This window comes from Kocuria salsicia, assembly GCF_007681555.1.
GTDB lineage: Bacteria > Actinomycetota > Actinomycetes > Actinomycetales > Micrococcaceae > Kocuria > Kocuria salsicia.
On record NZ_VELE01000007.1, the window covers coordinates 57,672 to 115,342 of the forward strand.

General features: G+C 70.8%; 50 protein-coding genes and 1 pseudogene (2 of these 51 cut by a window edge). 17 read left to right on the plus strand and 34 right to left on the minus strand.

Annotated elements, in window-relative coordinates:
- The 4 genes from glsA to FS770_RS10115 form a co-directional block, all read left to right on the plus strand.
- A protein-coding gene (gene glsA / locus FS770_RS10100; protein ID WP_145011574.1) for a glutaminase A crosses the window boundary here: on the plus strand, nt 1–762 show its 3' portion. It extends 1,080 nt beyond the left edge of the window; 762 of the gene's 1,842 nt are visible here — the last part of the coding sequence; its start codon lies off the left edge, out of view; the stop codon is at nt 760–762.
- A 54-nt stretch (nt 763–816) separates the two neighbouring features.
- Nucleotides 817–1,437, plus strand: a complete 621-nt coding sequence (locus tag FS770_RS10105) for a hypothetical protein (protein ID WP_055082896.1) — start codon at nt 817–819, stop codon at nt 1,435–1,437.
- Nucleotides 1,438–1,889: 452 nt separating this feature from the next.
- Nucleotides 1,890–2,507 (plus strand): hypothetical protein, encoded by a 618-nt coding sequence (locus FS770_RS10110; RefSeq protein WP_145011577.1) that lies wholly within the window; start codon nt 1,890–1,892, stop codon nt 2,505–2,507.
- Between the two features lie 4 nt (nt 2,508–2,511).
- Nucleotides 2,512–3,540 carry an inorganic phosphate transporter gene (locus FS770_RS10115; RefSeq protein WP_145011580.1) on the plus strand — a complete coding sequence of 343 codons (1,029 nt, stop codon included), beginning with the start codon at nt 2,512–2,514 and terminating at the stop codon, nt 3,538–3,540.
- Nucleotides 3,541–3,726: 186 nt separating this feature from the next.
- On the opposite strand, the gene pstB is transcribed toward FS770_RS10115, so the two are convergent.
- From pstB to pstS, 4 genes are all read right to left on the minus strand, one after another.
- Complete coding sequence (gene pstB / locus FS770_RS10120; RefSeq protein ID WP_055082901.1) at nt 3,727–4,506, minus strand: phosphate ABC transporter ATP-binding protein PstB; 780 nt, start codon at nt 4,504–4,506, stop codon at nt 3,727–3,729.
- A 37-nt stretch (nt 4,507–4,543) separates the two neighbouring features.
- Nucleotides 4,544–5,674, minus strand: a complete 1,131-nt coding sequence (gene pstA / locus FS770_RS10125) for a phosphate ABC transporter permease PstA (protein WP_126874642.1) — start codon at nt 5,672–5,674, stop codon at nt 4,544–4,546.
- Nucleotides 5,674–6,621 (minus strand): phosphate ABC transporter permease subunit PstC, encoded by a 948-nt coding sequence (pstC, locus tag FS770_RS10130; RefSeq protein ID WP_145011583.1) that lies wholly within the window; start codon nt 6,619–6,621, stop codon nt 5,674–5,676. Before pstC ends, pstA begins: the two co-directional genes overlap by 1 nt.
- Before the next feature lie 141 nt (nt 6,622–6,762).
- A complete protein-coding gene (gene pstS / locus FS770_RS10135) occupies nt 6,763–7,869 on the minus strand; it encodes a phosphate ABC transporter substrate-binding protein PstS (protein ID WP_186366753.1) in 1,107 nt (368 codons plus the stop codon).
- A gap of 197 nt (nt 7,870–8,066) precedes the next feature.
- On the opposite strand from pstS, the gene FS770_RS10140 reads away from it, so the two are divergent.
- From FS770_RS10140 to disA, 3 genes are all read left to right on the plus strand, one after another.
- Nucleotides 8,067–9,224, plus strand: coding sequence for an FUSC family protein (locus FS770_RS10140; RefSeq protein WP_144943099.1), 1,158 nt, complete (start codon nt 8,067–8,069; stop codon nt 9,222–9,224).
- Between the two features lie 58 nt (nt 9,225–9,282).
- Entirely contained in the window at nt 9,283–10,767 is a 1,485-nt protein-coding gene (radA, locus tag FS770_RS10145; RefSeq protein WP_055082910.1) for a DNA repair protein RadA, read from the plus strand.
- A gap of 101 nt (nt 10,768–10,868) precedes the next feature.
- Nucleotides 10,869–11,945: a DNA integrity scanning diadenylate cyclase DisA gene (disA, locus tag FS770_RS10150; RefSeq protein WP_145011589.1), complete on the plus strand. Its 1,077-nt coding sequence runs from the start codon at nt 10,869–10,871 to the stop codon at nt 11,943–11,945.
- A 136-nt stretch (nt 11,946–12,081) separates the two neighbouring features.
- Here disA and FS770_RS10155 read toward each other — a convergent pair whose 3' ends face one another.
- Complete coding sequence (locus tag FS770_RS10155) at nt 12,082–12,813, minus strand: hypothetical protein (protein ID WP_144943098.1); 732 nt, start codon at nt 12,811–12,813, stop codon at nt 12,082–12,084.
- Between the two features lie 25 nt (nt 12,814–12,838).
- Between FS770_RS10155 and FS770_RS10160 the strand changes: the two genes are divergently transcribed.
- The gene (locus FS770_RS10160; RefSeq protein ID WP_244944870.1) at nt 12,839–13,834 is read left to right on the plus strand and encodes an HhH-GPD family protein; all 996 of its coding nucleotides are present in this window, start codon (nt 12,839–12,841) and stop codon (nt 13,832–13,834) included.
- 70 nt (nt 13,835–13,904) lie between these two features.
- Here the strand turns inward: FS770_RS10160 and FS770_RS10165 are convergent.
- The 20 genes and pseudogenes from FS770_RS10165 to dacB all read right to left on the minus strand — a co-directional run.
- A pseudogene (locus FS770_RS10165) lies at nt 13,905–14,408 on the minus strand (amino-acid N-acetyltransferase); the annotation flags it as partial.
- A 202-nt stretch (nt 14,409–14,610) separates the two neighbouring features.
- Nucleotides 14,611–17,229: an ATP-dependent Clp protease ATP-binding subunit gene (locus FS770_RS10170; protein ID WP_144943096.1), complete on the minus strand. Its 2,619-nt coding sequence runs from the start codon at nt 17,227–17,229 to the stop codon at nt 14,611–14,613.
- Nucleotides 17,230–17,520: 291 nt separating this feature from the next.
- Nucleotides 17,521–17,862 carry a histone-like nucleoid-structuring protein Lsr2 gene (locus FS770_RS10175; RefSeq protein ID WP_144943095.1) on the minus strand — a complete coding sequence of 114 codons (342 nt, stop codon included), beginning with the start codon at nt 17,860–17,862 and terminating at the stop codon, nt 17,521–17,523.
- 232 nt (nt 17,863–18,094) lie between these two features.
- Nucleotides 18,095–18,370: a hypothetical protein gene (locus tag FS770_RS10180; RefSeq protein ID WP_244944871.1), complete on the minus strand. Its 276-nt coding sequence runs from the start codon at nt 18,368–18,370 to the stop codon at nt 18,095–18,097.
- 61 nt (nt 18,371–18,431) lie between these two features.
- Nucleotides 18,432–19,964 carry a lysine--tRNA ligase gene (lysS, locus tag FS770_RS10185; RefSeq protein WP_144943093.1) on the minus strand — a complete coding sequence of 511 codons (1,533 nt, stop codon included), beginning with the start codon at nt 19,962–19,964 and terminating at the stop codon, nt 18,432–18,434.
- 18 nt (nt 19,965–19,982) lie between these two features.
- The gene (gene panC / locus FS770_RS10190) at nt 19,983–20,831 is read right to left on the minus strand and encodes a pantoate--beta-alanine ligase (RefSeq protein ID WP_144943092.1); all 849 of its coding nucleotides are present in this window, start codon (nt 20,829–20,831) and stop codon (nt 19,983–19,985) included.
- Nucleotides 20,828–21,757 (minus strand): Rossmann-like and DUF2520 domain-containing protein, encoded by a 930-nt coding sequence (locus FS770_RS10195; RefSeq protein WP_144943091.1) that lies wholly within the window; start codon nt 21,755–21,757, stop codon nt 20,828–20,830. Before FS770_RS10195 ends, panC begins: the two co-directional genes overlap by 4 nt.
- Before the next feature lie 69 nt (nt 21,758–21,826).
- Complete coding sequence (locus FS770_RS10200; RefSeq protein ID WP_144943090.1) at nt 21,827–23,803, minus strand: PH domain-containing protein; 1,977 nt, start codon at nt 23,801–23,803, stop codon at nt 21,827–21,829.
- Entirely contained in the window at nt 23,803–24,327 is a 525-nt protein-coding gene (locus tag FS770_RS10205) for a PH domain-containing protein (protein ID WP_144943089.1), read from the minus strand. The genes FS770_RS10200 and FS770_RS10205 overlap by 1 nt, the downstream gene beginning before the upstream one ends.
- A complete protein-coding gene (locus FS770_RS10210) occupies nt 24,311–24,865 on the minus strand; it encodes a DUF3180 domain-containing protein (RefSeq protein WP_144943088.1) in 555 nt (184 codons plus the stop codon). The genes FS770_RS10205 and FS770_RS10210 overlap by 17 nt, the downstream gene beginning before the upstream one ends.
- A complete protein-coding gene (gene folK / locus FS770_RS10215; RefSeq protein WP_144943087.1) occupies nt 24,853–25,386 on the minus strand; it encodes a 2-amino-4-hydroxy-6-hydroxymethyldihydropteridine diphosphokinase in 534 nt (177 codons plus the stop codon). Before folK ends, FS770_RS10210 begins: the two co-directional genes overlap by 13 nt.
- On the minus strand, nt 25,386–25,814 hold the full coding sequence (gene folB / locus FS770_RS10220; RefSeq protein ID WP_055082543.1) for a dihydroneopterin aldolase: 429 nt from the start codon (nt 25,812–25,814) through the stop codon (nt 25,386–25,388). The genes folK and folB overlap by 1 nt, the downstream gene beginning before the upstream one ends.
- Nucleotides 25,815–25,821: 7 nt before the next feature.
- The gene (gene folP, locus FS770_RS10225; RefSeq protein WP_414672748.1) at nt 25,822–26,778 is read right to left on the minus strand and encodes a dihydropteroate synthase; all 957 of its coding nucleotides are present in this window, start codon (nt 26,776–26,778) and stop codon (nt 25,822–25,824) included.
- Nucleotides 26,775–27,431, minus strand: coding sequence for a GTP cyclohydrolase I FolE (gene folE, locus FS770_RS10230; RefSeq protein ID WP_144943086.1), 657 nt, complete (start codon nt 27,429–27,431; stop codon nt 26,775–26,777). The genes folP and folE overlap by 4 nt, the downstream gene beginning before the upstream one ends.
- Nucleotides 27,432–29,576: an ATP-dependent zinc metalloprotease FtsH gene (ftsH, locus tag FS770_RS10235; RefSeq protein WP_144943085.1), complete on the minus strand. Its 2,145-nt coding sequence runs from the start codon at nt 29,574–29,576 to the stop codon at nt 27,432–27,434.
- Nucleotides 29,577–29,936: 360 nt separating this feature from the next.
- A complete protein-coding gene (hpt, locus tag FS770_RS10240) occupies nt 29,937–30,488 on the minus strand; it encodes a hypoxanthine phosphoribosyltransferase (protein ID WP_055082547.1) in 552 nt (183 codons plus the stop codon).
- Nucleotides 30,485–31,696 (minus strand): tRNA lysidine(34) synthetase TilS, encoded by a 1,212-nt coding sequence (gene tilS / locus FS770_RS10245; RefSeq protein ID WP_055082549.1) that lies wholly within the window; start codon nt 31,694–31,696, stop codon nt 30,485–30,487. The genes hpt and tilS overlap by 4 nt, the downstream gene beginning before the upstream one ends.
- A 3-nt stretch (nt 31,697–31,699) precedes the next feature.
- Entirely contained in the window at nt 31,700–32,161 is a 462-nt protein-coding gene (locus FS770_RS10250) for a DNA-binding protein (protein WP_055082551.1), read from the minus strand.
- Between the two features lie 49 nt (nt 32,162–32,210).
- Complete coding sequence (locus FS770_RS10255) at nt 32,211–33,308, minus strand: zinc-dependent metalloprotease (RefSeq protein WP_145011592.1); 1,098 nt, start codon at nt 33,306–33,308, stop codon at nt 32,211–32,213.
- Nucleotides 33,309–33,578: 270 nt separating this feature from the next.
- A complete protein-coding gene (dacB, locus tag FS770_RS10260; protein ID WP_145011595.1) occupies nt 33,579–35,033 on the minus strand; it encodes a D-alanyl-D-alanine carboxypeptidase/D-alanyl-D-alanine endopeptidase in 1,455 nt (484 codons plus the stop codon).
- Nucleotides 35,034–35,302: 269 nt separating this feature from the next.
- On the opposite strand from dacB, the gene FS770_RS10265 reads away from it, so the two are divergent.
- Entirely contained in the window at nt 35,303–35,818 is a 516-nt protein-coding gene (locus tag FS770_RS10265; protein WP_055082557.1) for an inorganic diphosphatase, read from the plus strand.
- Nucleotides 35,819–35,996: 178 nt separating this feature from the next.
- On the plus strand, nt 35,997–36,773 hold the full coding sequence (locus tag FS770_RS10270; protein ID WP_244944872.1) for a hypothetical protein: 777 nt from the start codon (nt 35,997–35,999) through the stop codon (nt 36,771–36,773).
- Nucleotides 36,774–36,779: 6 nt separating this feature from the next.
- Here FS770_RS10270 and FS770_RS10275 read toward each other — a convergent pair whose 3' ends face one another.
- From FS770_RS10275 to serS, 3 genes are all read right to left on the minus strand, one after another.
- Complete coding sequence (locus FS770_RS10275) at nt 36,780–37,409, minus strand: hypothetical protein (protein ID WP_055082561.1); 630 nt, start codon at nt 37,407–37,409, stop codon at nt 36,780–36,782.
- Between the two features lie 216 nt (nt 37,410–37,625).
- Nucleotides 37,626–38,540: an HAD family hydrolase gene (locus FS770_RS10280; RefSeq protein ID WP_174233428.1), complete on the minus strand. Its 915-nt coding sequence runs from the start codon at nt 38,538–38,540 to the stop codon at nt 37,626–37,628.
- A gap of 176 nt (nt 38,541–38,716) precedes the next feature.
- The gene (gene serS, locus FS770_RS10285; RefSeq protein ID WP_144943080.1) at nt 38,717–40,021 is read right to left on the minus strand and encodes a serine--tRNA ligase; all 1,305 of its coding nucleotides are present in this window, start codon (nt 40,019–40,021) and stop codon (nt 38,717–38,719) included.
- Nucleotides 40,022–40,127: 106 nt separating this feature from the next.
- On the opposite strand from serS, the gene FS770_RS10290 reads away from it, so the two are divergent.
- Nucleotides 40,128–41,069: a diacylglycerol/lipid kinase family protein gene (locus tag FS770_RS10290; protein ID WP_244944873.1), complete on the plus strand. Its 942-nt coding sequence runs from the start codon at nt 40,128–40,130 to the stop codon at nt 41,067–41,069.
- A 150-nt stretch (nt 41,070–41,219) separates the two neighbouring features.
- On the opposite strand, the gene FS770_RS10295 is transcribed toward FS770_RS10290, so the two are convergent.
- The 4 genes from FS770_RS10295 to FS770_RS10310 form a co-directional block, all read right to left on the minus strand.
- Entirely contained in the window at nt 41,220–42,614 is a 1,395-nt protein-coding gene (locus tag FS770_RS10295; protein ID WP_144943131.1) for a GntP family permease, read from the minus strand.
- Between the two features lie 5 nt (nt 42,615–42,619).
- The gene (pheA, locus tag FS770_RS10300) at nt 42,620–43,621 is read right to left on the minus strand and encodes a prephenate dehydratase (protein WP_144943079.1); all 1,002 of its coding nucleotides are present in this window, start codon (nt 43,619–43,621) and stop codon (nt 42,620–42,622) included.
- Nucleotides 43,618–43,953, minus strand: coding sequence for a rhodanese-like domain-containing protein (locus FS770_RS10305; protein ID WP_068471077.1), 336 nt, complete (start codon nt 43,951–43,953; stop codon nt 43,618–43,620). The genes pheA and FS770_RS10305 overlap by 4 nt, the downstream gene beginning before the upstream one ends.
- Before the next feature lie 141 nt (nt 43,954–44,094).
- Nucleotides 44,095–45,630, minus strand: a complete 1,536-nt coding sequence (locus FS770_RS10310; protein WP_144943078.1) for an amino acid permease — start codon at nt 45,628–45,630, stop codon at nt 44,095–44,097.
- A gap of 358 nt (nt 45,631–45,988) precedes the next feature.
- Between FS770_RS10310 and FS770_RS10315 the strand changes: the two genes are divergently transcribed.
- From FS770_RS10315 to FS770_RS10325, 3 genes are all read left to right on the plus strand, one after another.
- Complete coding sequence (locus tag FS770_RS10315; RefSeq protein ID WP_144943130.1) at nt 45,989–47,710, plus strand: amidohydrolase; 1,722 nt, start codon at nt 45,989–45,991, stop codon at nt 47,708–47,710.
- A 263-nt stretch (nt 47,711–47,973) separates the two neighbouring features.
- A complete protein-coding gene (locus FS770_RS10320) occupies nt 47,974–49,620 on the plus strand; it encodes a thiamine pyrophosphate-dependent enzyme (protein ID WP_145011598.1) in 1,647 nt (548 codons plus the stop codon).
- Nucleotides 49,621–49,743: 123 nt separating this feature from the next.
- On the plus strand, nt 49,744–51,372 hold the full coding sequence (locus tag FS770_RS10325) for an amidohydrolase (protein WP_145011602.1): 1,629 nt from the start codon (nt 49,744–49,746) through the stop codon (nt 51,370–51,372).
- A gap of 191 nt (nt 51,373–51,563) precedes the next feature.
- Here FS770_RS10325 and FS770_RS13775 read toward each other — a convergent pair whose 3' ends face one another.
- Together FS770_RS13775 and FS770_RS10330 are read right to left on the minus strand one after the other, a co-directional pair.
- Nucleotides 51,564–51,737 carry a hypothetical protein gene (locus FS770_RS13775; RefSeq protein ID WP_186366754.1) on the minus strand — a complete coding sequence of 58 codons (174 nt, stop codon included), beginning with the start codon at nt 51,735–51,737 and terminating at the stop codon, nt 51,564–51,566.
- Between the two features lie 123 nt (nt 51,738–51,860).
- Entirely contained in the window at nt 51,861–53,240 is a 1,380-nt protein-coding gene (locus FS770_RS10330; RefSeq protein WP_144943075.1) for an NAD-dependent succinate-semialdehyde dehydrogenase, read from the minus strand.
- 311 nt (nt 53,241–53,551) lie between these two features.
- Between FS770_RS10330 and FS770_RS10335 the strand changes: the two genes are divergently transcribed.
- The 3 genes from FS770_RS10335 to FS770_RS10345 form a co-directional block, all read left to right on the plus strand.
- Nucleotides 53,552–55,027: an NAD-dependent succinate-semialdehyde dehydrogenase gene (locus FS770_RS10335; protein WP_144943074.1), complete on the plus strand. Its 1,476-nt coding sequence runs from the start codon at nt 53,552–53,554 to the stop codon at nt 55,025–55,027.
- Between the two features lie 44 nt (nt 55,028–55,071).
- Entirely contained in the window at nt 55,072–56,415 is a 1,344-nt protein-coding gene (gene gabT / locus FS770_RS10340; RefSeq protein WP_145011605.1) for a 4-aminobutyrate--2-oxoglutarate transaminase, read from the plus strand.
- A 322-nt stretch (nt 56,416–56,737) separates the two neighbouring features.
- Nucleotides 56,738–57,671, plus strand: the 5' portion of a protein-coding gene (locus FS770_RS10345; protein WP_145011608.1) for an amino acid permease. Its footprint extends 551 nt past the window's final position; only the first 934 of its 1,485 coding nucleotides appear in the window; it begins with the start codon at nt 56,738–56,740; the stop codon falls past the right edge of the window.

The window sequence follows — 57,671 nt, forward strand, 5'->3', positions numbered from 1 at the left end:
GGGGACCTGCGCTTCGCGGGTGCGGAGACCGCCGTCCGCACGGTGCGGGAGGCCGCACGGCAGTCCCGCTACGTGCTCGTGGACATCCGCCAGGTGGACGACATGGCTCGGTTCGTGATCCCCATGCTCGGTCGCGCGGCGGAGCAGGTGGAGAACACGGGCCACCACGTGGTGCTGATCGCGGAGAAGGGCAACGAGCACGCCGGGCGGCTGGAGCACCCCATGCCGGTGTTCACCACGCGCGCCGAGGCCCTCACCTGGGCTGAGGACCGGATCCTCGAGGAGTTCGGCGGAGGCGAGTGCACTCCGGACAAGGTGGCCTCCACCCGCTCCGAGCTGCTGAGCACCATGGACGAGGAGGACGTCCGCCGCATCCGCGCGCACACCGAGCCCGTGTCGTGGGACGCCGGCGCCACCGTGCTACGCGCCGGCCAGAAGTTCAACGGCGTGTTCATGGTGACCTCGGGGCGTGTGGAGGTCTCCCGCCGCTCCCCGCAGGGCGACCGGGTGGAGCTGGAGGTCATCGGCCCGGGAATGAGCTTCGGCGAGATCGCCATGGGCACCGGGCTGCGCCACCTGGTGAGCTTCACGGCCCTGTCGGACGTCACCGCCCAGCGGCTGTCCCCGGAGGCCATCGCGCAGATCGAGGAGGAGGACCCGCGCCTGGCGCTGCGCTGGTGGCGAGCCGTAGGCCAGCAGGCGATGCTGCGCATCGAGGAGCGCTGGCGCCAGCGCGCCGGGGAGACCCACACGGCCGGCTGAGCTCGTGACCGCGGTCATGAACCGGCCGGGGACCCCGGGCGTACACTCGGGCGCATGCCCGAACGCCGTACTCACCACTCACCCGTGAAGTTCTCACCGCAGATGTTCGAGGCCCAGGAGGGCGGGACCGATCCCGCTCGGGTCTCCGAGGCCGCGCACCTCGCCGCCCAGGCCCTCGTCTCCCGCGGCAGGGACTCCCAGGACCCTGCGGTCCGGGAACGCCTGGTGCGCCTCACGGACGAGCAGGGCCTCGAGGGGATCGCCGAGATGTGGTCCGAGGCCCCCGCGGTGTCCCTGCCGGGCACGCTCTGGCGCCTCTACGCGCTGCGTGCCTCCGCACGCAAGGACCCGGACCGCATGAGCCGCTGGTTCGCCGCCGGGCGGTACACCGCGCAGGTGCCGAACGTCGTGGCCGGGGTCGCGGACCCGCCGGGTGCGCAGGAGATCTGCGACGTCGCGGACACCATCCTCTCTGGCGCGTTCGAGGGCGAGTTCGACGTCGCCCTGGAGCGTTTCGCGGCGTTCGCCCGGGTGGTCGCCGCGGGCCAGGAGCACACACTGGACGTGCCCGGTCTCAGCGTGCGCGATCCGTGGGAGCGGATCCCCCGGCTGCTGCGCACGGCCGAGGACCTGGAGGCCGCCGCGCAGGCCTGGCGGGCCGGCTCGCTCGAGTAGGCACCGCGGCGTCGTCGCCCACCGCGCCCGCGCCGTCGGCCTCGCCGGGGACGCCGTCGTCGACGCCGTGCTGTCGTCGCCCACCACGCCCACGTTGCCGGGCCGCAACGCCGGGCCGCGCCTGGTGCCGCCCACGGGGTGCCGCGGTGCGGCGGATCGGGCCTCGCCCCACCGGGGTTGAGGCGGCCCCGGGGGCTCGCGCTACGATGGGTGTAGGTGTCGGGCCGTGGCAGCCCCGGGCTCCATCATTTAGCCGCTTCGAGCGGCCTTCCGCCGAGAGGCGCTCCCGGTCCGGCACCGCCTACTTCTCCCCCTCTCTTCGCGCGGGTTTGCGCGCCTCCACCCGTGCCCCGTCACGGTACTCCCCACCTGTAACCTTCGTTCGGTACAGTTGCGCCGACACGAAGCCGAGAACGAGGCTGACGGAGCCCAGGACGCGGGAGGACGGACGGATGGCCTTTCGGATCTTCCCGGAGGACGAGCGCGTCACGGACCTGCTGGTCCAGATGGCCCAGTGCGTCCTGACGGCGGTGGAGCAGCTCTCGGAGCACCTCGGGCAGATCGACAAGGTCTGGGAGCTGCCCATCCCGGACCTCCTGGACACCGAGGACCGCTGCACCAACCTCTACTTCTCCCTGATGACCACCACGCGCTCCTCCTACGTGGTGCCCATCCCCCGCCAGGACGTCTACGTGCTGGGCCACTGGCTGCTGCGCGCCGTGCAGTGCCTCGTGGCGTGCGCCGAGCTCCACCGCCAGTACAAGGTGGAACGGCCCAGCTCCCACGCCACCGAGCAGCTCGCCGTAATCCAGCACATGGCCCACATGACGCTCAAGGCCATGGGCCGCCTGACCAGCCTGGAGGAGCTCGACGACTACTGGTTCGAGATGATCCGGCTGACCCGCCAGGCCGAGCGCACCCAGCGCAGCTACCGGGCCAGCCTGCTGGACGAGTTCAAGGCCGGTCAGGCCATCCGCCGAATGGACACCGCCCAGCAGCTCTTCGACGCCGCGCAGGCCCTCGGCCAGGTCTCCTCCGAGGTGGGCCGGATCCTCGTGGCGGAGTCCTGAGCCCGTGACCGAGCTGCTGGCCCTGCTGGGGATCCTCCTCACGCTCGTCTTCACGGTGGTCAACGGCTTCCACGACGCCTCCAACGCCGTGGCGCTGCCCGTGCGCTTCAACGCCCTCACCCCGCGCGTGGCGCTGTGGCTGGGAGCGGTGTTCAACCTCGTGGGCGCGCTGCTCGTGGGGCTGGTGCTGAACCGGATGATCACCTTCGAGATCCCCGTGCCGTTGGACGTGGTGGGGGTCGTGGCGCTGCTGTGCTCGCTCGTGACCGCGATCGGCTGGGACCTCGCCACCTGGTGGTGGCGGATGCCGTCCTCCTCCACCGCGGCGATCGGCGGCGCGGTGGTGGGTGCCCTGCTGGGGGCGCGCGCCGTGGGGCTGCTCCACGGCCCCCTGCCGGTGGGCCCCTACCTCTCGTGGAACGTGTTGGTGCCCCTGGTCGTCTCCCCGGTGGTCGCGTTCGCTGCCGCCTACCTGCTGGTGCCGCCCCTGGTGCACCTGGTCCGCCACGAGACGCCGGGGCGCGTGAACTTCCGCTCGGGCGTGGTGCAGGCCACGGGTGCCGCGGCCATCCACTTCGGCCACGGGATCCAGCACGCCCGCCGCACCCTGTGGATCCTCATGGTCCTGATGCTCGTGCTCGGCTCCGGCTTCTCCCGCGGCAGCATCCCCGTGTGGCTGGTCCTGCTGGTGGGCCTCTGCCTGGGCTTCGGGACGCTGCTGGGCGGGTGGCGGATCGCCTACACGCTCTCCTCGCGCGTGGTCACCCTGGACCCCCTGCGCGGTGCGATCGCCCAGACGGTCTCCGGCGCCCTGCTCTTCGTGGGCGGCTTCCTCTCCCCCATCCCGCTGTCCACCTCGCAGACGAGCACGGGCGCGATCCTCGGCGCCGGCTCCACCCAGAAGTTCCGCACCGTCTACCACAAGACCGTGGTGCGCCTGCTCCTCACGTGGATCGTCACGGCGCCGGTGTGCGGGCTGGTCTCGGGGATGCTCTTCCTCGCGCTCTCCCCGCTGCTGCCCGCCCTGCTCTGAACGGCCCTGAGCCGACGACGACGCCGCACGGCCGCCTCCCGCGCGCTGCGGTCCATCCCCGCGCCCCAGCTCAAGGCTGAGGCCGCGCACCCGAGCCCGAGCCCAGGGTGACGCGGCCCCGTAGCAGAGGCGAGGCGGCCCTGCGCCGGGGCCACGCGGCGTCGTCGTGCCCGTCCGTCGCGGGGATCAGCCGAAGCGCCCCGAGACGTAGTCCTCGGTCTCCTGCTTCTGCGGCGTGTTGAAGATCTCGGACGTGGGCGCGTACTCGATCAGGCGCCCGGGCTTGCCGGTGCCCTCGATGTTGAAGAACGCGGTCTTGTCCGAGACACGCGAGGCCTGCTGCATGTTGTGGGTCACGATCACCACGGTGTAGTCCGACTTGATGTCGTTGATGAGGTCCTCGATGGCCAGCGTGGAGATGGGGTCCAGCGCGGAGCACGGCTCGTCCATGAGGATCACCTCGGGCTTCACCGCGATCGCGCGGGCGATGCACAGACGCTGCTGCTGCCCGCCGGAGAGCCCGGATCCCGGCTTGCCCAGCCGGTCCTTGACCTCGTTCCACAGGTTGGCGCCGCGCAGCGAGCTCTCCACGAGGTCGTCGGCGTCGCTGCTCGAGATCCGCTTGTTGTTCAGCTTCACACCCGCCAGGACGTTGTCCCGGATGGACATGGTGGGGAACGGGTTGGGGCGCTGGAAGACCATCCCCACCATGGAGCGCACCGTCACCGGGTCCACGCCCTTGCCGTAGAGGTCGTCCCCGTCCAGGAGCACCTTGCCCTCCGCGCGCGCCCCGGGGATGACCTCGTGCATGCGGTTGAGGGTGCGCAGGAACGTGGACTTGCCGCAGCCGGAGGGGCCGATGAACGCGGTCACGGAGCGCGGCTCGATGTTCATGCTGACGTCCTGCACGGCCAGGAAGTCGCCGTAGTAGACGTTGAGGTGTTCGACGTCGATGCGTTTCGACATGGGTGTCAGTCCTTCGCTCAGGTGGTTAGGGCCGCGCTCAGCGCCCGGCGGTCTTGGGGGCGAACGCCCGGGCGATCAGGCGCGCCACGAGGTTCAGCAGCATCACGATGATGATGAGGATCAGGGCCGCGGCCCACGCCCGCTGCAGCGAGGGGTCGGGGTTCGTGGGCGACGTCGGGTTCATGATCTGGTAGTAGATGAACGTGGGCAGCGTGGTCATCCAGCCGGAGAACGAGTTCCAGTTGATGGCCGTGGCGAAGCCCGCCGTCACCAGCAGGGGCGCGGTCTCACCGATCACGCGCGCGATCGCCAGCGTCACGCCGGACGCGATGCCCGAGATCGCGGTGGGGATGACCACCTTGAGGATGGTGCGCCACTTGCGCACGCCCAGCGCGTAGGAGGCCTCGCGCAGCTCGTTGGGCACGATCCGCAGCATCTCCTCCGTGTTCTTGACCACCGTGGGGATCATCAGCACGGTCAGTGCCACGGCGGCCACGAAGCCCGTGCGGGTGGAGGGCCCGAAGATCATCCCGAACAGGGCCGCGGCGAAGAGACCGGCCACGATGGACGGGATGCCGGTCATCACGTCCACGAAGAACGTGATCGCCTTGCCGAGCCAGCCGCCCTGGGAGTACTCGACCAGGTAGATGGCGGTGAGCAGGCCCACCGGCACCGACATGACCGTGGCCCAGAAGGTGATGGACACCGTGCCCACGATCGCGTGGTACGCACCGCCCACCACCTCGCCGGAGGATCCCGCGGTGTTGTCCTGCAGGCCGGTGACCCCGTTCATGGAGGTCCACAGCATGTTGCCGGTCAGCCCGGGGACGCCGTTGACGAGCACCGTCCAGATCACGGAGACCAGCGGGATGACCGCCAGGACGAAGGCCGTGTAGACCAGGAAGGTCATCAGCGAGTCCTTCCCGGCGCGGGAGCCCTCGATGAGCCCCACGGCGAGCGGTCCCACCACCAGGAAGATCACCGCGGCGAACAGCGCCCACAGGGCGATGCCGAAGCCCACCAGCGCGGCGAGCGCGGCACCCGCCACCACGGCGACGACGCCCACCACGGGCACGAGCCAGCGGGGCCGCTGCCCGCGCGTGAGCTTGGAGCGGCGCACCGGCGAGACGCCGGGGCCGGGCTGGGAGGTCTGCGTGGACGTGGACATCAGTTGGCCCCCGAGAATTCCTTGTAGCGGGCGATGATGGCGCGGGCAATCATGTTGACCACCAGGGTGATGAGGAACAGCACCAGCCCGGCGGCGATCAGCTCGGACAGCCGCAGGCCGTAGGCCTCCGGGAAGTTCAGGGCGATCTCCGCCGCGATGGTCTGGTTGCCGGACTTGACGAGGGACGCGATCATCGGTCCGGACGAGAGCACCAGGGCCACCGCCATGGTCTCGCCGAGGGCGCGGCCGAGCGCGAGCATGATCGAGGAGACGATCCCCGGGCGCGCGAAGGGCAGCACGGACACGCGGATCATCTCCCAGCGCGTGGCGCCCAGGGCGAGCGCGGCCTCCTCGTGCAGCTTGGGGGTCTGGGAGAAGATCTCGCGGGACATGGACGTGATGATGGGCAGGATCATGATGGCGAGCACGATGCCCGCGGTGAGCATGGTCTTGCCGGTCTGGGACGCGGGGCCCGTGAAGAAGGGGATGAACCCGGCGTGCTCGCTGAGCCAGGTGTACAGCGGCACGAGCGCGGGGGCGAGCACTGTGGCACCCCACGCGCCGTAGATCACGGAGGGGATCGCCGCGAGCAGGTCGATCACATAGCCGACCGGGGTGGAGATCCGCGCCGGTGCGTAGTGCGAGATGTAGAGGGCCACGAGGATGCCCACGGGCGTGGCGATCAGCAGGGCGATCACCGAGGCGATCAGCGTTCCGACCACGAGCGGGCCGATGTAGCTGAAGAACCCGGCGCCCCCGGTGATCTCGGCCGCGGGGGCGGTGAACGTGGGCAGCGCCTGCAGCAGCAGGAACAGCGCCACGGCCGCCAGGACCGCGAAGATCAGGATCCCCGCGGCCAGGCTGAGCCCGGAGAAGACGGCGTCACCGGCACGCCCGCCCGCGGACGAGCTGGTCCCGGGTTTGCGTGCGCTAAGGGTGGTGGACATGGAACAGTCCCTTCGATCAAGGTCTGGTGCGTGCTGGGCGAAGGCCACCGCCCAGCCTAGGGGCTCGTGGGCCCCGGGGGCGTGGCTGCGGCGTCGGCTCCCCATGAGGTGCCGACGCCGCGTCCGTGCGCTGCGGGCGGGTCAGCCCTTCGCGGAGATGGACTCCACGGCGGCCTTGGCCTCGTCCCGCAGGGACTGGGACAGCGGGGCGGAGCCGGCGGAGTCCGCGGCGGCCTTCTGGCCGTCCTCGGAGACCACGTACTTCTCGAAGGACTTCACGAGGTCCGCCGTCTCCTGGGAGTCGTAGGTGGAGCACACCACGTGGTAGGAGATCAGCACCAGCGGGTAGGCCCCGGCCTCCGTGGTGGCGCGGTCGATGTCGATGGCCATGTCGTGCTCGCCGCGGCCCTCGACCTGCTTGGAGACCTCCACGGCCTTGGCGGCGGCGTCCGCGGAGTGGGCCACGTACTTCTCACCCACCTTGATGGCCGCGGTGCCGAGGTCCCCCACGGCGGAGGAGTCCGCGTACGTCACGGCGCCCTCGGTGCTGGAGGTCGTGGAAACCACGCCGGAGGTGCCCTTGTTGTTCTCGGCCGCGTACTTGGTGGGCCACGCCTGGGCAGGCTCCTCCGTCCAGTCCTGGGGCGCGGCCTTGGAGAGGTAGTCCGTGAAGTTCTCGGTGGTGCCGGAGTCGTCGCTGCGGTGCACCACGGTCACGGCTGTGTCCGGCAGATCGGCGTCCGGGTTCTGCTTCTTGATCTCGTCCGCGTTCCACTTCTTGATCTCGCCCTTGAAGATCTTGGCGATCGTGGGCGCGTCCAGGTTCAGCGACTTCACGCCCGGCAGGTTGAAGGCCACCGAGATCGGGGAGACGTAGACGGGCAGGTCCATGGCCCCGGCGTCCCCGCACTGCTGCTTCGCCTGGGAGACCTCGTCCTCGGTGAGGTAGGCGTCCGAGCCGGCGAAGTTCGCCCCGCCCGCCAGGAACGCCTTGCGCCCCGCGCCGGAGCCGTCCGGCGAGTACTGCACCGTGGCACCGCTGTTCGCGGACTGGAAGCCGTTCTGCCACGCGGTCATGGCGGCCTGCTGCGAGGAGGCGCCGATGCCGGTCAGGGTCCCGGAGACCCCGCTCTGCTCCCCCGAGCCGCCCCCGGCACTTCCGGTGGGGTTGTCGGAGCCGCAAGCGGTCAGGGCGAGGGCACCAATGGCCAGGACTGCGGCCGAGCGGCCGACGTGCGAAAGCTTCACAGTTTTTCCCTTCGAAAGCATGTACCGGTGGAGCGGGTGAACGGGGCCGAACGGGTCTCGGCGTGCACCACCGCAGCGCTCTCAGTGCGCCCAGCGCTCACCGTAGGCATCGAACGTGGACAGCGTCGGCCACGAAGGTGAACGGGCGATTAACAACTGGCACAGGGGCTGTCGGAGGGAGAGCCTAGGATGGCCTCATGGCCTCCTCGGAAGCAGCTACCCACCGCTCCCGACTCCGCCGTGTCCCCGAGATCGCGGGCCGTCGCGGCCGCACCGGGTGGGTGCGGATGACCGCAGGCTACTTTCAGGCGGTCCAGATGACGGTGGCCGCCGTGGGGGCGTACGTGATCGCCGAGCGGCTGCTGGGCCACCACGGCCCCATCTTCGCCGCCACCGCCGCCCTCGTCTCCCTCGGCTACGCCAAGGGAGGGCTGCGCTACCGCCGCGTGCTCGAGGTCTCCATCGGCTGCACGCTCGGGATCGTCGTGGGCGACCTCCTGATCCACCTGCTGGGTCCCGGGGAGTGGCAGGCCGCCGTCGTCCTGCTCGTGTCCCTGCTGCTCGCCCGGTTCCTGGACAACGGCGCCATCTTCACCACCCAGATGGGTCTGCAGTCCGTGCTCGTGGTGCTGCTGCCACCCTCCCAGGACGGCGTGTTCGCCCGCTCGCTCGACGCGGTCGTGGGCTGCTTGTGCGCGCTCGTGCTCGCGTACATCGTGCCGCAGGACCCGCGCCGCGAACCCCGCCAGGACCTCAGCAAGCTCATTGACGAGTTCACGCGCATTCTCACCGACTGCTCGCACGCCGTCGCGGACACCGACTCCCGGCTCGCGTGGCACGCTCTGGTCCGGGGACGCCAGACCCAGCCGCTGGTGGACTCGGTGCGCACGGGGCTCATGGGCTCGCGCGAGATCACGTACGCGTCCCCCCTCTACCGGCGCCACCGCCACGAGATCGACGAGCTGAGTGAGAGCATCCGCTACCTCGACCTCGCGGTGCGCAACTCCCGGGTCTTCGCACGCCGCCTCGCGTCCGTGCTCAACAGGGTCACGCTCGCCGACGACGCCGTGACTTCCCTCTCCGGGGCCCTCGCCGACCTCTCGGACGCCGTCCTGAGCCTGGGCCACGCCCTGGCCGAGAGCCACGAGCAGACGAGGGAGAGCTACCTGCGCCAGACGCGCAACGAGCTGTTCTCCGTGGCCCAGCGTCTGGAACCTGGTGCCATGGGCATCCGCACTATGGAGGGCGAGGCGCTCGTGCTGCTGCTGCGTCCCATGGTGGTGGACCTGCTCGAGGCCGCAGGGGTCTCCCACGAGACCGCCGCCAAGAGCCTCCCGGCGCTCGGCGGGCAGTGAGGCGGCGGGGCCGGCCCGGTCGCCTATGCGCGTCGGAGCCGCCCCCTATGGTGAGGCCATGAGCACGAAGACCCGTAAGCCCTCCGTGACCTACCGCTGCACGGAGTGTGGGTGGACCACCGCCAAGTGGGTGGGGCGCTGCGGTGAGTGCCAGGCCTGGGGAACCGTCCAGGAGATGGGCGGCAGCCAGGAGCACGGTCGCACCCGAGCGGCGTCCTCCGTGGCCACTCCGGCACGGCCCATCTCCCAGGTGGACTCCTCCGTCGCGCGGTTCACCCCCACCCAGGTTCCCGAGCTGGACAGGGTGCTCGGGGGCGGGCTCGTCCCGGGCGCCGTGATCCTGCTCGCCGGTGAACCCGGCGTGGGCAAGTCCACCCTGCTGCTGGACGCCGCCGCGAAGGTTGCCGCGGGCGCCGCGGGTGAGGCGATGCGCACCGCGGGGCCGAACGCCAGTACCGGCGAGGGCGCGGAACGCGCGTCCGGTTCGCGGGCAACGTCGTCCGGGGCCTCCCCTCGCACCGTGCTCTACGTGACCGGGGAGGAGTCCGCCGCGCAGGTGAAGCTGAGAGCCGAGCGGATCAACGCACTCTCAGACACGCTGTACCTGGCGGCGGAGTCGGACCTCTCGGCGGCACTGGCGCAAGTCGAGGCGCTGTCCCCGGACCTGCTGGTCGTGGACTCCGTGCAGACGTTGGCGAGCTCGGAGATCGAGGGCTCCGCCGGCGGTGTGAGCCAGGTGCGGGAGGTGGCCGCGAGCCTCATCCACGCCGCGAAGACCAGGAACATGACCACCCTGCTCGTGGGCCACGTGACCAAGGAGGGCTCGATCGCCGGGCCCCGGCTGCTCGAGCACCTCGTGGACGTGGTGTGCCAGTTCGAGGGTGACAAGCACTCGCGCATCCGGCTGCTGCGGGCCGTCAAGAACCGCTTCGGGCCCACGGACGAGGTGGGGTGCTTCGACCTCGAGGAGAACGGCATCCGCTCCGTCTCGGACCCCTCGGGACTGTTCGTCTCCCGCACCCCCGTGCCGGTGGCGGGCACGTGCCTGAGCGTCACGGTGGAGGGCCGCCGACCCCTGCTCGCCGAGGTCCAGGCGCTGCTGGACAAGTCGAGCACCGCGCAGCCGCGGCGGGCCACCGCCGGGCTGGACGGCTCCCGCGTAGCCATGCTGCTGGCCGTGCTGCAGCGCAGGGCCGGCGTGGCCCTCGCCTCCATGGACTGCTACGTCTCCACGGTGGGCGGGGTGCGGCTCACGGAGCCCGCCACGGACCTGGCCGTGTGCATGGCCCTGGCCTCCGCCGCGCAGGACCGCCCGCTGCCGCAGCGGCTCGTGTGCTTCGGGGAGATCGGGCTGGCCGGGGAGGTGCGGCCGGTGCCGGAGATCAACCGTCGGATCCAGGAGGTCGCCCGCCTGGGATTCACCCACGCGGTCGTCCCCGCCTCGCCCAGCGGCCCGGGGAAGATCCCGCCGGGGTTCTCGGTGCGGGAGGTGACCACGGTGAACCAGGCTATGGAGCTGCTCTTCCCGCCGCGGGCCGGCTGAGCCCGTGGGCCGCGGCGGGCGAGGACGGGCCGCGGGCTGGCCGCAGAGCCTGCACCACGCTGTGCGCGGCCCGTACAGAGACCCGTACATAGAATGGTGTCGTGGTGAAGACACGTGAAACCGCTCTGCGGAAGACCCTCGCGCGGGTCGCCCCCGGGACCGAGCTGCGGACCGGGCTGGAGCGCATCCTGCGGGGTCGCACGGGTGCGCTGATCGTCCTCGGCTTCGAGCGCTCCATGGAGTCGCTGTGCTCCGGGGGCTTCGACATCGACACGGACTTCACCCCCACCAAGCTGCGCGAGCTCGCCAAGATGGACGGTGCGATCGTGTGCGACAGGGACGCCTCCCGCCTCCTGAAGGCCGGGGTCCAGCTCATGCCGGATGCACGAATCACCACTCAGGAGTCCGGCACGCGGCACCGCTCCGCGGAGCGCACCGCCAAGCAGACCGGCCTGCCCGTGATCTCGGTGAGCCAGTCGATGAGCGTGATCACCATCTACGTGGACGACTACCGGTACGTCATCGAGGGCTCGCAGGCCATCATGGCCCGGGCGAACCAGGCGCTGCAGACCCTCGAGCACTACAGCCACCGTCTGGAGCAGGTGCTCGGGGCCCTCTCGGCCCTCGAGATCGAGGCGGCGGTGACCGCACGGGACGTCGCCCTCACCCTGCAGCGCATGGAGATGGTCCGGCGCATTTCGGAGGAGATCGGGTGGTACGTGCTGGAGCTCGGCGAGGACGGGCGGCTGATCTCCCTGCAGCTCGAGGAGCTCACCGCCGGCACCGGTCCCGGCCCGGACGTCGTCCTGCGGGACTACCTCCCGGACCCCACCCCCGCCGAGGAGCTGGACGCGGCCCTGGAGCGACTGGCGGAGCTGTCCTCCGCGGACCTCATCGACCTGCAGAAGGTCGCCTCCGCCGCGGGTCTCACGGCACCGCAGTGGAGCCTGGAGACAGACCTCCACCCCCACGGCTACCGGCTGCTCGAGGGGATCAAGTCCATGCCGCGCGCGGTGGCCAAGCGACTCGTGGCGCAGTTCGACGGGCTGCAGTCCCTGATGGCCGCGAACCTCGAGGACCTGATGTCCGTGGAGGGCATCGGCGAGCAGCGGGCCCGCACGGTCCGCGAGTCCCTCTCCCGCATGGCAGAGACGAGCCTGCTCGACCGCTTCATGTGAGCCGCTGCCGTCCAGCGGCACGCTCCTGGGGGCGCGAGCCAACCGGCCGGAGGTGGCGACCGCCGCCCCGGGCGAGAGTTTCTCCTGCCGAGAAAAGCGCCGCTGGCTGTGAACGCCCCCTCGCGGTCAGGGCCGCCTACTGCAGGACGAACGCCACCTGGGGGCTGCTGTCCTCGCCCAGGGAGGCCGTGAGGTTGTAGTACCCCGCGAGCGCTTCCGCCTGACCGGCGGGGCAGCCCTCTGCGGTGCGGACGCGGTTCCAGGTCAGCCGCGACGTCTCCTTCTGCCCCGCGTCGAGCGTGACCGTCTTGTCCTCGCCCGGGGCGGCGCAGTGGCGCGAGTCGAACACGGTGTCCGAGCCGGAGGTCACCACGAACGCCATCTGCTTGCTGCCGGCGTTCACGGTGCACTGGTTGTCCCCGGTGTTCTCCAGGGTCATCACGAGCGCGGGCTGCTCCTTGGCGGCGTAGGTCTCCTTGTCGGTGGAGGCCGTGACCGTGAGGTTCGTTCCGCACGCCTGGGGTGTGCTGCTCGCACTGGGTGAGGACGACGGCGCCGCGCTCCCCGGGCCCGAGGGGTTGGGCCGGGGCGTGAAGTCGGCGAACTTCTGGTCCGGGTTGGCGGTGACCTGGGTGCTCGCGGTCGACGCGGCGGCCGGGGCCGGGTCCTCGTCCCCGGACTCCGAGGAGGTCACGGCACGGACGCCCATGGTGACACCCCCGACGAGGAACAGGGCGAGGAGCACCAGCACGGACAGCGCCACCAGGCGGCGTCGCCGGTAGACGTGGTCCGGGAGCCGGGCCTCCGAGCCCCCGTCGTCGGAGGGGTGCGCGGGGGGATCGTGACGCTCGGAACCGTGGGAAGCCATGGTCTCCAGGTTACCGTGGGGAGTTATGAACTCGAGCGCCGGTCCCGCCGCGGAAGACCCCCAGCAGGACGACCACCAGGGCATCCACCGCGCCGTGATCGAGTGGTACGCGCGCGCCGCCCGGGACCTCCCCTGGCGGGCACCGGAGCGCACCCCGTGGCAGGTGCTCGTCAGCGAGATCATGCTGCAGCAGACCCCCGTGGTGCGCGTGCTGCCCGTGTGGCGGCGCTGGATGCAGCAGTGGCCGGAGCCCCGGGACCTGGCGGAGGCCTCCCCGGCGGACGTCGTCCGCGCCTGGGATCGGCTCGGCTACCCCCGCCGCGCCCTGCGGCTGCACGCTGCCGCCCAGAGCATCCGTGACGAGCACGGCGGGCGGGTGCCGAGCAGGCACTCCGAGCTGCTCGCGCTGCCCGGGATCGGGGCGTACACCGCCGCCGCGGTGGCTGTCTTCGCGTTCGGCCAGCGCCACGCGGTGGTGGACACCAACATCCGGCGCGTGGAGGCCCGGCTGTTCACGGGGCGAGCGCTGCCCTCCCGTTCCCTCACGGCCGCCGAGACGCGGCTCGCCGAGGAGCTGCTGCCCCGGGGCGTCCCCGAGTCCGTCGCGTGGAACCAGGCCGTCATGGAGCTTGGCGCCCTGGTCTGCACGGCACGTTCTCCGCGCTGCTCCGACTGCCCGGTGCGGGAGGACTGCGCGTGGCTGGCCGCGGGCAGCCCCCCGGCCGAGGACGTGCCGCGCGGGCAGGCGTGGCACGGAACCGACCGGCAGGTGCGCGGTGCACTCATGGCCGTGCTGCGTGCCGCGGAGGAACCGGTGCCCCGCCGCCTGCTGCTCGCGGACGCCTCCTCCGCAGAGCAGCTCGCCACGGAGCACGGGGCGCCGCCGCAGGTGGTCGTGGACGGTCTCACCGCCCTGTGGCGGCTGCCCGCCCCGGCCGAGCAGCGCGAACGCGCCCTGGCCGGGCTGCTCGCGGACGGCCTGGCCGCCGAGTCCGACGGCGGGCTCAGCCTTCCGGTGTGACGGCGCCGCCCGGTGTGGTGGCGATTCCCGGTGTGACGGCGCCTTCCGATATGGCGGTGCCTTCCGGTGTGACGGAACGGATCATCCGGGTGTTGCCCAGCGTGTTCGGCTTCACCCGGGCGAGGTCCAGGTACTCGGCCACACCCTCGTCGTGGGAGCGCAGCAGCTCCGCGAACACCTCCGGCGGGATGGTCTCCTGGTTCGCCATGACCTCGAAGCCGTGCGCCGCGAAGAAGTCCACCTCGAACGTGAGGCAGAAGACCCGGCTCACCCCCAGCCGGGAGGCCCGCGCCAGCAGCTCCCGGATCATGCCCCCGCCCACGCCGTGCCCGCGCGCCGCCGGGGACGTGGCGAGCGTGCGCACCTCCGCGAGGTCCTCCCACATCACGTGCAGCGCACCGCACCCCACCAGGGTCCCCTCGCCGTCCTCCGCGACCACGAACTCCTGGATGCTCTCGTAGTAGGTGACCGTGTCCTTGGTGATCAGGATGCGCTCGGCCGCCATGGGCGCCACGAGCTCCTTGATCCCGTGGACGTCGGTGGTCCGGGCGGGGCGGATGCGGATCTCTGTCATGGCCCCGACTGTACGCGGTGGCCCGCCGCCAACGACCGGCTCGGAGCCGACCAGGCAACGCGGAGAGGTGCCTGCCCGGCAACGCGGAGCGGGGACCGGACACGACAACGCGAGCGGGCGGCGTCGTGAACCGCTGTGGTCCACGACGCCGCCCGCTCGCGTCAGGGGGTCCGTGCCGGTCTCCCGGCACGGCCCGTCAGGCTCAGGCCTGGGCCTGCGCCGCTCCCCCGCCGGTGTCGCCACCGGTGTGGGGCGAGCGCGGGACGTCCTTGCCGGACTGGCTGTCGTCCCCGTCCGTGAGGCTCGGCGTGTCCTCGATCTCCTGCAGCTCCTCGGCCGAGAGCTCGGACATGGGCGTGGAGGAGAAGGTGAAGGCGGCGTCGTCGCCCTCTCCCTCGACACCCACGGTGATCTTCTCGCCGGAGGCGATCTCACCGAACAGGATCCGCTCCGAGAGCTGGTCCTCGATCTCGCGCTGCATGGTCCGGCGCAGCGGACGCGCACCCATGGAGGGGTCGTAGCCGCGCTTGGCCACGAGCTTCTTGGCCTCGTCCGTGAGCGTGATCGACATGTCCTGCTCGCGCAGCCGCTGCTGCAGCCGCGCCACGAACAGGTCCACGATCTGCACGATCTCGGACTCGCTCAGCTGCGGGAACACGATGATCTCGTCCACCCGGTTGAGGAACTCGGGGCGGAAGTGCTCCTTGAGCTCCTCCTGCACCTTGGCCTGCATGCGGTCGTAGGACGTCGCCGCGTCCCCGCTGGCCTGGAAGCCCACGGGAACCGTGCGGGAGATGTCCCGGGTGCCCAGGTTGGTGGTCATGATGATCACCGTGTTCTTGAAGTCCACCACGCGGCCCTGCGAGTCGGTCAGACGACCGTCCTCGAGGATCTGCAGCAGCGAGTTGAACAGGTCCTGGTGCGCCTTCTCGACCTCGTCGAAGAGCACCACGGAGAACGGCTTGCGGCGGACCTTCTCGGTCAGCTGGCCGCCCTCCTCGTAGCCCACGTAGCCCGGAGGGGCACCGAAGAGCCGCGAGACCGTGTGCTTCTCCTGGTACTCGGACATGTCCAGCGTGATCAGGGCGTCCTCGTCGCCGAACAGGAACTCCGCGAGCGCCTTGGCCAGCTCGGTCTTGCCCACGCCGGTGGGTCCGGCGAAGATGAACGAGCCACCGGGGCGACGGGGATCCTTCAGACCCGCGCGGGTGCGGCGGATCGAGCGGGACAGTGCCTTGATGGCCTCGTCCTGCCCGATGACGCGCTTGTGCAGCTCGTCCTCCATGTGCAGGAGCCGTCCGGACTCCTCCTCGGAGAGCTTGTACACCGGCACTCCCGTGGAGGCTGAGAGCACGTCCGAGATGACCTCCGGGGTCACCTCCGAGATCTGCTCGTCCCCCTCTCGCCAGGCCTTGTCCTTCTGGTCCCGCTCCGCGATGAGCTTCTGCTCGGTGTCACGCAGGGCCGCGGCCTTCTCGTAGTCCTGGCCGTCGATCGCGGCTTCCTTGCCCTGCTTGGTCTCCGCGATCTTCTCATCCAGGGCCTTGATCTCCGGCGGTGCCGTCATGCGCTTGATGCGCAGGCGGGCACCGGCCTCGTCGATCAGGTCGATGGCCTTGTCCGGCAGGAAACGGTCCGAGATGTAGCGCGCGGACATGTGCACGGCGGCGTCCAGGGCGTCGTCCGAGATGGACACGCGGTGGTGCGCCTCATACTTGTCCCGCAGGCCCTTGAGGATCTCCACAGCGTGGGCCTCGGAGGGCTCGTCCACCTGGATGGGCTGGAAGCGGCGCTCCAGGGCGGCGTCCTTCTCGATGTGCTTGCGGTACTCGTCCAGCGTGGTGGCGCCGATGGTCTGCAGCTCGCCCCGCGCCAGCATGGGCTTGAGGATGGAGGCGGCATCGATCGCGCCCTCAGCGGCACCGGCACCCACCAGGGTGTGGATCTCGTCGATGAACAGGATGATGTCACCGCGCGTGCGGATCTCCTTGAGGACCTTCTTGAGCCGTTCCTCGAAGTCGCCGCGGTAGCGCGAACCCGCCACCAGGGAACCGAGGTCCAGCGTGTAGAGCTGCTTGTCCTTCAGCGTCTCGGGCACGTCCCCGCGCACGATTGCCTGGGCCAGGCCCTCCACCACGGCGGTCTTGCCGACGCCGGGCTCGCCGATCAGCACAGGGTTGTTCTTGGTGCGCCGCGAGAGCACCTGCATGACGCGCTCCATCTCGCGGTAGCGTCCAATCACAGGGTCCAGCTGAGACTCGCGGGCGGCCGCGGTGAGGTTGCGGCCGAACTGGTCCAGCACGGCGGAGCCTGCGGGGGTTCCCTCCGCACGACCACCGGAGCCGACGCCGGCGGCCTCCTTCTCGCCGCCACCGCTGCCGGACTGGTAGCCCGAGATGAGCTCCAGCACGGTGGCACGCACCTTGGCGGGATCCGCCCCGAGCTTGACGAGCACCTGGGAGGCCACGCCCTCGCCGGCACGAATGATGCCGAGCAGGATGTGCTCGGTGCCGATGTAGTTGTGCCCCAGCTGCAGGGCCTCGCGCAGCGAGTGCTCCAGCACCTTCTTGGCGCGGGGCGTGAACGGGATGTGGCCCGACGGCGCCTGCTGGCCCGGACCGATGATGTCCTGGACCTGCTCGCGCGCGGCGCTCAACGTGATGCCCATGGACTCGAGGGCCTTGGCGGCAACACCCTCGCCTTCATGGATCAGGCCGAGCAGCAGGTGCTCGGTCCCGATGTAGTTGTGGTTGAGCATCCTGGCCTCTTCCTGGGCCAGCACGACGACCCTGCGGGCACGGTCGGTGAAGCGTTCGAACATGGATACTCCTTCATTGATCTCTGCCCACGATGCTAGGCACCTGAGTCGCCGCTCCGGGCACTGTTCGCCACTGGCGCACGGTATCCAGCCCTCAGCAAAATTCCTCCCCCGGTGCCGCGCGCGCATGCGCGCCCCGCCGCTTTCCCCACCGACGACGACGGCCGGAACACGTCAGTGCTGGCGTGTTCCGGCCGTTGCCGGGTGGTGCCGCGGGTCAGCACGTGACTCTCCCACGGCACCGCACGGTCCGCAGCTGCCCGGGAGGGGTCCCGGGTGGCAGACCGTGGCGGATCAGTTGCCGTTCTCGGCGTAGTACTGGTCCTGGATGTCCTGGTGGATCCGGCCGCGGTCCGAGACCTGCAGGCCCTTCTCCTTGGCCCACGCGCGGATCTTGGGGGTCTCCGGGTTGCCGGAGCGGTTGGGACGAGTGGTGGCGGTGGTGGTGCGCCCGCTCTTGGCGGTGGCGCGGCGCCCTGCGGTCACGTACGGCCGCATGGCGTCGCGCAGCTTGGTCGCATTCGCGGAGCTGAGGTCGATCTCGTACTGGCCCCCGTCCAGACCGAAGCGCACCGTCTCGTTGGCCTCGCCGCCGTCGATGTCGTCCTCAAGAATGATCTTCACGGTCTGAGCCATGTCATCTCCTCCAAGTGCCCGCGGGCAGAATAGTTCTTTTGCTTTGCTGTGGTGAACGAAAGGTGTGGGGTGAACCGCAGAATACGCCGCCCGTCCCCGAATCCGCCCACGCGCCCAGCATGCGCTGCAGTACATTCATGACATTGCGGGCGGAGTGTAAATCGAACGCGCGCCGATTTCCCCGAATCACATGCCCCATCATTGCACGCAATTCGTCAATTGTCATGACAGCCTATTCCGCGCGCCCGGGGTCTTCCGGTGATTCACGAATAGGAATGCTGTTGCGCAGGGCCAGTCCGCGCTGCGGCCGCTGCGTTTCCTGCTCGTGTCCAAAGGGCGCTGCGTCCCCCTCACGCTCCCGCACCTCGCGGTACCAGCGCTCGGCGTCCTGCTGCGCCCGTGTCTGCGCACTGCGCTCGGCCCGATCCCCGCGGAACAGCCAGCGCATCACCAGGTAGAACACCACACCCACGCCCAGCGAGGGGAGAAATACGGCCAGGTAATCCATGCGGGTGATCATCCTCCGGGGGTCTGTGCGATTGCTGTGCGCGAGTGTACTGCGGGTCGAATCACTCGGGCTTCATGAGTGGGAAGAGAATGGTCTCCCGGATTCCGAGGTTCGTGAAAAGCATGATGAGACGGTCCAGACCGAGTCCGAGTCCGCCCATGGGCGGCGCTCCGTGTTCCAGGGCGCGCAGGAAGTCCTCGTCCAGCTGCATGGCCTCGTCGTCCCCGGCCGCGGCCAGGCGGGACTGCGCCACGAGGCGTTCGCGCTGCACCACGGGGTCCACCAGCTCGGAGAACGCAGTGCCGCGCTCCATGCCGCCGATGATCAGGTCCCAGGCCTCGATCAGGCCGGGCTCCGAGCGGTGCTGGCGCGCCAGCGGCTGAGCGGCCGGCGGGTAGTCGCACACGAACGTGGGCTGCAGCAGGGTGGGCTCCACGATCTCTCCGAAGAGCTCGATCACGAGCTTCTGCGCGTCCCAGGCGGGGTTGACCGGGATCTCGCGCTCGGCCGCGGCCGTGCGCAGCACCTCCGCGGGGGTGTCCGGGGTGATCTCGCGCCCCACGGCCTCGGACAGCGCCGGGTACACGGAGAGCCACTTCCACTCGCCGAACAGCTCGATCCGGCCCTGGGGGGTGTCCACGCCCTCGACGCCCAGCACGCGGGCGCACTCCTGGATGATCGTCCTGATGCGATCGGCCATCGTGAACTGGTCCCCGTAGGCCTCGTAGGCCTCCAGAGTGGTGAACTCGGGACTGTGGGAGGAGTCCACGCCCTCATTGCGAAACACGCGCCCGATCTCGAACACGCGCTCGATCCCGCCCACCACGGCGCGCTTGAGGTAGAGCTCGGTGGCGATGCGCAGGGTCATGTCCTGGTCGAACGCGTTGAGGTGCGTCTCGAACGGGCGCGCGGCGGCACCGCCGTGAACCAGCTGGAGCATGGGGGTCTCGATCTCCACGTAGCCCTGCTCCTCCATCACGCGACGCACGGTGCGGATGATCGCGGAGCGGGTGAGCACAACGTCGCGCGCCTCCTGGCGCACGATCAGGTCCAGGTAGCGCTGGCGCACCCTGGTCTCCTCGTTGAGCTCCTTGTGCATGGTGGGCAAAGGGCGCAGGGCCTTGGACGCCATCGTCCAGGAGTCAGCCATCACGGAGAGCTCGCCGCGGCGGGAGCTGATCACGCGGCCCGTGACGGCCACGAAGTCGCCCAGGTCCACGAGGGCCTTCCACTGCGCGAGGGGCTCGTCCCCCACGTTCGCCTTGGAGAGCATGACCTGCAGGCGGGTGCCGTCCCCCTCCTGGAGGGTTCCGAAGCACAGCTTGCCCGTGTTGCGCACGTGCACCACGCGCCCGGCCACGGTGACCACGTGCTCGGTCTCCTGGCCGGACTCCAGGTGGCCGAACTGCTCGCGCACCTCGGCCAGGGTGGCGGTACGGTTCACACCCACCGGGTACGGTGCCATCCCGGCGTCCGAAGCCGCCTGGCGCTTCTCGGCGCGCACCAGCATCTGGTCGTTGAGCTCGTGTGCGCTCAGCTCGGGGTCGAAGCTGGGGGACGCTGCGGGAACGGTGGTTTCAGGCTGTTCGGTCACAGTCGACCAGGATACCGTTCACGCGGGTATCCGCATGTTGTCGATCAGTCGGGTGGGGCCCACCCACGCCGCCACCAGTGCGAGCGCGCCGGGGCGGGGTTCCGTGACCGCAAGCGTGTCGGGATCCACGGTCACGAGGTAGTCGAGGGAGACCTCCGGTTCTGCGGCCACGCGGCGTCGGGCCTCGTCCAGAGTGAGCTCCCCGGCGGCCAGGGCCCGCAGGGTGCCGTTGAGCACGAGCGCGTGCCCGGCCTGCTCCGGTGAGAGGTACTGGTTGCGGGATGACAGCGCAAGGCCCTGCTCGGAGCGGACGATGGGCACCGGGCGGATCTCCACGCGGAGGTTGAAGTCACGCACCATGCGCTGCATGAGCAGCAGCTGCTGGGCGTCCTTCTCACCGAAGTAGGCCCGGAACGGGATCCGCGGGCCGGGGTCCACGATGGTGAGCAGCTTGTTCACCACGGTCAGCGCGCCGTCGAAGTGACCGGGGCGCGTGGCCCCCTCCAGCACGGCACCGGCCGCACCCGACGTCACGGACACCACCGGTGTGCCACCCGGGTACATCTCCTCCACCGAGGGGGCGAACACGAGGTCCACGCCCTCCTGCGCGAGCACCCGGACGTCCTGCACCAGCTGCCGCGGGTAGCTCTCGAAGTCCTCCCCCGGGCCGAACTGCAGGGGGTTCACGAAGACCGAGACGACGGCGACGTCGTTCTCCGCCCGCGTGCGGCGCGCAATCTGCAGGTGCCCCGGGTGCAGCGCGCCCATGGTGGGCAGCAGCCCCACGCTCGCCGCGCCGGCCGCGGTGCGCGCGGCCACCTCATCGCGCAGCTGCGCCACGGTGGTGCACACCGCCGGTTCCGTCACGGCCGTTCCCCTTCCTCGAGCGCGGTCAGCACCGCGCGGTACGTCGTCTCGTCCAGTCTGCCGGACACGCGGGCCCGTTCGGCCGTCTGCCGTCCCAGGGCCAGATAACCGGTCAGCAGCTGGGGCCCAGTGTCGGGGCCCGTGGCCGCAGCGCCGCCCGCCAGCTCCCGCAGGGCGGCCACGTGCGCCTCGACGGTGGCCACGTCCCCGCGCGCCACCGGGCCCGTGAGCGCGTTCTCCCCGGAGGCCAGTGCGTTGTCCACCGTGGCGCGTACGAGCGGGCCGAGGACGCGGTCCGGGCGCTCGACCCCGATCTCCCCGAGCAGCTGCATGGACTCACCGAGCAGCGTCATGACGTGGTTCGATCCGTGGGCGAGGGCCGCATGGTAGAGCGGGCGGTCCGCCTCGGCGACCACCACCGGATCGGCTCCCATCTCCACCACGAGCGCCTGGGCGATGGGGAGCACGGGTGCCGCGGCGGTGACCCCGAAGCTGCAGTCCACGAGCCGCTGCAGGTCCAGGCTCAGTCCCGTGAAGGTCATCGCGGGGTGGATGGCCAGGCCGATCCCGCCCGCGGCACGCACCGGTTCCAGCACGTCCGTGCCGTAGCGGCCCGCCGTGTGCACCACGAGCTGGCCGGGCTGCCACGCACCGGTCTGCGCGAGGCCGCTCACGAGCCCCGGCAGCTGGTCGTCCGGGACGGCGAGCAGAACGAGCTCGCTGCGCTCCACGATGGTGGGGACGTCCAGCACGGGCACGTCCGGCAGCAGGGCGGCGGCTCGTTCCCGGCTCTCGGACGAGGACGCGTGGACACCGACGACGGCGTGTCCCGCCGCTCGCAGGGCGGCACCGAGTACGGCCCCCACCTTCCCTGCACTGATGACGCCCACACCGAGACGGCCTGGGCGGTGACTGGGCTGGGGCACGGAGAACTCCTCGGGAGGGACGATGGCACCCACAGGCTAGCGCACGCCGGTGCGGGGAACATGGGGCGGTCAGGGGCGAAGCGGGACGGGTCCGCCGGCACGCGGGATGTCAACCGCGACGTCGCTGCCTCGGGTGTCCGAGGTGACGGCCCCGGCGTTCCCGCGGTGCGCGCCGACCCGCTCGCGCGCGGCTCGCGCGAGCTCGCTCTGGCGCCACTGCGCCTCGCGGGCGCGGTCCACGTCCAGGTGGTCCACGGACGTCGTCACGCTTCCGGCCGTCACGTGCACAGCAAAGCTCGCGAGCCGCAGGCGACGCTCCAGCGGCCCCTGCGAGAGCGCGACGGACTGCGTCTTGTGGTGCGGGACCACGCTCGCGTGCCGACTGAGCCGGCCACGGCGCAGCACCAGGGAGGAGTCGTCCATCGCGAAGCCGGTGCGCCGCCACGTGACCGGGTCGAACCACCGGGCACGCCGCGGACTGGTGGTGAACCGGCCGCCGTCCCCCACGCCGTCGAGGCCCTCGGTCACGAGCGGTTCCGGGTCGTCCGGCAGGGGCAGGAGCAGGGCCAGGATCACGCGCACCTGCTCGGCCGTGCCCACGGGGAGCACGAGCGAGCCCAGTCCCTCGGCCGCCTCCGCACCACCCTTGCCCGCGGTGGTCACGACCACCCGGTGACCGCCGAAGATGCGCCACAGGGCGGGCCGCGTCACCTCCAGCGCCTGCACCCGGCCGGTGGGGATGGTCGAGGAGCGCTCGTTGAACAGCCCCGCTCGGGACCGGACACCGCTGGGAACCTCGCTGAGCGTGAAACCCCAGCTCTTCTCGAGCCGCCCGTAGAGCCCGGAGACCACGCCCAGCAGCATCGGGACGGCGGTGGGCACCAGCACGAGCAGCGCGTCCGGGTAGACCACCCACGCCACGGCGGCAGCCACCAGCACCAGGGCCAGCAGCACCGCGGGCACCGAGCACACGAGGCTCAGCAGAACCCTTCCTGTGGGCACGGTGAAGACCTGCCGCAGCTCGTCCTTCTCCGTGAGCAGCCCGTACTTCCGGGCCACGCGCACGTCCACGCCGTCACGGTCGGGCATCGACGACGAGGCCGTCCCCGCTTCCTCCACTGCGGCACCCGGCGGAATGCTCGCCTCGCCGGGGGCACCGCGCACAGCTCCCGTCCCGGCCGCCGGTGCGGCGGCCGTGCCCGAACTGTCCCAGGGAGCCGTATGCGCCGCTGCGCCGCCGGTCGGGAGAGCCCCACCCTCGGACGCCGCCACCTTCCCGGAGGTTCCGCCTGCCTGGCCGACGACGCTGCCGTCTGCGGACGCGGCCGATTCGACGGTGCCCTGCGCGAGGATGGCCGAGTCCCCCGTGCGCTGCCCGCGGGAGACGGCGAGTGCGTCGTCGGCGGCCTCGTGGGAAGCCACGAGCAGCTGCTTCCGCAGCAGCCGGGCGTGGTCGCGGCCCAGGTAGGAGAGCTCGAGGACGCTGGACCCGCCGTCGGCCACGTCGAACTTCAGAGCCGCCAGACCCAGGATCCGGGGCAGGAACTTGCGCTCGATGTCGATGCCCTGGACGCGATCCAGCCGCGCCTGGCGCTGGGTGCGGAAGAACCACCCGCTCCGGAAGCGGACGTGCTCCCGCGTGATCTGGTAGCGCGTGAACCACCACGAGAGCAGCCCCAGACCGATCAGCAGGCCCAGCACACCGCACAAAAGGGCGATGAACAGTCCAGCTCCCACCACCTGGACGGGGCCGCCCACGTCCACGCTGATGGGCTCGCCCTTGATCAGGGCAGAGACGATGTCCTCCACGAACGTGTGGCCGATGCCCCAGACGAGCGCCACGAGCAGGAGCCAGCTGCGCACGAACGGCGTGAGGGGGTGCACGCGGTGCCACACGTCCGGGGCGTCCGGCTGGAGGGGCTCCAGGCCCCCGCTGCGGCCGGGCGACGTCGTGTCCGCGGTGTCTGCCCACGGCTGGTCGACGAAGGGCTGGCCCCCTGCAGGCTGGTCCCCGAAGGGCTGGCCACCGGGGGTTGCGCACGCCATCACAGGCCCACCATGTGGGCTTCACCGCGCTCCGTGAGCTGCTCCCGCAGCCGGTCCGCCTCCTCGCGGGGCAGTCCGGGCAGCACTGCGTCGGTGCCCGCGGAGGCCGTGTGCAGCGTGACCGAGGCCAGCCCGAAGGCGTTGAGGACCGGCCCCGTGCTGATCTCCACGTACTGCATGCGCCCGTACGGCACCACAGTCACGGTGCGGAAGAAGAGACCCTTGCGCAGCCACAGCTCGGTGGGTGCCTGCGCGTAGCCGATGGCGCGCACCCGGCGCGGGGTCAGGCACAGTTGCACCACGCCCCACGCGAGCACGACCGCCGGGGGCAACCACAGCCACCACTGCACCCCGCCGCTCCAGACGCCGAGCAGCGCCAGGAGGACCGGGACCGAGACGATGGCCGTCCAGATCACCGTGGTCACCATCCTGTTCAGCAGCCGCGCCGTGACGTAGCGCGGGGACACGCGGTGCCACGTCAGCTCCGCGGGGGAGAGCTCATGGGGGTCATTCGTGGCGGGCATACCCTCCCTCTCCTGTCGCGTACGGGTCTTGCCGTCCACCGTAGGGGGTTTCCTCCCCCGCGTCCGGGTCATCCGGTGGCAGGCGGCAGGATTTCTCCACGATCCACCCGAGCACCACGAGCAGCAGACCGGCCACCACCTGGGCCACGCACTGCCACAGCGGCTCCTGGGTGGAGCGCACCGCGAGCAGGCTCAGCTGGTCCCCGCCGATCCCCGTGTGCCAGCCCGCGCACAGCGCCCCGTAGTACGCGATGGCCTGCGCCGCTGCGGCAGTGCCGACGGCCCACACCGGGTCGTACGGCTTGCGACGGGCCTGGTCCCTGCGCCGCGCGCCCTCCCTCTCCGGGTCCCGGTAGGCCCGCAGCCGCAGCCCGAGGTAGCCGACGACGATCCCCGCCCCCAGCTCCGCCACGAGACTCACCCACGGCAGGATCAGCAGCGCCTGGTGGGCACCGCTGACCACGTGGTTGATGCTCCAGCCCACGGCGGCGGACACGGCCGCCACCACCACGAGGGTCCACGGGTTCAGGTAGCGCACGGGGCCTCTCCCTCCTGTTCGGGCAAGCACAGGACGACGTCGGTCACGGTCAGGTCCGCGCGGTCCGGTGCTGTGTCCGCGAGCTCGCGCACGGAACGCCCCTCCAGCACCGCGGCGGGGTCCATGAGCGCCCAGGGCTCGAGCACGAACGCGCGCTCGGCGGCACGCGGGTGCGGCAGGATCAGCCGCGGGTCATCGCTGCGCACGCCCTCGAAGCACACGACGTCCAGGTCCAGGGTGCGGGGACCCCAGCGCACCTCGCGGGTGCGCCCGTGCGCGTTCTCGATGCGCTGGCACGCGCTGAGCACCTCGTCCGGACCGAGCTGCGTGGCCAGCTCCACCACGGCGTTGAGGTAGTCCGGCGAGTTCGCGGGTCCGCCCACAGGGCGGGTCTCGACCACGGGCGAGCACGCCTGCACGCGCGTGCGGGGAACGGCGTCCAGGGCCGCCACTGCGTCGCGCAGCACGGCCGCTCGGTCGCCGAGGTTCGCCCCCAGGGCGACGACGCACCGGGACGCCATCAGCGACCGCCCTCCGGCGCCACGGGGGTGTCCTCCCCTGCGCGGGAGCGGAAGATGCTCACCGCCACGTCCGAGAAGGTGACGTCAATGGGCGCCTTGGGCTTGTGGACGGTCACGTCCAGGGCGCGCACGGCGGTGAAGCGCTGCAGCAGGCAGCGGGCGATCTCCTCCGCGAGCGCCTCGATGAGCTGGAAGCGCGTGCCGATGATGATCTCCCGCACCATCTCCGCGACCTCCCCGTAGTGCACGGTGAGCGTGAGCTCGTCCGTGGCACCGGACGGGCGCAGGTCCACGTAGAGCACGAGGTCCACGAAGAAGGGCTGCCCGCTGCGGCGCTCCTTCTCGAAGACGCCGTGGTAGCCCACGGCCCCCAGGCCGGTGAGCGTGATGCGGTCGCAGTGGTTCGCGACGGGGACGATCTTGTTCATGACGGGTTCAGCTTCCAGGATCCCGGGGGTGCAGGGCGGGTGGTTCGACGCCCAGCCACGCGTGCGCGGTGGTGACCGCGTCCACGGTGGCCGCGACGTCGTGGACTCGCACTGCCCAGGCTCCCCCGAACGCGGCCAGTGCGCTGATGGCTGCCGTGGCGCCGTCGCGTCCCGTGGCCGGGCGGGGTTCCCCGCCCTCGGCCAGCAGGGCGCCCAGGAACCGCTTGCGCGACGCCGCCACGAGGACCTTGTGGCCCATCTCCCGCAGCCGCGGCAGGGCCCGGAGCAACTCCCAGTCCTGCCCGCCGGCCTTGGCGAATCCGAGCCCCGGGTCCACGATCAGCCGTTCTGGGTGCACGCCCGCGGCGAGCAGGCGGTCTCGGACCCCGGCGAGCTCGCGGAGCACGTCCGCAACGGTGTCGTCGTAGTGGGTCAGGGTGGTCATGGTCTCGGGCGTCCCCCGCGAGTGCGTGAGAACGTAGGGTGCGCCGCTGCGACCGGCCAGCTCGACCATCTCGGGGCTGACGTTCGTCCCGGAGACGTCGTTGACCAAGTGGGCGCCGGCCGCCAGTGCAGCCTCGGCCGTCTCCGCGTGGAAGGTGTCCACGCTGACGACGACGCCACGGCGGCTTAGTTCGCGGATCACCGTGAGGATGCGGCGCTGCTCCTCCTGCGGTGCCACGCGCGTGCTGTGCGGGCGGGTGGACTCACCGCCCACGTCCACGATGTCCGCACCGGCCCGCGCGAGCCGCAGCCCGTGCTCTACCGCGGCGGACTCGGTGTCGTGGTGGCCGCCGTCGCTGAAGGAGTCCGGCGTGACGTTGAGGATACCCATGACCAGGGTCCGCCCGGTGGGCAGGGCCGCGAAGGAGCCCCAGCCGAGGGCATCCTGCGGTCCGGTGTCGCCGGAGACCGGCCGCGGGGCACCCGGGTGGAGCACAGCGGCGTCGTGCGCGCCGTTCACCGCCGGTGCTCCGCGGCGATCAGGTTCATGGCCTCCGCGCGGGTGGCGGGGTCGCGCAGCTGCCCACGCACGGCCGAGGTCACGGTGCGGGCGCCCGGCTTGCGGACTCCGCGCATGGACATGCACAGGTGCTCGCACTCGACCACGACGATCGCGCCCGCCGGGTTCAGGTGCGTCACCAGCGCCTCGACCACCTGTGTGGTGAGCCGTTCCTGCACCTGGGGCCGCTTCGCAAAGAGGTCCACGAGCCGTGCGAGCTTGGACAGGCCGGTGACCTTGCCCTCCGGACCCGGGATGTAGCCCACGTGGGCCACGCCGTGGAACGGCACCAGGTGGTGCTCGCACGTGGAGTAGAACGGGATGTCCTTCACGAGCACCATCTCGGAGTGCCCGATGTCGAACGAGGTGGCGAGCAGCTTCGCCGGGTCCTCGTGCAGGCCCGCGAAGATCTCCGCGTAGGCCCGCGCCACCCGCTCAGGGGTGTCCTCCAGTCCGCTGCGGTCCGGGTCCTCCCCCACGGCCAGCAGGATCTCCCGGACCGCCGCCGCGATGCGGGGCTGGTCCACGGCGGGGGACGCCGACGCGACCGCGGCCAACTCCTCGTAGGATCCCGAGACCGGCTCGGGGACACCGTGCTGATCAGCGGACGTCATTCAGCGGCTCTCCCGCCGGACACCGCCCGGTTCCTGGCCGGGCTCGCCGGCCGTGGAGCCACCGGTCGCGGAACCGCCCGGGCCGGACTGGTCCTCGCCGCCCGGCCGGGGGTCCTGGTGCTCGGGCACCTCGAGGGGGTGCTCCGGCTTGGCGCCCACCGCCTGGTCCTGCGGGGCCATGGTGCTGGGGTCCTGAAGGTTCTTGCGACGGGCCTCCTCGCGCTCGGCCGCGGTGACGACCGGCGGGGTGTACGAGACCTCACGCTCCTCACCGGACTGCCACACCGGGCGCACGTCCCGCAGGGTGACGTCCCGGAAGATCTCGCGGATCTGGGCCTCGTTGAGGGTCTCCTTCTCCAGCAGCTCCAGCGCCAGGCGGTCCAGCACGGCCCGGTTCTGCAGCAGGATCTGGTGGGCCTCGTCGTGGGCCTGCTCGAGCAGCAGACGCACCTCGTCGTCCACCACGGCCAACGTGCGGTCCGAGTACTCCTTGCCTCCGGAGCCCATTTCACGGCCCACGAACGGGTCCGAGTTGTCCCCGCCGATCTTCACGGAGCCGATCTTCGAGCTCATGCCGTACTGCGTGACCATCTTCCGGGCCGTGTCCGTGGCCTTCTGGATGTCGTTGGAGGCACCGGTGGAGGGGTCGTGGAAGACGATCTCCTCCGCGGCTCGCCCGCCCATGGCGTAGGCCATCTGGTCCAGCAGCTCGTTGCGGGTGGTCGAGTACTTGTCGTCCGTGGGCATCACCATGGTGTAGCCCAGGGCGCGGCCGCGCGGCAGGATCGTGATCTTGGTGACGGGGTCCGTGTTGCGCAGTGCAGCGGCGACGAGCGCGTGACCGCCCTCGTGGTACGCCGTGACCTTGCGCTCGAGCTCCTTCATGACGCGCGAACGCTTCTGCGGGCCGGCGATCACGCGGTCGATCGCCTCGTCCACCGCGCGGTCGTCGATCAGCTGGGCGTGGGAACGGGCGGTCAGCAGGGCCGCCTCGTTCATCACGTTGGCGAGCTCCGCGCCGGTGAAGCCCGGGGTCCGCTTGGCCACGGACGCGAGGTCCACGTTGTCCGCGAGCGGCTTGTTCTTCGAGTGCACGCGCAGGATCTGCTCGCGACCCTTCATGTCCGGGGCGTCCACGCCGATCTGACGGTCGAAGCGACCCGGGCGCAGCAGTGCGGGGTCCAGCACGTCCGGACGGTTGGTGGCCGCGATCAGGATCACGTTGGTGTTGGCGTCAAAGCCGTCCATCTCCACCAGGAGCTGGTTCAGGGTCTGCTCGCGCTCGTCGTTGCCGCCGCCCATGCCTGCGCCGCGCTGGCGGCCCACGGCGTCGATCTCGTCCACGAAGATGATGGCCGGGGAGTTCTCCTTGGCCTGCTGGAACAGGTCACGCACACGGGACGCGCCCACGCCCACGAACATCTCCACGAAGTCCGAGCCGGAGATCGAGTAGAACGGCACGCCCGCCTCGCCCGCCACGGCCTTGGCCAGCAGGGTCTTGCCGGTGCCCGGAGGCCCGTAGAGCAGCACGCCCTTGGGGACCTTGGCGCCCACGGCGGTGAAGCGGTCGTGCTCCACCAGGAACTGTTTGATCTCGTCGAGCTCCTGGACGGCCTCGTCCGCGCCCGCCACGTCCGCGAACGTGACCTCGGAGTTCTCCTTGTTGAACATCTTGGCCTTGGAGCGGCCGAACTTCATGGCCTGCCCGCCGGTCTGCATGCGGGAGAACACGAACCAGAAGATCCCCAGGATGATGAGGAACGGGAGCATGAAGCGCACCAGGGAGAGGAACCAGTTGTTCTCCACCGGCTGGTCCGTGAACCCGCTGAGGTGGGCGTCGTCCATGCTCTTGACGACCTCCTCCGCACGCGGCTGCACGTAGAAGAACTCGACGTCCTTGCCGAGGTTCTGGTCATTCTGGTTGAGGTCGTCCTTGAGGGAGAGTTCGACCTTCTGCTCACCGTCGTAGATCTTGGCCTCGTTGACCTTGCCGTCGTGCAGCAGCTGCAGACCCACGTTGGTGTCCACGCGGGAGGAGGTGGGGCTGAACATCATGGCGCCCACGGGCACCAGGACCACGATGGCGAGCAGGATCCAGAAGAGCGGTCCCTTGAAGAAACTTGTGGGTTTTTTTGCCGTGGCCAAGCCGTTGATCCTCCCGTGGACGTGACACGTTGCCGAGCGCGGCCCGTTCCCTGCGGGTGGCCCTCCGGGTGGAGTGCCAGGAATCCGATGGCCGTGACGCGTGTGCCACAATCTATCGTCTCGTGTGGCGCCAGTTCGTCTCGAGTGCGGTCCGTTCTTTTACAGCGCACACGATCGGCTCACGCTACCCCGCCCGTCCCGGCGTTGACTGGGAGCGGGCACGACGCCGCCGGGAGACGCGCGTGGCCCCGCAGCGCGGCGTCGTCGTCGGGGATGCCTGGTTCTCGGCGGTCGCGAGGTGCCGGCGCGGACCACGGTTCGGGGCACCACATTCTCCACCGCCGCTGCGCGCGGGCGGGCTCAGGAGTAGACGTGCGGCGCGAGCGTGGCGATGCAGTCCAGCGTGCGGTACTGCTCGGCGAAGTCCAGGCCGTAGCCCACCACGAACTCGTTGGGGATGTCCCAACCCACGTAGCGGACGTCGATGCTCGTCTTCATGGCCTCCGGCTTGCGCAGCAGCGTGCAGATCTCCACGGAGTTGGGCCCGCGGGACTCCAGGTTGGTGCGCAGCCACGAGAGTGTGAGGCCGGAGTCGATGATGTCCTCCACGATCAGCACGTCCTTGCCGTGCAGGTCCGTGTCGAGGTCCTTGAGGATGCGCACCACACCGGAGGACTTGGTGCCGGAACCGTACGAGGACACCGCCATCCAGTCCATGGGGTACTGGCCCTCGAGTTCGCGCATGAGGTCCGCCATGACCATCACCGCGCCCTTGAGCACACCCACGAGCAGCACCTGCCGGCCCTCGTAGTCACGGTCGATCTGCTGCGCGAGGTCGTGGACCTTCTCTGCGATCTGTTCCTTGGTGAACAGGATGCTGCTGAGGTCCTCGCTGACGTGTTCCGGCTTCACTGGGCACTCCCGGGGTTGTTCTGGGTGGGCGTCGTCTGCTGGGGCGTGCTCCCGGAACCGCCTCGCAGCTCCAGGCACCCCCGCGCGTGCTCGGCGTCCGCGCGGTGCCGCCACGCAGTCACCTTACCCGCCAGCTGGACGGGTCCAGCGGCGCCGTGGCCGAGCGCGAAGTCCTCGAGCGCGGCGAGCCGCTCGAACGTGGGCGTCTCCCCTCCGGCGAGCGCGCAGGCGCGCGCGAGCAGACGGCGTCGCAGGGCGGGTGGTGTCGCCTGCACCGTGGCGGCGTCCAGGACCACGGACGACGGCGCGGCGCCCCCCGGGCGCTCCGGTTCCCGCTGGGCGCGGGGCCCAGGAGACAGATGGGCCGGTCTGGGATCCTGTTCGGGAGCGGACTGCGGTGTGCGCTGCCGAGCCGTGCCGGGCTGAACCAGGGCGGCGGCGAGCGCGGCGAGAGCCTGCTCGTCCAAGTAGTCGGCGTCCGCGCCGAGCACCGAGGCGGTGCGGGCCAGCGCCTTGGCGACGCCTGGTCCGAGCTCGCGCTCGAGGTGCGGCAGGACGTCGTGGCGGATCCGCGAGCGGGTCAGCGTGGTGTCCCGGTTGGTGGGGTCGAGCCACGGGTCCAGGCCCTCCGCGGCGCAGACCGTCTCGGTCTCCGTGCGGGTGAGCCACAGGAACGGTCGCAGATACGTCACACCGTCCAGGACGTGGCGCTCGGACATTCCCGCCAGCGAGCGCGTGCCTGAGCCCCGCGTGAGGCCGAGCAGCACGGTCTCCGCCTGGTCGTCCCGCGTGTGGCCGAGCAGCACCGCCGCCGCTCCCGTGCGAGCCACAGCGCGCTGGAATGCGGCGTAGCGGGCGAGACGGGCGGCCATCTCCGGGCCGTGCCCGCGCTGCGAGACGGTGACCCGCTCCACGAGCACGGGATCCGCTCCCGCAACTCGCAGCACCTCAGCGGTGCGCCGCGCGACCGCCTGGGACCCGTCCTGGAGCTGGTGGTCGACCACGACGGCCCCCACCCGCAGGCCGCCGCGGCGCTGCAGGTGCAGTGCCGCGGCGGCCAGCGCGAGCGAGTCCGCGCCACCGCTGCACCCCACGAGCACGAGTGGTGGTGCAGATCCCGCGGTGTCCAGTCCGGACACACCGCGGGCAACGGCCCGCCGCGCCCGCGCGACCACGGGGTTCAGCCGCCCGAAGCGCCCCTGCTGCACCCCTCAGCCCCGTGCGTGCCCGGAGCGCTGCGCGGTCTCCTCCGCCATGGCCAGCACCTTGGACAGCACCGGCGTGCTCTCCCCGAGCATGACCAGCGCGCGTTCCAGTTCCCCCACCGGAACCACGGAGGCCAGCGCGCTCACGGCGTCCGTGTTCGTGGCGATCCCGGTGCGGATCTGGGACGTGGAGAGCACCGGCTGGGATGCCTCCACCCTGGTCAGAACGGCCTCCCGGTCCGAGGTGCTCACGCTGTCCTCGAGCATGACCAGGCGTTCGTAGACCGCCGGATTTCCGATTTTGATGCGTCTGCCGCTGATGAGTTGGGAGAGCATGGGCGCCGACAGACCCAGAACCTGGGCCAGCCGACGCTGCGTAATACCGTAGGCCCCCACCACGGCGCCAAAACGCTCTGACAACGGCTGTCCGTACAGCCGTACCTGTTGTTCAATGTTTTCAGAGCTCACGGGGTCATCTTGACATACCCGTCTGAACGATCACCTGGCAGGTGCGGACTCAGCGCAGGACCCGCTCCACCCACGCCCGGGGGTCGTGGATCTCCGCCTCGGTGGGCAATGTCTGCGGGGAGCTCCACACGGTGTTGAAGCGGTCCATGCCCTCGCGCTCCACAATGTGCTCCACGAACTTCTGGCCGTTGCTGTACTGACGCATCTTGGCGTCCATGCCCAGCACCGAACGGATGAAGCGGTCCACCACACCGTGGTCCGCGGAACGGTTGTCGAAGCGCCGACGGATGGTCTTCACGGTGGGCACGATCCTCGCGTCCACGGCGTCCATGACCGCGTTCGCATGACCTTCCAGCAAGGACATCACCGCGGTGACGTGGGAGACCGTGGCCCGCTCCTGCGCGGTGAGCAGGTGGGTCAGCGGGCCAAGACCCGCGTCCGGGCGCTCACCGCGCGAACGGCCCGTGACGGATGACGCCAGCGCACGCACCCGGTCCCACACGGAGGCGTCCAGGGAGCCGAGGCTCGTGATCTGCTCCAGCATGTGGTCCCGCAGCCACGGCGCGGCGGCAAACTGCACGCGGTGGGTCTGCTCGTGCAGGCACACCCACAGCCGGAAGTCCTCCGGTGCCACGTTGAGCTCCTTCTCCGTCCACAGCACGTTGGGCGCCACGAACATCAGGCGGCCACCGGGGTGGGAGCGGGCCGCGGTCTCGGAGACGAGCCCCGCGTAGGGGTCGTACTGGCCGAGCACCTTCGAGGACAGGAACCCCACGAACGCAGCCATCTCCGCGGCGGTGGCCGTGGGTGCCACACCGCGCCTGGCGGCGTCGAACTTCTGGGGGTCCTTGGCGCGCAGCCGGTCGAAGACGGGCTGCATCAGCACGGAGAACGTCTGGGTGTTCGCCTTCGCCCAGCCCGCGCGGTCCACCACCAGAACGGTGGAGTCCCGCAGGTTCTCGGCTGCGTCCAGGCGGGTGATCGTGTGCACGTGGTGCACAGACTCGTGCGCGAAGTAGCGCAGGGACTCCACGGCCTTGGACATCTCGCGCGGGGCCGGGGTGGGTCCCGGAGGAGTCATCTTGGCGGCTAGCTGCGCGGCTGCATCCCAGTCGACGAGCGAACGCTGCGTCAGTTCTTGGCTCATGCGCCCACTCAACCACACGGCCCCGACGCCGCGTTGGGGGTTTCCCGCCCCACCTCCTGGCAAGTCCCCGACGGCTTCCTGCACGGCCGCAGTGCGGTGCGCGGGAGTCGGCCGTGCTGTGCTCGAGCCGTTGCCGTGGTGTCGGGCGGCCAGCCACCGGGCGGTCAGGTGACTGCGCTGTCCGGTGCTTGGCTGGTGGGGTGCCCGCCTGGGGGGGGCGTGGCCGGGTGAGCGCGTGGGCTGCCAGGCGGGTGGGTGGTCGCCGTTGCGTCAGGCGGCACCAGTCAGGGCGGCCACGGCGGTGTCCACGGTGTTCCGGGCGCGGTCCGTCTTCCCCTTCACGCCGTTGAGCACCAGGGAGTAGACGAGCACGTTGCCGTCCTCGCACTGGACGTAGCCGGAGAGCGATGCCACGTCCAGCAGTGTGCCCGTCTTGGCGCGGGTGCGTCCTCGGGCGGCCGCTTCCGAGGAGTCGTCGAAGCGCTGGGCCAGTGTTCCCGCGCCGCCGCCCACGGGCAGTCCCCGCCCGTAGGGGGCGAAGCGCTGCTCCGTGACCAGCGCGCGGACGGTGCGCGCGAGGACCAGCGGCGTGAGCCGGTCTGCCGCGGCCATGCCGCTCGCGTCCTTGACCGCGAGGCCGTCGGTGGCAATGCCCTGCTCCTGCAGGGCCTCCGGCAGCATCTCCTGCACACCGGCCACGCTGCCCTCGCGCCCCGAGGCGACGGCAGCGACCCGGGCGAGGGTCTCCGCGAGGGAGTTGTCCGAGTGGGCGAGCATGTAGGCGCTCTGCTCGTGCACGGGTGCGGACTCCACGGCCGCGAGCTCCTCGGCGTCCTGCGGTGCCGCGGCGGTCCCCTTGACGGACACGCGGGCGCCTCCCAACTGCTCGGAGAGCCGGTCCGCGAACGCCTGCGCGGCGGCTGCCGCGGGGTCCGAGGGGCGGCTGCCCTGGGAACCGGGGTCCGCACCGTCCGCCGTGGGCACCCGGTGCGAGTACAGGGCGATGGGCGCCACCCGGGTGATCTCCCCGGACTCTATGTCCTCCGGGTCCCAGTCCGGGTTCAGGTCCGCCCCCGTGAACAGGCTCGTGTCCACGGCCACGGTCACACCGTTCGAAGCGGCTTCTGGAGCCCGCTCGCGCAGGGCGTCCGCGGTGCGCCGGGCGAGCGTCCCGAGACCGGCACGGCCGTTGACAGCCTCCGGGTCCCCGTCCCCGGGTGAGAGCAGCGTGTCCCCTCCCGCCACCAGGGTGAGCTTGCCAGGGTCCTCCCCCGTGACCACCGTGGTCCGCAGACGTTCGTGCGGGTCCAGGTGCTCAGCGAGGCTCAGCGCAGTCACCAGCTTCTGGTTCGAGGCGGGAACCACGGCCCGCTCCGGGGACTCCCCCGCCACGACATCGTCCGAGTCCACCGCGAGAACGGCGGCACCCGCCGTTCCCGGGGCACCGTCCAGCACCCCGTCCAGGGCGCGCTGCACGGCATCCGCGTCCACCGGGGGCGCCTCCTCCGAGTCCCCCGCCACCGACGGGTTCGCGGCCGCAGTGGCGCCCGAGCCGTCGACGGCGCCAGAACCGGTGCCGGTGCTCGCGCCGGAGCCGGGTGCGACCTCCGCCAGCGCCGCGGGCACCGCGACGACCGACGCAACCACCAGCGCGACGACGAGCAGCACGCACACGACGGGCCACACGAGGTGGCGCGCCGGGGTCTTGTGCGGGGTTGCGGGCATGAGCCGATTCTTCCGTGCCGCTCCGACGCGGACAACCTCACGACGCCGCGACACCACCACCCCGCAGAACCCACGTTGCCATGGCCCCTGACGCCGCAGTCCTCGTGCCGGGGCCCGCGCGGAGACCGCCACCGATGCGGGCCGGCCGCGGGGGAGGCCGGTATCGTGGGACGCATCAGCTCGGACGCGCGCCGTCGGAGCGCCGCCGTGTGCGACGCCCCGGGGCAATCCACCGCGGCGCGCACCACTACGAACCAAGGAGTTTCACCATGGAGTTGGACGTCACCATCGAGATCCCGCGCGGCTCGCGCGTCAAGTACGAGATCGACCACGAGACCGGCCGGATCCGCCTGGACCGCGTGCTCTTCACCTCCATGCAGTACCCCACTCACTACGGCTACTTCGAGGACACCCTGGGCGAGGACGGCGACCCCCTGGACGCCATGGTCATCATGGACGTCGACATCATGCCCGGTGTGATCCTGGAGGCCCGCCCCATCGCCGTCTTCAATATGACCGACGAGGCCGGCGGAGACGCCAAGGTGCTGTGCGTATCCACGGACAAGCGCTACGACGGGATCCAGGGCCTCGAGGACGTCAACGAGTTCCTGCAGAAGGAGATCCAGCACTTCTTCGAGCGCTACAAGGACCTCGAGCCCAACAAGTGGGTCAAGGGCGAGGGCTGGGAGGGCAAGGAGACCGCCGAGCGCCTGATCGTCGAGGCACAGGAGCGCTTCCAGCAGTCCCAGTACGACACCGCCGCGGAGGCGGAGCAGGACGACTGAGCTCCCGCACTCACCGCGTGATGCAGATCCCCGCCCTCGGAGCACCCCTCCGGCGGCGGGGATCGCCCGTTCAGAACCCGTCCCTTATGCCTGTCGCCGGGACGTGGTGGGATGATCGCAGCCCGTTGCGCGGGTGGTGAAACCGTCACCGCCCGCCGTATCCCCGGAGGTGGTGCCCGTGTTTGATGCGCAGTCGAGCGACGTGGAGCGCGTGTACGTCTTCCACGGCACGGACTCCACCCAGGTGCTGGGTCCCGAGCACCTCATGGGCCGGGTGCGAGGGCTGCTGACGGCCGCGGGGACGGCGGCTGCCCCGGGACCCCCGCTGCACCCGGACATCACCCTGCGCCCGTTCACCGCCGAGGCCGGTCAGGATCCCGGTGGGTCCGGCGGCAGCTGGGCACGCCAGCACAGCACGGTGTCGGACCTCTCCGTGGAGATCGGTGCGCAGCGCTTCTGGGACCGCGTTGAGGCAGGCAGCTGGGCCACGTGGCGCGAGCAGTGGCCGGACTCGCCGGACGGAGCACTCTTCCCGCCCAGTCCACCGGACTGGCTGCTCCGCGCACCCCGCTGGGAGCTGGACCCGCTCGCTCCCGCGCTGGGACCGGCGGCCTCCGGGGGATGGGTCCGCAGCCCCGCGCAGGGCTGGGGAGATCCCGCCGCGGGTGCCGGAACCGGGACCGGAGGGCTTCCCGCTCCCCGGGGGCACCACGGGGTGGGTCTGTTCCAGCTGACGGACCTGGAGTCCTTCTGGGTCTTCTCACCGGAGGCCGAGACCAGGCGCATCGTCACCCGGTGCGAGTCCCTCGCCCGGGACCACCCGGCGTTCACGTGGCTCACGGGCTACTTCGACGCCCGGGACGTCGCGGGCTCCCTGCGTCTGCCCGCAGAGTGCCTGCCCGTGCTGGAGACGGATCTCGCAGCCGCCGGGTACACGGTGGACACCTGGTGGTGACGAGGCTCAGCCCTGCAGGCCGCCGGACTCGCACAGCCGCAGCAGCGTGGCCGCCGCGGGGCGGGCCCGCCACTCCTCGTGCCACAGGGAGCGCACCACGGCCTTGGACACCGCCTGCGGGGTGATGCCCAGCTGCCGGGCCACGGTCTTCTGCTGGCCGCGGGCGCCGGGAACCAGGAGGTCCACCACACGCCACTCGGCGTCGCTGCGCACGCTCACAATGTGGCCCACGAGTCGCAGCACGGCCTCCGCCTGCTCTGCCGCCTCCGGGTCCGCCGCGCTGACCCGCACGGCCACGCGCTCCGTGCTGCGGGTGTGCTGGGCGGCGTCGTGCCCGAAACCCATGCCGGGACCTTCCGCCGTGACGGCCACCCGGCCGTCCTCCTGGTCGACGGGCGTGAGGAACACGTCCCCCACCCCGATCCCCACGGCGTAGGCGTCGTCGCGCAGGGCCACCATCGCGGCGGTCACTGCAACGTCTGCGTCCTCGGTGAGCCCGCGCACGACCCCCGCCGCCGACGGCTGGAAGGGTGCGCGCACGGACAGCCCGCTCAGCAGCCGGCACACCTCGCGGTCCGTGGCGGGATCAGGACGGGAGGCGTCCGCCACGCGCTGGGTCAGGGTCAGGACGAACACGGTCCCAGTATCGCAGTTCCATGCCATTTCACGGGCAGCACCGCCCGCGTGCCGGACGCGGCGCCCGGGCGCAGTGCCCGACCACGGTGCCTGACCTCGGAGCCCCGGGCCACGGCATTCCTGAGGACGGCGCCCTGGTCAACGGTGCTCCGGCCGCAGAGGTCCCCGGATACCAGGCCCGCGGAGCCCCCGGGGGATGCCGCAGAGCCGCGCGGCTCAGAGCAGCGAGCGCAGGACTGCCGCAGCGCCGTCGTCGTAGACGCTGTCCGTGACCTCGCGGCTCACGGCGGCGACCTCGTCCGGGGCCTGGCCCATGGCCACCCCGCGTGCGGCCCACTGCAGCATCTCGATGTCGTTGCGTCCGTCCCCCATGGCCACGGTGTGAGCGGGGTCCACGTCCAGGTGCTGGCGGATCTGCTCCAGCGCGCTCGCCTTGGACACGCCGTTCGCGGCCACGTCCAGCCACGAGGACCAGCCCACGGAGTAGGCCACGCCGTGCAGCCCGGCACGCTCGATGGCGTCCGCGAAGTCCCCGGGAGCGTCCGTGGCGCTGTAGACCACCAGGCGAACGGCGGGGATTTGGGCGAGTTCGTGCAGGTCCACGGGCACGGCCTCGATGCCGAAGGAGGCGTCCTGGAAGCGCTCCGTGGAGTAGAACTTCCCGTCCGCGCCCTCGAGCGCGAACTTGGCGGTGGGCAGCGTGCTCGCGAGCGCCTCCAGTGCGTGGGCGGGGTCGAAGCTCACGCGGTCGGTGACCTCGTAGTGCTCGGGCAGCTCGGGGTCCAGGCGCAGGGTCACGCCGCCGTTGGAGCACACGGCGAAGCCGGAGTCGATGTGCGCCTGGCGGATCACGGGCAGGGTGGCGCCCATGGAGCGGCCGGTGGAGATCACCACGTGGTGCCCGGCGGCCACCACGGCGCGCAGGGCGTCCTTCACGCCGCGGGACATCCGGCCGTCGTGGTCCACGAGGGTGCCGTCCACGTCCAGGGCCACGAGGTAGCGTGCGCCCTCCTCGCGGGTCCAGGAGCTGGTGCGAGGGGTCTGGACCTTCAGGGGCGCGAAGGCGTCGGCCGCGCTCTTCGCGCGCTCGTCGGTGTGCCGGTCGTCGATGCCGGTTCGGGTATCAGTCATGACAGTCATGGTGTCACATCACCATGGCGGCACGTCCTGCGGTGGACGCCCCGGTGACCTGCGGGTGACGTCCGGGCCACGGGGCGGCAAACGACGACGCCCGCGCACCGTGCGCGGGCACGGCGGGCGGGCGACATCGTCGGAGCGCAGCGTCGTCGGGCGGGGGGCGCGGCTGCTCACGCGACGGGGCGCATGACCTCCTGGCCGCGCATGTACGGGCGCAGGATCTGCGGGATCGTCACGGAGCCGTCCGTCTGCTGGTGGGTCTCGAGCAGCGCCACGAGCCAGCGGGTGGTGGCGAGCGTACCGTTGAGGGTGGCGACGGCGCGCGTGCCGCCCTTCTTGACCTTGCCGTTAGCGTCCGTGGTCTCGGGCAGCCGCTCGCGGATGTTGAGCCGGCGCGCCTGGTAGGTGGTGCAGTTGGAGGTGGAGGTCAGCTCGCGGTACTTGCCCTGCGTGGGGATCCAGGCCTCGCAGTCGAACTTGCGGGCGGCGGAGGTGCCGAGGTCCCCCGCGGCGGTGTCAATCACACGGTAGCTCAGACCGCAGGCCTGCAGCATCTGCTCCTCCCACGCGAGCAGCTTCTCGTGCTCGGCGGCGGCGTCCTCCGGACGGCAGTAGACGAACATCTCCAGTTTGTTGAACTGGTGCACGCGGATGATGCCGCGGGTGTCCTTGCCCGCGGAACCGGCCTCGCGTCGGTAGCACGAGGACCACCCGGCGTAGCGCAGCGGGCCGTCGGAGAGGTTCAGGATCTCGTCCTGGTGGTACCCGGCCAGCGCCACCTCGGAGGTGCCCACCAGGTAGAGGTCATCCTTGCCCACGCGGTAGATCTCGTCGTCGTGCTCCACGTCGAAGCCCGTGCCGTTCATGACGGCCGGGCGCACCAAATTGGGCGTGGTCATGGGGACAAACCCGTTGTCCAGGGCGAGGTCCTGCGCAGCCATCAGCAGCGCGGTCTCCAGGCGGGCGACGTCCCGCTTGAGGAAGTAGAACCGGGAGCCGGAGACCTTCGCACCGCGCTCCATGTCGATGCCGTCCAGCAGCTCCCCGAGCGCCAGGTGGTCGCGGGGCTCGAACCCCTCGGCCGCGAAGTCCCGGGGTGTGCCCTCGGTGCGCAGCAGCACGAAGTCGTCCTCACCGCCGGAGGGGATGCCCTCCACGATGACGTTGGGGAACTGTGCCACGAGCTCCTGCTGCTGGGCCTGTGCATCATCCGCGGTGGCCTGCGCGGTCTTCACATCCGCGGCAAGCTGCTTGACCTGGGTCAGCAGCTGCTGTTTTTCCTCACCCTGGGCCTTGGCCACCTTCTTGCCGAAGGCGTTCTGCTCCGCGCGCAGGGACTCGAAGTCCGTGATCGCACTGCGACGCCGGGAGTCCGCCTCCAGGATGCGGTCCACGAGCCCCGCGTCCGCCCCGCGGGCGGTCTGGGAGGCACGGTAGGTTTCGGGGTCGGCGCGCAGGTCGTTGATGTCGATCACCCTTCCAGGGTATCCAACCGGGCGGTGTCCCGGGGAACGGGGAGGCCGGACCCGTAGACTTGCCGCTGTCGACAACCAGCGTGAACCGATCCCCGGAAGGGACTCAGTGCCGGACAACAAGTGGCAGCCCCAGCGAGTGGCCATGGTGGTCAACCCGATCAAGGCCCAGGCGGGAGTGGCCCGGGATGCGCTGATCGTGGCGTGCCGCAAGGCCGGCTGGGCAGACCCGGTGATCTACGAGACTGAGATCGACGACCCCGGATTCTCCATGGCGCGGCGCGCTGTGGAGTCCGGTGCCGACGTCGTGCTGGCCGCGGGCGGGGACGGCACCATTCGCGCGGTGGGCGAGTCTCTGGTGGGCGGGGAGATTCCCCTGGGTCTCGTGCCGCTCGGCACCGGCAACCTGCTGGCCCGGAACCTGCACGCGGACCTTACGGACCCGCACCACTCCGTGGACGTGGCGCTGTTTGGCTCGCAGAAGGCGATCGACTCCATCACCATGCACCTGGAGACCGAGGACGGGCGCACGGAGGACCACCGCTTCCTGGTCATGGGCGGCGCGGGCTTCGACGCCCAGATCATGGCGGACACCAAGGACGACCTCAAGAACCTCGTGGGGTGGGCCGCCTACGGCGAGGCCGGGATGCGCCATCTGTTCAGCCACCCACGGTGGGCGCGCTTCAGCGTGGACGGCGGCCCGTGGGAGTCCCGCCTGGTGCGTTCCGTCATGGTGTGCAACTGCGGCGAGCTCACCGCCGGGCTGATCCTGGTGCCGAAGGCCAAGCTGGACGACGGCTACCTGGACCTCGTGGTGATGTCCCCGCGCTCGGTCCTTGGCTGGCTGGGAATGGTGGCCAAGGTGGCCTTCCGCCACCGCCACGACCTGCCGGTGATCGACTTCTACAGCGGCAAGTCCGTGCGCGTGGAGTTCCACGAGCCCATCGAGTGCGAGGTGGACGGGGACCTGCTCGGCAGCATCACCGCCCTGGAGTCCATCGTGGACCACCGCTCCCTGCGGGTCCGCGTGCCACCCTCCCAGGCAGACTGACCCAGCCCGGCTGACAGGAGGACCCGGTTCTCCTGGGAGAGCCGGGTCCTCCTGTCAGGGGCTCGCGGGCACCGCCCGGGGACCGCGGCCGGGCGCGGCCGGAACGGGACGCGACGACGTGGCCGTCGTCACCCCCGCCGGGGGGCAAGGTCAGAAGGCCCCGGCCACCGCGAACAGCAGGGCCGCGAGCGCGAAGCCGAGCACGCCGATGATGGTCTCGAGCACCGTCCACGTCTTGAACGTGGTGCGCACGTCCATCTCCAGGAACCGGCCCACGAGCCAGAACCCGGAGTCGTTGACGTGGGAGAGCACCACGGAACCGGCCGCCACGGCCACGACCATCGCGGCCAGCTGCACGCCGTTGAAGTCGCCCGCGAGAACGGCGGGAGAAATCAGCCCCGCCGCAGTGGTCAGGGCCACGGTGGCCGAGCCCTGCGCCACGCGCATCACAGCGGCGATCAGGAAGCCCGCGAGGATCACGGAGATCCCCAGATCCGCGAGCACGTCCTCGAGGGCGGCACCGATCCCGGAGGTGCGCAGCACGCCACCGAACATCCCGCCGGCGCCGGTGATGAGGATGACCGAGCACACGGGACCCAGTGCGGAGTCGAACGTCTTCTCGATCGCGGTGCCGCTGAGCCCACGGGCCCGGCCGATGCACAGCGCGGCCACGATCAGTGTGATGGTCAGCGCGAGGGGGGTCTCGCCGAGGGAGCGCAGCAGCTGGAACCATGTCTGGGATGCGGTCTCCTGGGACACCGCCCCGGATTTCGCGAGGGTTCCCAGACCGGTGTTGAGGAAGATCAGCACCATGGGCAGCAGCAGCATGGCCACCACGGTGCCCACCTTCGGCGGGTTCCGCACGTCCTCGGCCTCGCCCAAAATCGTGGGCACGGGCAGGGAGATCCGGCGTCCGACCACCTTGCCGAAAAGGTAGGAGGACACGTACCACGCGGGGATCGCACAGATCAGGCCCACCAGGATGATGTAGCCCACGTTGGCCTCGAAGAACGTGGCCGCGGTGACGGGCCCCGGGTGCGGTGGCAGGAACACGTGCATCACGGAGAACGCGCCCACGGCGGGCAGCGCGTAGGTCAGCACGCTGCCTCCCAGGCGGCGGGCCACCGAGAAGACCACGGGAAGCATGACCACCAGGCCTGCGTCGAAGAAGATCGGGAAGCCGAACAGCAGGGAGGCCACGCCGAGCGCGAGCGGTGCGCGCTTCTCGCCGAAGGCCCGGATCAGCCGGTCCGCGAGCACCTGCGCGCCGCCGGAGGTTTCCAGCAGGCGCCCGAGCATCGCGCCGAGGCCCACGAGCAGCGCAACGCTCGCGAGCGTCTTGCCGAAGCCGTCAAGCATCACGGGGACCACCTGGTCCGTGGGGATCCCGGTGGCGAAGGCCGTGAGGGCCGAGATGATGATCAGTGCCAGGAACGCGTGCACGCGCAGCTTGATGATGAGCACCAGCAGCACGGCAATGGCCGCCGCTGCGATGAGCAGGAGGGGGCCTGCGGTGAGCGTCTGGCTCCAGCCCTCGATGTCCATGGACGTCACTGTCCTTTCAGGTTGTCGACCCACGAGCGGGCCTGGATGAACGCGGCGTCACTGTGGTGCTTCGCCACGCGGACCTCGCGCCTGTCCGCGCGGGGGTAGGAGCCGAGGAAACGGGTGCGGGGACAGATCCGGCGCACGCCCATGAGGGCGTCAGCGACGCGGTCGTCCTGGATGTGGCCGTCGATGTCCACAGAGAAGAAGTAGTCGCCCAGGTGGGTCTTGGTGGGGCGGGACTCGATACGGGTGAGGTTCACGCCGCGGGTGGCGAACTGCTCGAGGATCTCCAGCAGCGCCCCGGGGCGGTCCTCCCACAGGGGGACCACGAGCGAGGTCTTGTCCGCGCCGGTGGGGGCGGGCATGGTGGCGTCCGGGCGGGCCACGAGCACGAAGCGGGTCACGGCCTTCTCGTTGTCGCTGATGTCCTCCGCGAGCACCTGCAGCTCCGGGTGCCGCTGCACGACCACCGGCGAGCACACCCCGGCGTCGTATCCCAGGCCCTGGGTGCTGACCCCGCCGCGGCCGTCGAGCATGGCCACCGCGGAGGCCGCCGTGGACGGCGCCGGGACGTACGTGACGCCTGGCAGGTTCGTCTCGGCCCAGCCACGGATCTGCGCCCACGCGTGCGTGTGGGTCGAGACGGTGCGGACGTCCTGCAGCCGCACGCCGTCCGGTGCCACGAGCACGAAGCGGATGGGCACGAGGATCTCCTGCAAGATCCGCAGCTCGGCGCCGAAGGAGACGTCGTCGAGGGTGGCGCTCACCCCGCCCTCCACCGAGTTCTCGAGGGGCACGACGGCGGCGTCCACCGTCTCCTCGCGCACCGCGGCGAGTGCGGCCGGCACCGAGTTCATGGGGATGCACTCGGCGTCCGGCGCCCCCGGAACCTGCATCAGTGCGGCTTCGGTGAAGGTGCCCTCAGGACCGAGGAACGCGTAGCGACGGGCGCGTGGCCCCGGGTCCGAGGGACCCGGGGCCACGCCGGAGACCGCCGCGTTCACAGAACGCGCGCCGTTTCCCCGGTCTCGGACACGATGGGTCTGCCTGCGTCCGCCCACGCACCCATGCCGCCCAGCACGTTCACGGGGTCGTAGCCGTACTGCGCGAGGTACGCCGTGGCGCGCAGTGACCGACCGCCGGAGCGGCAGATCACGTAGACGTCCACGTCCAGCGGCACCTCGTCGGTACGCTCGGCGAGCTGCGAGAGCGGCAGGTGCTGGGCGCCCTCGATGTGCCCGGCATCCCACTCGTCCTGCTCGCGCACGTCCAGCACGGGTGCGCCCGCGGGGATCTCGTCCACGCTCGCGGACGGCAGGTTGTTGATGTTGTCCATGTGCTCCTCCAGCCTCGGTCCCGCCGCTTTTCGCGGCGCCCCGGATTTACCAGTGCTCCACCCTAGCGGCAGGGCAACCGATTCCGGCGGGTCCGGGGGCCGTGGCGCGGCTCACGTCCACGGTCCGGGGGACGACGGTGCTCAGCGCGTGCCGGGGCCCCGCCCCTCGCCCTCGGCGGCACCGTTCCCCACGGCGTCGTGGTGCCCTGCCTCGTCGTCGTGCTCCTCGTTCGAGGGTGTGAGGTCAGGCAGGCCGTTGCGGCGCACGTGGCGTCGGGAGATCTCGTAGCCGATGTTCGTGGCCACCAGGATCAGCACACCGGCCAGGAGGCTGTAGTACCAGTGGGGGTTGCTGAAGTCGAACATGATGTAGAGGGAGAGCACCGTGAGGAACACCAGGCACACGTAGTTGGTCACGGGCGCACCGGGCATCTTGAAGTGAACGGGCGCGACCTGCCCGCGGGCGACCTGGCGCCGGTAGCCCAGGTGGGAGACGAAGATGGAGATCCAACCGAAGAGCACGAAGATTGAGCAGGCGCTGAGCACCACTTCGAACGCGTCCGAGGCGCCCAGCGCGTAGATCATCACGATGCCGACCAGGTCGAAGCCGAAGATGCACAGCAGCGCCCCCGTGGGCACACCGCGGTGACCCACCGAGGCCATCACCTTGGGCGCCTGGCCGTGCGCGGAGAGGTTGCGCAGCAGCCGCACGCTCGCGTAGAGGGTCGCGTTCACGCCGGAGATCGCCGCCGTGAGCACCACGAAGTTCATGATCCCGGCCAGCGCGGGGATGTGCAGGGAGGCGAGCGCGGTGACGAACGGGGACTCGTCTCCGGAGTACTCGTCCGTGGGCAGCAGCATGGAAAGCACCAGGATGGAGCCGACGTAGAACAGGGCGATGCGCAGCACCACGGAGTTGATGGCCTTGGGCATGGACTTCTCCGGGTCCTTGGCCTCGCCCGCGGACACGCCCACGATCTCGATCGCGGAGAAGGAGAAGACCACGCCGGTCATCACGACCACCAGCACGAGCACTCCCCGTGTGGCGAAGCCGCCGCTCCACAGGTTGGTGACCGACGCCGCGGTGGGGGCGTGGAAGATGTCACCGGCGACCACCAGGACGAGGCCCGCCGCCAGGAAAAGCAGGATCGCGAGCACCTTGACCATGGCCGCCCACGTCTCGATGAACCCGTAGAGCTTCACGCTGAGCAGGTTGCAGCCCACGATCGTCATCGCCGCGACCAGGGACGGGATCCATCCCGGGATCTCTGGCCACCAGAACTGCACGTACACCGCGAGCGCGGCGATCTCGCCCACCCCGGCCACGGCGGAGAGCGCTACATAGATCCACCCCGTCATGAACGCGAAGCGGTCGCCCACGAACTCGCGCGCGTAGGAGACCCACGCGCCCGTGGTGGGGCGGTGGATCACGAGCTCCCCCAGGGCGCGCATGAGCAGGTACACCACGGCGGAGACCACCAGGTAGGAGACGACCAGCGCGGGGCCCGCCGCCGCGAGGCGCCCGCCGATGCCCAGGAACAGACCCACGCCGATGGCACCACCGATGCCGATCATCTGGATCTGGAAGTGGCCCAGGGACTTCTTGTACCCCTGGTCCCCCCTCTCGTGGAAAACGGGCATGGGGCCGGTGGCCGGGGCCTGTGGATCGAAGGGCATGGTGTTCTCCTGCTGTGCGAGGTGGGGCACATCCGCGCGAGAGGCCAGTGGCCCGTCCACACCCCGGGGCGGGGGTGGCCGATGCCGTTGCCTCGAGGGTAGTCGCCGCGCGGGGGGCGACCCCGGCTTGCGTCAGCCCCTCCCGGGCGCGGGCCGGGTGAGCGGGCCGGGGGCCGCGCGTGGTCACCGGTCACGGTCGGTCGCCGCCGGGTCACGGCCCGTCATGGCCCGTGACGTCGCGTGACACGGGGCACACCCGCGCGAGACGATGGGCGGACTCGCCCGCTCGCCCGAGCACGACGTCGTGCCCGGAACCCGGTGCGCGGACCACGCACACGACCCCGAGGACGGCACCACCATGGCACTCGACGTGATCTTCACGAACGGCTCCATCCACACGCAGGACCCCGGGCACCCCCTGGTGCACGCGCTGGGGGTGCACGGCGGCAGGATCGTGAGCGTGGACGAGCAGCTGCCCCGTGAGGCCTTCGACCGAGTGGTGAACCTGCGCGGCGCCACGGTGGTCCCGGGCTTCCACGACGCGCACTGCCACCTGAGTCTGCTCGGCGAGGCGCTCGTGCAGGTGGACGTGAGCCCGCGGGCTGCGCCCACCATGGCGGAGCTGCTGGAGCGGATCGGCGCGGCCGCGCGAGACTCGGAGCCGGGCGAGTGGGTCATGGGCCAGGGCTACGACCAGAACTACCTGGACGGCCACCACCCGCTGGCTGTGGAGCTGGACGCCGTGGCCCCGCTGAACCCTGTGTGGCTGTGGCACAACTCGCGCCACATGGCGGTAGCGAACTCGGCCGCCTTCGCGGTGGCCGGCTACCCGGGGCGCGCCGGCTTCACCGTCCCGGAGGGCGGCCGCGTCCCGCTGGACGACGACGGCTCGGCACAGGGCCTGCTCGAGGAGACCGCCCGCGCGCTGGTCTCGGACCACCTCCCGGCCAAGACCACGCGCGTGGTGGCCGAGCAGATCGGGGCCGCGGGCGACGTCGCCGTGGCCGCGGGAATCACGTCCATCACCGAACCGGGGCTCGGGGCCCCCGCGCACCTGGGCCAGTCCCCCACGGACATCGCCGCCTACCAGCTCGCCCGGGACGAGGGGCTGCTGCGCGTGCGCGCCACCGTGATGCCCTACCTCACAACCCTGCACCCCGTGGACCCCACCGGGCTCACGGTGGCCGAGCCGTACCCGCACGAGGGCCAGGGGTTCGGACTGGATCTCGGCATCCGCTCCGGGATGGGCGACGAGTGGTTGCGCATCGGCGCGGTCAAGGTGCTCTCGGACGGCTCGCTGATCGGGCGCTCCGCGCTGATGACGGTGGGCTACGAGCCCGAGACCTCCCCCGCGGACGACGCTCTGTCCGCGGAGGGCGAGCCCCACTCCTGCGCCGCGGAGGAGAACCTCGGATACCTGCAGTTCCCCCGCGAGTGGCTCGAGGCCCGACTCGTGGCCGCCCACGAGAACGGCTGGCAGCTGGCCGTCCACGCCATCGGCGACGGCGCCGTGGACGTGGTCCTGGACATCATCGAGGAGGCCCAGCGCCGGTTCCCGCGCGAGGACTGCCGCCACCGCATCGAGCACTTCGGAGTGGCCAGCGAGGAGCAGGTGGCACGCGCGGCGTCGCTCGGCGTGGTCCCCGTGCCGCAGGGCAGGTTCGTCAACGAGCTCGGCGATGGCATGGCCCGTGCGCTCGGGCCCGAGCGCACCCGGTTCTGCTACCGCATGAAGTCCCTGCTGGAGGCAGGCATGACGGTGCCCGCCTCCACGGACGCGCCCATCGTGGACTACCCGCCGCTGTCCAACATCCACGACATGGTCAACCGCCGCACCGCCTCCGGAGCAGACTTCGTCCCGGAGGAGCGCATCACCGTGGACGAGGCGCTGCACGCCTACTCCGTGGCCAGTGCGCAGGCCTCCCACCAGGAGCACGAGAAGGGATCCCTGAGCGTGGGCAAGCTCGCGGACTTCGTGGTGCTCTCCGAGGACATCTACGCGGTGGACCCCACGAGCATCAAGGACATCGGGGTCACCGCCACGGTGATCGGTGGCGAGGTGGTCCACGGGAGCCTGTGAGCGCACGCGCCGTCGACCACACGCACCGGCGGCCGCACGCACCGCCCACCGCTCCCGCCGTCGACCGATCACGCCGCGGGGTCCGCCCGGGACGGCCCGCGGGCCGTGCGCACCCGACGGCGCACGTGCGGACCGCGCCGATCTCGACGGCGCGGCGGTAGGCTCACGGGACCACCGCCCACGTGGCGCGGGTCACCCCGGCCACCCCGGGTGACCGGGACCGCGAGCATCCCGGGCCCCCGCCAGGACACACAGGAGTAGACATGCCCGAGCAGTCGGCCGGCCACCTGATCGTCGAGTCCCTCGAGGCCCACGGCGTGGACCGCGTGTTCACCGTGCCCGGGGAGAGCTTCCTGGACGTGCTGGACGGGCTCCACGACTCGTCCGTGCAGAACGTGGTGTGCCGCCAGGAGGGCGGGGTGACCTACATGGCGGAGGCCCACGGCAAGCTGACCGGCCGCCCGGGCGTGGCCATGGTGACCCGCGGACCGGGCGCGTCCAACGCGTTCGTGGGCGTGCACCTCGCGTGGCAGGACTCCACTCCCCTGGTGCTCTTCGTGGGCCTGGTGCCCGTGGCGCACCGGGAGAAGGAGGCTTTCCAGGAGTTCGACCCGCACCAGTGGTTCGGCTCCCAGGCCAAGCGGGTGATGGTCCTGGACGACCCGGACCGGGCCTCCGAGTACGTGGCGGAGGCGTTCTTCGCCGCGAGCTCCGGGCGCCCCGGCCCCGTGGTGGTGGGACTGCCGGAGGACGTCATCACCCAGCGCACGGACGCCCCCGTGGTCCCGCCGCTGCCCGTGGCCGAGGGCGCGGTCTCCGCGGAGGAGCTCTCCGAGCTGGCAGCCGCACTGGAGACGGCCGAACGGCCGGCCATCATGCTCGGCGGGCCGCGGTGGACCCCCGAGGCCGCCGCGCTGGTCACCGGCTTCGCGGAGCGCCACGGCATCCCCGTGGTCTCCGACTGGCGCGCCGGGGACAGGATCCGCACCGACTCCCCCGTGGCCGTGGGCGAGCTCGGCTACAGCCGCACCGAGGACACCGTGCGTGTGCTCACGGAAGCGGACCTGCTGCTGGTGGTGGGCACCACCCTCTCGGACATCCCCACCGACGGCTTCACGCTGCGCCAGCAGCACTCGGCACGCAACTGGGTGGTCAACGTGGACGCCGGGCTGCGCCAGCACTCCGGGGCGGTGACCCGGCACATCCTGGCGAGCCCCGTGGCCTTCGGGAGCGCCGTCGCCGGCATGGAACTCGGTGAGCACCCCGACTGGACGGACTGGCTCGAACCCGCCGCCAACGCGCACCGCGAGCACATGCGCATCCCGTCGTCCGCCGGGAACAACGCTCCCGGGACCGCGGACATGGAGCTGGTGGTGAAGGCGCTGCTGCCCCACCTGCCCGAGGACACCGCCGTGACCACCGGCTCGGGCAACCACACCGCGTGGGCGCAGCGCTACGTGCCCAAGGGCGGCTACCCGTGCCACTTCTCGGTGCGCAACGGGACCATGGGCTACTCCGTGCCCTCCGCCGTCGCCGTCTCCCTGGCCCAACCCGAGCGCTTCGTGCTCTCGGTCTCCGGGGACGGCGAGTTCCTCATGAACTCGCAGGAGCTCGCCACCGCGGTGCAGTACGGCGCGCGCCCGCTGATCGTGGTTGTGGACAACGGCCAGTACGGAACCATCCGTGCGCACCAGGAGCGCCACTACCCCGGCCGGGTCTCCGGCACGCAGCTGTGCAACCCGGACTTCGCCGCAGTGGCCCGCGGCTACGGGGCGCACGGTGCGCGGCTGGAGCGCAACGAGGACATCGAGGGCGTCATCGCCGACGCCGTGCGCGCCGTCACCGAGGACCGGGTCCCGGCCGTGGTGCACGTGGTCGCGGACCCGGCGAAGCTGCTGCCCGGCATGTAGCTGTCCCCGCAACGGCGGCGTACCGCACCCCTCGGGTCTGCGACGGGGTCGCCGTAGGGTGGTCCGTGACGATCGGCGGCCACCAGCCGCTGCCGTGCTCGGCGCACCACGAGGAGTCCCACCATGCACCGCCTGTTCCACAACGCCACGGTCCACGCCATGAACCCGGCCACCGGCTGGACGCCCCAGGGCCAGTGGCAGTCCCACAGCATGGCGCACCCGAACGCGCTGCTGACCTCCGGGGACCGCATCCTGGCCGTGGGCGACTACCGCGAGCTGAAGGACCAGGCGCCGCTGGGCACGGAGCGCACGGACCTGGGCGGTGGGTTCGTGATGCCGGGCATGGGGGACGGCCACATCCACTCCGCCATGTACTCCCGCTCGCTCATCGAGCCGGACATGCGCCACTGCACGGACCTGGACTCCGCGCTGGCGGTCCTGCGCCCGTTCGTGGAGCGGGCCATGGCGGACGAGTCGATCACCTGGATCTTCGGCGGGCAGTGGAACATCAACGCGTGGACCACCACCGAGCTGCCGGACCGCCATGTCCTGGACACCGTGGCCCCGGACATTCCCGTGGCCCTGAGCTCCCTGGACCTGCACACCCTGTGGCTGAACTCGAAGGCGCTGCAGGAGCTCGGCCTGGACCGCACCGTGAAGGACCCGGACGGCGGCGAGTTCGAGCGCTACGAGGACGGCGAGCTCACGGGTGTGCTGCGCGAGGCCGCGGCCATCCCCATCCGGGACGGGCTCATGCAGTCGGACGTGTCCGGGGACATCGACAGCTACCTCCCCCTCGGGCAGCGCGAGCTGCTGAAGCGCGGCATCACGTCCATCCACGACATCGACGGCGTGGACTGCCTCCACGCCTACCGCAAGCTCCGCGAGCGCGGTGAGCTGGACATCCGCGTGCACAAGATCCTGCGCCAGGAGCAGATCCACGAGTTCATCCGCCGCGGGATCCGCACGGGCGCCGGTGACGAGTGGATCTCCATGGGCCCCCTCAAACTCTTCGCGGACGGCGCCCTGGGCTCCCACACGTGCCACATGTCCGAGCCGTGGCCCGGCACCCAGGACCACGGGATGAGCGTCATGGAGCCCGCTGAGCTCGACCACTGGATCCACCTGGCCGCCGCGGCGGGGATCGCCTCGGCGGTGCACGCGATCGGGGACCAGGCCGCCAGCGAGGCCCTCGACGCCATCGCCACCACCAGCTCCATCTCCCGCGCGTTCGGGCTGCGCCACCGCATCGAGCACGCGCAGTACATCAAGCGCGGGGACGTCCCCCGGCTGCGGGAGCTCGGGGTCACCGCGTCCATGCAGCCCGTGCACTGCACCTCGGACATGCCCATGAACGGCTTCCTGGAGGGCCGGGACCTCGTGGCCTACGGGTGGAACAGTCTGCGCGCGGCCGGAGCCGAGCTCGTCTTCGGCTCGGACGCCCCGGTGGAGGACCCCAACCCGTTTTACGGCATCCACGCCGCCATCACCCGCACCCGCGACGGGCTCCCCGAGGGCGGCTGGCAGCCCCACGAGACCATCACGCGCCCCGAGGCCGTGGACTACTACACCCACGCCGTGGCCCGCGCCTCCTACGAGGAGAACCTCAAGGGCTGCCTCGCCCCCGGGATGCTCGCGGACTTCGTGTGCGTGGACCGGGACGTCTTCGCCGAGGACGCGCAGGCCGTGCGGGACACCGCGGTGCGCACCACCGTGGTGGGCGCCCAGATCCGCTACCAGCGCGAGGACTGAGGCGGGCGCGGAGACCGCGCCGGTCGGCGTCGTCCTCGGAGGCGACGCCGCCCGCTCGCCGTACGCGGCGACGTCGCCCGCGCACGGCACAGAGCGATGTCGCCCGCCTTCCGCGCGGGGGCTCAGTGCCGGACATGGCCGGGCAGTCAGGCGCTCAGCTGCAGGCGTCGCACCCGCACGTCGGCCGGCGGTCAGCCACAGTGCCGGGCCGATGACGGGCCGCCAGTGTCAACAGCAGCTGCTGAGCGGGCGTGCGCGGCCTTGTTCTTCGCGGGCGTCCAGATCGCCACGAGCCACAGGACCGCGGCTACCGCACCCAGGGCGAACATGAACTGGGCGATCGGTGACGGAACGAGCGGGTTCATGGGGCCCTCCGGGGTTCGTTGGCCCGTGACACGAGGCGTCTTTCACGGCGAGATCCTCGTCCCGCCAGAATGCGACGACGCCCCCGCACCTACCACGGTGCGGGGGCGTCGTCGACCGGGGCCCTACTTCTTCTTGGGCGTGTGGATCAGCTTCTTGTTGGCGAACTCCTCGATGCCGAACGGGCCGAGCTCACGGCCCACGCCGGAGCGCTTGACGCCGCCGAAGGGCAGGTCCGGGGCCGTGTCAGTGACGGCGTTGACGAAGACCATGCCGGAGTCCACGCGCTGCGCGACCTCCAGGGCCGCGGCCTCGTCCGCGCCGAACACGGAGCCGCCCAGGCCGAACGGCGAGGAGTTGGCGAGCTCCACAGCCTCGTCCACGTCCTTGACCTTGTAGACCACGGCCACGGGACCGAAGATCTCTTCCGCGTACGCACGCATCTCGGGGGTGACGTCCGCGAGCAGGGTGGGTTCGATCCAGGCGCCCGGCTTGTCGGGCTTTCCGCCACCGGCCAGCACGGTGGCGCCCTTGGCCACGGCGTCCTGGACCTGCTCCATGATCTCGTCCCGGGCACCCACGGTGCTCACCGGGCCCACGAAGGTCTTCTCATCCGTGGGATCCCCCGGGGTGATGCCCTGCACGGCCTGCGCGAAGTTCTCCACGAACGTGTCGTAGGCGTCCTCCAGCACGATGAAGCGCTTGGAGTTCGTGCAGGCCTGGCCGCTGTTGCTCATGCGCCCGGAGACCGCCTGCTTCACGGTGCGCTCCACGTTGGAGTCGTCCAGCACGATGAACGGGTCCGAGCCGCCCAGCTCCAGCACAACCTTCTTGAGGTTCTTGCCGGCGGTGGCCGCGACGGACGCGCCCGCCCGCTCCGAACCGGTCAGGGACACGCCCTGCACCGCCGGATCCGGGATGATGATCTCCGCGACCTGGTCGTTGGACGCGAACACGTTGATGTAAACGTCCTCGGGGAAGCCCGCCTCGTGGAAGAGCTGCTCCTGCACGAGCGCGGACTGCGGGACATTGCCCGCGTGCTTGAGGATGACCGTGTTGCCCAGCATCACGTTCGGGGCCGCGAACCGCGCCACCTGGTAGTAGGGGAAGTTCCACGGCATGATCCCCAGCAGCACGCCCGTGGAGTCCAGCACCACGCGAGCCTCCCCGCCCGTGGACGGGTTGAGGGTGCGGCCCTTCATGAACTCCTCCGCGTTGTCCGCGTAGTAGTCGTAGATCGCGGCCGCGATCTGCACCTCACCGGCGGCTTGCTGGGCGGGCTTGCCCATCTCCAGTGTGATCAGAGCGGCCAGCTCGTCCTGGCGCTCGCGGTAGAGCTCGGCCATGCGGTGCATCATGGCGGCGCGCTCCGCCACCGGCACGTTGCGCCAGCTCTTGTACTCCTCGGCGGAGCGGGCGACGGTGTCGCGCACCTCCTGGTCCGAGGCGGTCTCGAATTCCTTGACGGTTTCCCCTGTGGCGGGGTTGATCGTTGCGTAAGCCATGGTGCGAGCCTATGCGGCGTCACACCGCTTCGACAGGGCGTTCACGCAGGGCGATAGGTCGGCCGCCGGCAACGTCGTCGTCGTGCGCCACGGGGCCGCGCGCCACCCGTGGCCGGAGTCACCGGACGCCGCCGCGCGAAAACCGCCGCGAGGATGCCGTGCACCGCGCTGCGGAGTCCGCGAAGTCACGGAGCGACAACCACTAAGGGAGGCCTTGCCCCCGGGCATACGATGGACAGGAAGGACTCTGTCCGAACACCCCCGCGAGCGCACGTGAACGAACCGCGCGCGGATTCTGAAAGGAACGAGATTTGAGCATCAAGGACAAGGTGTCAGAGGTTCTCGACGCCACCCCCAAGGGACTGCTGATCAACGGCGAGTGGCGCGACGCCTCGGACGGCGGGACGTTCGACGTCGAGAACCCCGCGACCGGCGAGGTGCTCGCGACCCTGGCCTCGGCCACGGAGGACGACTCTCGCGCGGCCATGGACGCCGCCGCGGACGCCCAGGAGTCCTGGGCCCGCACCAGCACCCGCGAGCGCTCCGAGATCCTGCGCCGAGCGTTCGACCTCGTGCAGGAGCACAAGGACGACCTCGCGCTGCTGATGACCCTGGAGATGGGCAAGCCCTTCAAGGAGGCCCAGGGGGAGGTCGTCTACGGCGGCGAGTTCCTGCGCTGGTTCTCCGAGGAGGCCGTGCGCCACTACGGCCGCTACGCGTCCACCCCCGAGGGCAACCTCAAGATGATCGTGACCCACAAGCCCGTGGGCCCGTGCCTGCTGATCACCCCGTGGAACTTCCCGCTGGCCATGGCCACGCGCAAGGTCGCGCCCGCCGTCGCCGCCGGGTGCACCATGATCCTCAAGCCCGCGCGCCTGACCCCGCTGACCTCCCAGTTCTTCGCGAAGCTCATGGTCGAGGCTGGCCTGCCCGACGGTGTGCTCAACGTCGTCTCCTCGGCCTCCGCGTCCAACGTGTCCGGGCCCATCATGGCGGACCCGCGGCTGCGCAAGGTCTCCTTCACGGGCTCCACCCCCGTGGGCAAGCAGCTCATGAAGACTGCCACGGACCACGTGCTGCGCACCTCCATGGAGCTGGGCGGCAACGGTCCGTTCATCGTCTTCGAGGACGCGGACCTGGACAAGGCCGTGGACGGCGCCATGGCCGCCAAGATGCGCAACATGGGCGAGGCCTGCACCGCGGCCAACCGCTTCCTGGTGCACGAGTCCGTGGCTGAGGAGTTCTCGCAGAAGTTCGCCGCAAAGCTCGCCGCGCTCAAGCCCGGCAACGGCCTGGACGAGGACTCCACCGTGGGCCCCCTGGTGGAGAAGAAGGCCCGCGACAGCGTGGCCGAGTTCGTGCAGGACGCCCTGGACAAGGGCGCGAAGGCGGAGGTCGGTGGCAAGGCCGTGGACGGCCCCGGCTACTTCTTCGAGCCCACCCTGCTCACCGGCGTGACCGAGGAGTGCCGCGTGTTCACCGAGGAGATCTTCGGTCCCGTGGCTCCCGTCATCACGTTCACGGACGAGGACGACGCCGTGCGCCTGGCCAACAAGACCGAGTACGGCCTGGCCTCCTACGTCTTCACTGAGGACATCTCCCGCGCGCTGCGCATCGGCGAGCGCATCGAGTACGGCCTGCTGGGCCTGAACGTGGGTGTGATCTCCAACGCCGCTGCACCGTTCGGCGGCGTGAAGGAGTCCGGCCTGGGCCGGGAGGGCGGCGCCGAGGGCATCGAGGAGTACACCACGGTCCAGTACATGGGCCTGCCCTCTCCCTGGGCCTGATCCGCCCTCTCCGCACGAGCACCCTGCACGAAAGGAACACCCACATGGCAGACATCGAGTACCGGCTCCCTCAGAAGCGCGAGCTCAAGACCAGCATCCCCGGCCCCAAGTCCCAGGCGCTGACGGAACGCCGCAAGAAGGCCGTCTCGGCTGGCGTCGCCTCCTCCCTGCCCGTCTTCGCGGACGAGCTGGACGGCGGCGTGATCCGGGACGTGGACGGCAACCAGCTCGTGGACCTCGGCTCCGGCATCGCCGTGACCTCCGTGGGTGCCTCCGCACCCAAGGTGGTCTCGCGCGTGCAGGACGCCGTGGCCAAGTTCACGCACACGTGCTTCATGGTCACCCCGTACGAGGACTACGTGAGCGTGGGCGAGAAGATCGCCGCGCTGACCCCCGGCTCGTTCGAAAAGCGCACCGCGCTGTTCACCTCCGGCTCCGAAGCCGTGGAGAACGCCGTGAAGATCGCGCGGGTGCACACGAAGCGTCAGGCAGTGGTCGTCTTCGACCACGCCTACCACGGCCGCACGAACCTCACGATGGCCATGACCGCCAAGGTGATGCCCTACAAGCAGGGCTTCGGACCGTTCGCCAACGAGGTCTACCGCGTTCCCATGTCCTACCCGTTCCGGGATCCGGAGGGCATGACGGGCGAGGAGGCCGCCCGCCGCGCGCTGGGCATCGTGGAGAAACAGGTGGGCGCGGAGAACGTGGCCGCCGTGGTCATTGAGCCCATCCAGGGTGAGGGCGGCTTCATCGTCCCCGCCGAGGGCTTCCTGCCCGCGCTGTCCTCCTGGTGCCGGGACAACGGCGCCGTGTTCGTGGCGGACGAGGTGCAGGCCGGCGTGGCCCGCGCGGGCCGCTGGTTCGCGTCTGAGTACGAGGGCGTGGAGCCGGACCTGGTGACCTTCGCCAAGGGCATCGCCGGCGGCATGCCGCTGTCCGGCGTGGTGGGCCGTGCCGAGATCATGGACGCCGTGCACGGCGGTGGCCTGGGCGGCACCTACGGCGGCAACCCCGTGGCCTGCGCGGCCGCGCTGGGCGCCCTGGAGACCATCGAGGAGTGGGACCTCGTGGACCGCGCGCTCGAGATCGAGTCGATCATCAAGGAGGAGCTCGGCTCCCTCGCCGAGTCCTCCCCGATCGTGGGCGAGCTGCGCGGACGCGGCGCGATGATTGCGCTGGAGTTCGTGGAGCCCGGTTCCAAGGACCCGAACCCGGAGGCGGCCAAGCAGATCGCGGCCACCTGCCTCGAGAAGGGTGTAGCCATTCTGACCTGCGGCACCTACGGCAACATTGTGCGCCTGCTGCCCCCGCTGGTCATCGACTTCGACCTGCTGCGCGACGGCCTGCGCGTCTTCGCCAAGGCCATCGAGGATGCCGGCGCCTGATCCCGAGGATCTGACGCCACGCGCTCCACGAGGAGCGTCCCCAGCGGGCGGGCGGTGACCGGTTCTCCGGTTGCTGCCCGCCCGTTCGTCCTCCGCCCGCTCTTCCTCGGTTCCGACGACGACGCCGCGCCGCGCCTTTGCTGCCTCGGCTCCGCAGCACGCAGTACGGGGATGTGGAGGTGCGGAGGCCGCGCACGAAACACCCCTGTCACACCGTCTGTGGTAGAACTCACCTGTCCCACCCGGAACCTGCCGCCCGCACTCAGCATCAGGCACCGGCCCGTTCCACCCTGCACCCGGCCGACGGCCGAAAGGAACTCTGATGAGCAACGACGGCGCACCGCACGGCGGCGCACCCTCCGGCAGCTCCGCGGCCACCACGGCCACTGCGGCCGGCGGAGACTCCCCCGAGATCACCCACAAGGCCCTGCGATCACGCCACGTCACCATGATCACGCTGGGCGGGATCATCGGCGCGAGCCTGTTCGTGGGCTCCGGCAACGTGATCCGCATGGTCGGACCGGCCGCAGTGCTGTCCTACCTGCTGGGCGGGCTGCTCGTGTTCCTGGCCATGCGGATGCTCGGCGAGATGGCCGCCGCCCGGCCGGCCGTGGGCTCCTTCATGGAGTACGCGCGCGTGGGCCTCGGGGAATGGGCCGGCTACTTCGTGGGATGGCTCTACTGGTACTTCTGGGTGGGTGTGATCGCGTTCGAGGCCGTGGTGGGTGGATCGCTGCTCGCGGGGTGGTTCCCAGCCATGCCCGTGTGGCTGGGCTCCGTGATCCTGCTGCTGATCTTCACGGGCACCAACCTGATCTCCGTGCGCTCGTTCGGGGAAGTGGAGTTCTGGCTCGCGAGCGTCAAGGTGGCGGTGATCGTCGCGTTCCTCGCCGTGGGGACCCTCTTCGCGTTCGGGCTGTGGCCCGGCGCCGGCTTCTCGATCCCGAACCTGTGGCAGCACGGCGGCTTCGCCCCTGAGGGTGGCTGGGCCGTAGTCTCAGGCGTGGCCGTGGTGATCTTCTCCTACTTCGGCACGGAGATCGCCGTGATGGCCGCCGCGGAGTCCGAGGACCCCGCCAAGGGCATCCGCCAGGCCACCGTGACCGTGGTGTGGCGCATCCTGATCTTCTTCGTGGGCTCCATCCTGCTGATCGTGACCATCGTGCCGTGGAACCAGCTTCCGGACCCGGACGAGCAGGCACCGTTCGTGTACGTCTTCGACCTCTTCGGGGTGCCCGGCGCGGAGACGATCATGA

Excerpts from the sequence above, each read along its gene's own strand:
- FS770_RS10105 (WP_055082896.1), top strand. The coding sequence starts at position 817 with ATGCCCGAACGCCGTACTCACCACTCACCCGTGAAGTTCTCACCGCAG.
- FS770_RS10110 (WP_145011577.1), top strand. The coding sequence starts at position 1,890 with ATGGCCTTTCGGATCTTCCCGGAGGACGAGCGCGTCACGGACCTGCTG.
- pstB (WP_055082901.1), bottom strand. The coding sequence starts at position 4,506 with ATGTCGAAACGCATCGACGTCGAACACCTCAACGTCTACTACGGCGAC.
- pstA (WP_126874642.1), bottom strand. The coding sequence starts at position 5,674 with ATGTCCACGTCCACGCAGACCTCCCAGCCCGGCCCCGGCGTCTCGCCG.
- pstC (WP_145011583.1), bottom strand. The coding sequence starts at position 6,621 with ATGTCCACCACCCTTAGCGCACGCAAACCCGGGACCAGCTCGTCCGCG.
- FS770_RS10140 (WP_144943099.1), top strand. The coding sequence starts at position 8,067 with ATGGCCTCCTCGGAAGCAGCTACCCACCGCTCCCGACTCCGCCGTGTC.
- radA (WP_055082910.1), top strand. The coding sequence starts at position 9,283 with ATGAGCACGAAGACCCGTAAGCCCTCCGTGACCTACCGCTGCACGGAG.
- FS770_RS10155 (WP_144943098.1), bottom strand. The coding sequence starts at position 12,813 with ATGGCTTCCCACGGTTCCGAGCGTCACGATCCCCCCGCGCACCCCTCC.
- FS770_RS10160 (WP_244944870.1), top strand. The coding sequence starts at position 12,839 with ATGAACTCGAGCGCCGGTCCCGCCGCGGAAGACCCCCAGCAGGACGAC.
- FS770_RS10170 (WP_144943096.1), bottom strand. The coding sequence starts at position 17,229 with ATGTTCGAACGCTTCACCGACCGTGCCCGCAGGGTCGTCGTGCTGGCC.
- FS770_RS10175 (WP_144943095.1), bottom strand. The coding sequence starts at position 17,862 with ATGGCTCAGACCGTGAAGATCATTCTTGAGGACGACATCGACGGCGGC.
- FS770_RS10180 (WP_244944871.1), bottom strand. The coding sequence starts at position 18,370 with ATGGATTACCTGGCCGTATTTCTCCCCTCGCTGGGCGTGGGTGTGGTG.
- FS770_RS10200 (WP_144943090.1), bottom strand. The coding sequence starts at position 23,803 with ATGGCGTGCGCAACCCCCGGTGGCCAGCCCTTCGGGGACCAGCCTGCA.
- FS770_RS10205 (WP_144943089.1), bottom strand. The coding sequence starts at position 24,327 with ATGCCCGCCACGAATGACCCCCATGAGCTCTCCCCCGCGGAGCTGACG.
- folK (WP_144943087.1), bottom strand. The coding sequence starts at position 25,386 with ATGGCGTCCCGGTGCGTCGTCGCCCTGGGGGCGAACCTCGGCGACCGA.
- folB (WP_055082543.1), bottom strand. The coding sequence starts at position 25,814 with ATGAACAAGATCGTCCCCGTCGCGAACCACTGCGACCGCATCACGCTC.
- folE (WP_144943086.1), bottom strand. The coding sequence starts at position 27,431 with ATGACGTCCGCTGATCAGCACGGTGTCCCCGAGCCGGTCTCGGGATCC.
- FS770_RS10255 (WP_145011592.1), bottom strand. The coding sequence starts at position 33,308 with ATGAGCCAAGAACTGACGCAGCGTTCGCTCGTCGACTGGGATGCAGCC.
- dacB (WP_145011595.1), bottom strand. The coding sequence starts at position 35,033 with ATGCCCGCAACCCCGCACAAGACCCCGGCGCGCCACCTCGTGTGGCCC.
- FS770_RS10265 (WP_055082557.1), top strand. The coding sequence starts at position 35,303 with ATGGAGTTGGACGTCACCATCGAGATCCCGCGCGGCTCGCGCGTCAAG.
- FS770_RS10280 (WP_174233428.1), bottom strand. The coding sequence starts at position 38,540 with ATGACTGATACCCGAACCGGCATCGACGACCGGCACACCGACGAGCGC.
- FS770_RS10295 (WP_144943131.1), bottom strand. The coding sequence starts at position 42,614 with ATGGACATCGAGGGCTGGAGCCAGACGCTCACCGCAGGCCCCCTCCTG.
- FS770_RS10305 (WP_068471077.1), bottom strand. The coding sequence starts at position 43,953 with ATGGACAACATCAACAACCTGCCGTCCGCGAGCGTGGACGAGATCCCC.
- FS770_RS10310 (WP_144943078.1), bottom strand. The coding sequence starts at position 45,630 with ATGCCCTTCGATCCACAGGCCCCGGCCACCGGCCCCATGCCCGTTTTC.
- FS770_RS10315 (WP_144943130.1), top strand. The coding sequence starts at position 45,989 with ATGGCACTCGACGTGATCTTCACGAACGGCTCCATCCACACGCAGGAC.
- FS770_RS10320 (WP_145011598.1), top strand. The coding sequence starts at position 47,974 with ATGCCCGAGCAGTCGGCCGGCCACCTGATCGTCGAGTCCCTCGAGGCC.
- FS770_RS10325 (WP_145011602.1), top strand. The coding sequence starts at position 49,744 with ATGCACCGCCTGTTCCACAACGCCACGGTCCACGCCATGAACCCGGCC.
- FS770_RS13775 (WP_186366754.1), bottom strand. The coding sequence starts at position 51,737 with ATGAACCCGCTCGTTCCGTCACCGATCGCCCAGTTCATGTTCGCCCTG.
- FS770_RS10330 (WP_144943075.1), bottom strand. The coding sequence starts at position 53,240 with ATGGCTTACGCAACGATCAACCCCGCCACAGGGGAAACCGTCAAGGAA.
- gabT (WP_145011605.1), top strand. The coding sequence starts at position 55,072 with ATGGCAGACATCGAGTACCGGCTCCCTCAGAAGCGCGAGCTCAAGACC.